Annotated in this window: 53 protein-coding genes (2 of these 53 cut by a window edge); 16 read left to right on the top strand and 37 right to left on the bottom strand. The window is 40.2% G+C overall.

What is annotated here, in order from left to right:
- The 4 genes from rsmA to lptD form a co-directional block, all read right to left on the bottom strand.
- On the bottom strand, positions 1–692 hold the 5' portion of the coding sequence (gene rsmA, locus Q0976_RS02870; protein ID WP_299490776.1) for a 16S rRNA (adenine(1518)-N(6)/adenine(1519)-N(6))-dimethyltransferase RsmA. Its footprint begins 112 nt before the window's first position; the window shows 692 of its 804 coding nt (coding positions 1–692); its start codon is at positions 690–692; the stop codon falls past the left edge of the window.
- A gap of 8 nt (positions 693–700) precedes the next feature.
- Positions 701–1,690 carry a 4-hydroxythreonine-4-phosphate dehydrogenase PdxA gene (pdxA, locus tag Q0976_RS02875; RefSeq protein WP_299490779.1) on the bottom strand — a complete coding sequence of 330 codons (990 nt, stop codon included), beginning with the start codon at positions 1,688–1,690 and terminating at the stop codon, positions 701–703.
- A gap of 5 nt (positions 1,691–1,695) precedes the next feature.
- Complete coding sequence (surA, locus tag Q0976_RS02880; protein WP_299490781.1) at positions 1,696–3,003, bottom strand: peptidylprolyl isomerase SurA; 1,308 nt, start codon at positions 3,001–3,003, stop codon at positions 1,696–1,698.
- Positions 3,004–3,127: 124 nt separating this feature from the next.
- Complete coding sequence (gene lptD / locus Q0976_RS02885) at positions 3,128–5,467, bottom strand: LPS assembly protein LptD (protein ID WP_299490783.1); 2,340 nt, start codon at positions 5,465–5,467, stop codon at positions 3,128–3,130.
- Positions 5,468–5,628: 161 nt separating this feature from the next.
- On the opposite strand from lptD, the gene Q0976_RS02890 reads away from it, so the two are divergent.
- The 4 genes from Q0976_RS02890 to Q0976_RS02905 all read left to right on the top strand — a co-directional run bounded on the left by Q0976_RS02890 (position 5,629) and on the right by Q0976_RS02905 (position 9,118).
- Entirely contained in the window at positions 5,629–6,639 is a 1,011-nt protein-coding gene (locus Q0976_RS02890; RefSeq protein WP_299490785.1) for a phosphotransferase, read from the top strand.
- Positions 6,636–7,298 carry an N-acetylmuramate alpha-1-phosphate uridylyltransferase MurU gene (gene murU, locus Q0976_RS02895; RefSeq protein ID WP_299490788.1) on the top strand — a complete coding sequence of 221 codons (663 nt, stop codon included), beginning with the start codon at positions 6,636–6,638 and terminating at the stop codon, positions 7,296–7,298. Before Q0976_RS02890 ends, murU begins: the two co-directional genes overlap by 4 nt.
- 61 nt (positions 7,299–7,359) lie before the next feature.
- On the top strand, positions 7,360–8,139 hold the full coding sequence (gene djlA, locus Q0976_RS02900; RefSeq protein ID WP_299490791.1) for a co-chaperone DjlA: 780 nt from the start codon (positions 7,360–7,362) through the stop codon (positions 8,137–8,139).
- Between the two features lie 22 nt (positions 8,140–8,161).
- On the top strand, positions 8,162–9,118 hold the full coding sequence (locus Q0976_RS02905) for a D-2-hydroxyacid dehydrogenase (RefSeq protein WP_299490794.1): 957 nt from the start codon (positions 8,162–8,164) through the stop codon (positions 9,116–9,118).
- A gap of 46 nt (positions 9,119–9,164) precedes the next feature.
- Here the strand turns inward: Q0976_RS02905 and preA are convergent, their stop codons facing one another.
- Both preA and Q0976_RS02915 read right to left on the bottom strand, forming a co-directional pair.
- Positions 9,165–10,439, bottom strand: coding sequence for an NAD-dependent dihydropyrimidine dehydrogenase subunit PreA (gene preA / locus Q0976_RS02910; protein WP_299490796.1), 1,275 nt, complete (start codon positions 10,437–10,439; stop codon positions 9,165–9,167).
- An 11-nt stretch (positions 10,440–10,450) separates the two neighbouring features.
- Positions 10,451–11,800 carry an NAD(P)-dependent oxidoreductase gene (locus Q0976_RS02915; RefSeq protein WP_299490799.1) on the bottom strand — a complete coding sequence of 450 codons (1,350 nt, stop codon included), beginning with the start codon at positions 11,798–11,800 and terminating at the stop codon, positions 10,451–10,453.
- A gap of 661 nt (positions 11,801–12,461) precedes the next feature.
- On the opposite strand from Q0976_RS02915, the gene Q0976_RS02920 reads away from it, so the two are divergent.
- On the top strand, positions 12,462–12,731 hold the full coding sequence (locus Q0976_RS02920; RefSeq protein ID WP_299490801.1) for a DUF1289 domain-containing protein: 270 nt from the start codon (positions 12,462–12,464) through the stop codon (positions 12,729–12,731).
- A 265-nt stretch (positions 12,732–12,996) separates the two neighbouring features.
- On the opposite strand, the gene Q0976_RS02925 is transcribed toward Q0976_RS02920, so the two are convergent.
- From Q0976_RS02925 to Q0976_RS02940, 4 genes are all read right to left on the bottom strand, one after another.
- The gene (locus tag Q0976_RS02925; RefSeq protein ID WP_299490804.1) at positions 12,997–14,256 is read right to left on the bottom strand and encodes an ATP-binding protein; all 1,260 of its coding nucleotides are present in this window, start codon (positions 14,254–14,256) and stop codon (positions 12,997–12,999) included.
- Positions 14,257–14,271: 15 nt separating this feature from the next.
- Positions 14,272–14,985 carry a response regulator gene (locus tag Q0976_RS02930; RefSeq protein WP_299490806.1) on the bottom strand — a complete coding sequence of 238 codons (714 nt, stop codon included), beginning with the start codon at positions 14,983–14,985 and terminating at the stop codon, positions 14,272–14,274.
- Positions 14,985–15,344, bottom strand: coding sequence for a DUF3019 domain-containing protein (locus Q0976_RS02935; RefSeq protein ID WP_299491074.1), 360 nt, complete (start codon positions 15,342–15,344; stop codon positions 14,985–14,987). Before Q0976_RS02935 ends, Q0976_RS02930 begins: the two co-directional genes overlap by 1 nt.
- An 876-nt stretch (positions 15,345–16,220) precedes the next feature.
- Positions 16,221–16,700: a YcxB family protein gene (locus Q0976_RS02940; protein WP_299490808.1), complete on the bottom strand. Its 480-nt coding sequence runs from the start codon at positions 16,698–16,700 to the stop codon at positions 16,221–16,223.
- Positions 16,701–16,836: 136 nt separating this feature from the next.
- On the opposite strand from Q0976_RS02940, the gene Q0976_RS02945 reads away from it, so the two are divergent.
- Positions 16,837–17,583 carry an SDR family oxidoreductase gene (locus Q0976_RS02945; RefSeq protein ID WP_299490809.1) on the top strand — a complete coding sequence of 249 codons (747 nt, stop codon included), beginning with the start codon at positions 16,837–16,839 and terminating at the stop codon, positions 17,581–17,583.
- A gap of 113 nt (positions 17,584–17,696) precedes the next feature.
- Here the strand turns inward: Q0976_RS02945 and Q0976_RS02950 are convergent, their stop codons facing one another.
- Both Q0976_RS02950 and Q0976_RS02955 read right to left on the bottom strand, forming a co-directional pair.
- Positions 17,697–18,116 carry a VOC family protein gene (locus Q0976_RS02950; RefSeq protein ID WP_299491077.1) on the bottom strand — a complete coding sequence of 140 codons (420 nt, stop codon included), beginning with the start codon at positions 18,114–18,116 and terminating at the stop codon, positions 17,697–17,699.
- Between the two features lie 39 nt (positions 18,117–18,155).
- On the bottom strand, positions 18,156–18,764 hold the full coding sequence (locus Q0976_RS02955) for an NAD(P)H-dependent oxidoreductase (protein WP_299490811.1): 609 nt from the start codon (positions 18,762–18,764) through the stop codon (positions 18,156–18,158).
- A 166-nt stretch (positions 18,765–18,930) separates the two neighbouring features.
- Here Q0976_RS02955 and Q0976_RS02960 point away from each other — a divergent pair, with 166 nt between their 5' ends.
- Both Q0976_RS02960 and Q0976_RS02965 read left to right on the top strand, forming a co-directional pair.
- Positions 18,931–19,551 carry a metalloregulator ArsR/SmtB family transcription factor gene (locus Q0976_RS02960; protein WP_299490813.1) on the top strand — a complete coding sequence of 207 codons (621 nt, stop codon included), beginning with the start codon at positions 18,931–18,933 and terminating at the stop codon, positions 19,549–19,551.
- Positions 19,552–19,596: 45 nt separating this feature from the next.
- Positions 19,597–20,325 carry a 16S rRNA pseudouridine(516) synthase gene (locus tag Q0976_RS02965; RefSeq protein ID WP_299490814.1) on the top strand — a complete coding sequence of 243 codons (729 nt, stop codon included), beginning with the start codon at positions 19,597–19,599 and terminating at the stop codon, positions 20,323–20,325.
- Positions 20,326–20,373: 48 nt separating this feature from the next.
- Here Q0976_RS02965 and Q0976_RS02970 read toward each other — a convergent pair whose 3' ends face one another.
- From Q0976_RS02970 to pepA, 4 genes are all read right to left on the bottom strand, one after another.
- Entirely contained in the window at positions 20,374–21,909 is a 1,536-nt protein-coding gene (locus Q0976_RS02970) for an MFS transporter (protein ID WP_299490815.1), read from the bottom strand.
- Positions 21,910–22,295: 386 nt separating this feature from the next.
- Positions 22,296–25,181 (bottom strand): valine--tRNA ligase, encoded by a 2,886-nt coding sequence (locus Q0976_RS02975; protein ID WP_299490817.1) that lies wholly within the window; start codon positions 25,179–25,181, stop codon positions 22,296–22,298.
- 15 nt (positions 25,182–25,196) lie between these two features.
- A complete protein-coding gene (locus Q0976_RS02980; RefSeq protein WP_299490819.1) occupies positions 25,197–25,658 on the bottom strand; it encodes a DNA polymerase III subunit chi in 462 nt (153 codons plus the stop codon).
- A gap of 210 nt (positions 25,659–25,868) precedes the next feature.
- Positions 25,869–27,377: a leucyl aminopeptidase gene (gene pepA, locus Q0976_RS02985; protein WP_299490821.1), complete on the bottom strand. Its 1,509-nt coding sequence runs from the start codon at positions 27,375–27,377 to the stop codon at positions 25,869–25,871.
- A gap of 223 nt (positions 27,378–27,600) precedes the next feature.
- Between pepA and lptF the strand changes: the two genes are divergently transcribed.
- Both lptF and lptG read left to right on the top strand, forming a co-directional pair.
- Positions 27,601–28,713: an LPS export ABC transporter permease LptF gene (lptF, locus tag Q0976_RS02990; protein ID WP_299490823.1), complete on the top strand. Its 1,113-nt coding sequence runs from the start codon at positions 27,601–27,603 to the stop codon at positions 28,711–28,713.
- Positions 28,710–29,768, top strand: a complete 1,059-nt coding sequence (lptG, locus tag Q0976_RS02995) for an LPS export ABC transporter permease LptG (protein WP_299490825.1) — start codon at positions 28,710–28,712, stop codon at positions 29,766–29,768. The genes lptF and lptG overlap by 4 nt, the downstream gene beginning before the upstream one ends.
- A 55-nt stretch (positions 29,769–29,823) precedes the next feature.
- On the opposite strand, the gene Q0976_RS03000 is transcribed toward lptG, so the two are convergent.
- The 10 genes from Q0976_RS03000 to Q0976_RS03045 all read right to left on the bottom strand — a co-directional run bounded on the left by Q0976_RS03000 (position 29,824) and on the right by Q0976_RS03045 (position 38,407).
- The gene (locus tag Q0976_RS03000; RefSeq protein ID WP_299490827.1) at positions 29,824–30,378 is read right to left on the bottom strand and encodes an RDD family protein; all 555 of its coding nucleotides are present in this window, start codon (positions 30,376–30,378) and stop codon (positions 29,824–29,826) included.
- 11 nt (positions 30,379–30,389) lie between these two features.
- Positions 30,390–30,647, bottom strand: a complete 258-nt coding sequence (locus Q0976_RS03005) for a DUF2960 domain-containing protein (RefSeq protein ID WP_299490829.1) — start codon at positions 30,645–30,647, stop codon at positions 30,390–30,392.
- A gap of 131 nt (positions 30,648–30,778) precedes the next feature.
- Positions 30,779–31,408, bottom strand: a complete 630-nt coding sequence (locus Q0976_RS03010; protein ID WP_299490831.1) for a DUF2913 family protein — start codon at positions 31,406–31,408, stop codon at positions 30,779–30,781.
- A 41-nt stretch (positions 31,409–31,449) separates the two neighbouring features.
- Positions 31,450–32,691 (bottom strand): dicarboxylate/amino acid:cation symporter, encoded by a 1,242-nt coding sequence (locus tag Q0976_RS03015; RefSeq protein WP_299490833.1) that lies wholly within the window; start codon positions 32,689–32,691, stop codon positions 31,450–31,452.
- A 280-nt stretch (positions 32,692–32,971) separates the two neighbouring features.
- Complete coding sequence (locus Q0976_RS03020; protein ID WP_299490835.1) at positions 32,972–34,270, bottom strand: DEAD/DEAH box helicase; 1,299 nt, start codon at positions 34,268–34,270, stop codon at positions 32,972–32,974.
- Between the two features lie 190 nt (positions 34,271–34,460).
- Positions 34,461–34,871 carry a GFA family protein gene (locus Q0976_RS03025; protein WP_299490837.1) on the bottom strand — a complete coding sequence of 137 codons (411 nt, stop codon included), beginning with the start codon at positions 34,869–34,871 and terminating at the stop codon, positions 34,461–34,463.
- A gap of 99 nt (positions 34,872–34,970) precedes the next feature.
- On the bottom strand, positions 34,971–36,758 hold the full coding sequence (locus Q0976_RS03030) for an aminopeptidase P family protein (protein ID WP_299491079.1): 1,788 nt from the start codon (positions 36,756–36,758) through the stop codon (positions 34,971–34,973).
- Between the two features lie 130 nt (positions 36,759–36,888).
- Entirely contained in the window at positions 36,889–37,359 is a 471-nt protein-coding gene (locus tag Q0976_RS03035) for an FKBP-type peptidyl-prolyl cis-trans isomerase (RefSeq protein ID WP_299490839.1), read from the bottom strand.
- 57 nt (positions 37,360–37,416) lie between these two features.
- Entirely contained in the window at positions 37,417–37,761 is a 345-nt protein-coding gene (locus Q0976_RS03040) for a DUF1294 domain-containing protein (RefSeq protein WP_299490841.1), read from the bottom strand.
- 169 nt (positions 37,762–37,930) lie between these two features.
- On the bottom strand, positions 37,931–38,407 hold the full coding sequence (locus tag Q0976_RS03045) for a hotdog fold domain-containing protein (RefSeq protein WP_299490843.1): 477 nt from the start codon (positions 38,405–38,407) through the stop codon (positions 37,931–37,933).
- 269 nt (positions 38,408–38,676) lie between these two features.
- Here Q0976_RS03045 and Q0976_RS03050 point away from each other — a divergent pair, with 269 nt between their 5' ends.
- Positions 38,677–39,606 carry a DUF368 domain-containing protein gene (locus tag Q0976_RS03050; protein WP_299490845.1) on the top strand — a complete coding sequence of 310 codons (930 nt, stop codon included), beginning with the start codon at positions 38,677–38,679 and terminating at the stop codon, positions 39,604–39,606.
- 129 nt (positions 39,607–39,735) lie between these two features.
- On the top strand, positions 39,736–40,689 hold the full coding sequence (locus tag Q0976_RS03055; protein ID WP_299490847.1) for a DUF523 and DUF1722 domain-containing protein: 954 nt from the start codon (positions 39,736–39,738) through the stop codon (positions 40,687–40,689).
- 20 nt (positions 40,690–40,709) lie between these two features.
- Here the strand turns inward: Q0976_RS03055 and Q0976_RS03060 are convergent, their stop codons facing one another.
- The gene (locus Q0976_RS03060) at positions 40,710–41,054 is read right to left on the bottom strand and encodes a DUF3634 family protein (protein WP_299490849.1); all 345 of its coding nucleotides are present in this window, start codon (positions 41,052–41,054) and stop codon (positions 40,710–40,712) included.
- A 283-nt stretch (positions 41,055–41,337) separates the two neighbouring features.
- On the opposite strand from Q0976_RS03060, the gene Q0976_RS03065 reads away from it, so the two are divergent.
- Together Q0976_RS03065 and gabT are read left to right on the top strand one after the other, a co-directional pair.
- Entirely contained in the window at positions 41,338–42,786 is a 1,449-nt protein-coding gene (locus Q0976_RS03065; protein WP_299490851.1) for an NAD-dependent succinate-semialdehyde dehydrogenase, read from the top strand.
- 30 nt (positions 42,787–42,816) lie between these two features.
- Positions 42,817–44,085 carry a 4-aminobutyrate--2-oxoglutarate transaminase gene (gabT, locus tag Q0976_RS03070; RefSeq protein ID WP_299490853.1) on the top strand — a complete coding sequence of 423 codons (1,269 nt, stop codon included), beginning with the start codon at positions 42,817–42,819 and terminating at the stop codon, positions 44,083–44,085.
- Here the strand turns inward: gabT and Q0976_RS03075 are convergent.
- From Q0976_RS03075 to leuS, 6 genes are all read right to left on the bottom strand, one after another.
- Entirely contained in the window at positions 44,072–45,364 is a 1,293-nt protein-coding gene (locus Q0976_RS03075; RefSeq protein WP_299490855.1) for a polysaccharide biosynthesis C-terminal domain-containing protein, read from the bottom strand. The two genes, gabT and Q0976_RS03075, sit on opposite strands and share 14 nt — an antisense overlap.
- A gap of 284 nt (positions 45,365–45,648) precedes the next feature.
- The gene (locus tag Q0976_RS03080; RefSeq protein ID WP_299490857.1) at positions 45,649–46,458 is read right to left on the bottom strand and encodes a hypothetical protein; all 810 of its coding nucleotides are present in this window, start codon (positions 46,456–46,458) and stop codon (positions 45,649–45,651) included.
- Positions 46,459–47,011: 553 nt separating this feature from the next.
- Positions 47,012–47,635 (bottom strand): nicotinate-nucleotide adenylyltransferase, encoded by a 624-nt coding sequence (nadD, locus tag Q0976_RS03085; RefSeq protein ID WP_299490858.1) that lies wholly within the window; start codon positions 47,633–47,635, stop codon positions 47,012–47,014.
- A gap of 52 nt (positions 47,636–47,687) precedes the next feature.
- Positions 47,688–48,716, bottom strand: a complete 1,029-nt coding sequence (gene holA, locus Q0976_RS03090; protein WP_299490859.1) for a DNA polymerase III subunit delta — start codon at positions 48,714–48,716, stop codon at positions 47,688–47,690.
- Positions 48,717–48,810: 94 nt separating this feature from the next.
- Positions 48,811–49,305, bottom strand: a complete 495-nt coding sequence (lptE, locus tag Q0976_RS03095) for an LPS assembly lipoprotein LptE (RefSeq protein WP_299490861.1) — start codon at positions 49,303–49,305, stop codon at positions 48,811–48,813.
- 228 nt (positions 49,306–49,533) lie between these two features.
- A complete protein-coding gene (gene leuS, locus Q0976_RS03100) occupies positions 49,534–52,110 on the bottom strand; it encodes a leucine--tRNA ligase (protein ID WP_299490864.1) in 2,577 nt (858 codons plus the stop codon).
- A gap of 123 nt (positions 52,111–52,233) precedes the next feature.
- Here leuS and Q0976_RS03105 point away from each other — a divergent pair, with 123 nt between their 5' ends.
- Together Q0976_RS03105 and Q0976_RS03110 are read left to right on the top strand one after the other, a co-directional pair.
- A complete protein-coding gene (locus Q0976_RS03105; RefSeq protein WP_299490866.1) occupies positions 52,234–52,734 on the top strand; it encodes a zinc ribbon-containing protein in 501 nt (166 codons plus the stop codon).
- Between the two features lie 124 nt (positions 52,735–52,858).
- Positions 52,859–54,127 carry a BamA/TamA family outer membrane protein gene (locus Q0976_RS03110; protein WP_299490868.1) on the top strand — a complete coding sequence of 423 codons (1,269 nt, stop codon included), beginning with the start codon at positions 52,859–52,861 and terminating at the stop codon, positions 54,125–54,127.
- 55 nt (positions 54,128–54,182) lie between these two features.
- On the opposite strand, the gene lnt is transcribed toward Q0976_RS03110, so the two are convergent.
- The 4 genes in view from lnt to Q0976_RS03130 are tightly spaced (at most 38 nt apart) and all read right to left on the bottom strand, a layout consistent with a single transcriptional unit that may run on beyond the window.
- A complete protein-coding gene (gene lnt, locus Q0976_RS03115; protein ID WP_299490869.1) occupies positions 54,183–55,814 on the bottom strand; it encodes an apolipoprotein N-acyltransferase in 1,632 nt (543 codons plus the stop codon).
- Between the two features lie 38 nt (positions 55,815–55,852).
- Positions 55,853–56,728, bottom strand: coding sequence for a CNNM family magnesium/cobalt transport protein CorC (gene corC, locus Q0976_RS03120; RefSeq protein WP_299490871.1), 876 nt, complete (start codon positions 56,726–56,728; stop codon positions 55,853–55,855).
- A 27-nt stretch (positions 56,729–56,755) separates the two neighbouring features.
- Complete coding sequence (gene ybeY / locus Q0976_RS03125) at positions 56,756–57,220, bottom strand: rRNA maturation RNase YbeY (protein WP_299490874.1); 465 nt, start codon at positions 57,218–57,220, stop codon at positions 56,756–56,758.
- Positions 57,210–57,671 carry the end of a PhoH family protein gene (locus Q0976_RS03130; protein ID WP_299490877.1) on the bottom strand. 582 nt of this gene lie beyond the right edge of the window, so the window shows 462 of its 1,044 coding nt (coding positions 583–1,044); its start codon lies off the right edge, out of view; it ends in the stop codon at positions 57,210–57,212. The genes ybeY and Q0976_RS03130 overlap by 11 nt, the downstream gene beginning before the upstream one ends.

A 57,671-nucleotide genomic window follows, 5' to 3' on the forward strand; every position in this document is an offset into this window, starting at 1 on the left:
AGTTGTTTTAAATTATTTCTCAATGTTTTTCTACGCATATTAAATGCTGTCATGGTAATATGACGGAGCACTTCTACATCTTTACAGGGGTAAGGTTTTGTTTTGAAGGGAACTAACCTGACAACAGCAGAATCAACCTTTGGCGCAGGTGTAAAACAGCCCGGTGGTACTTCAAGCACGGGCATCACTTGACAAAAATATTGTGCCATGACCGTGAGCCGTCCGTATGCTTTAGTGCCAGGGCTTGCTGATAGCCTGAGTACCACTTCTTTTTGCAACATAAAGTGCATATTTTTGATGTATTGTGAAAACTCAAATAAATGAAACATCAATGGTGTTGATATATTATAAGGTAAATTACCAAATACTTTTAATTGTTTATCATGTTGTACTAGTTGACTAAAATCAAATTGCAGAGCGTCACCCTGATGAATATCTAGCTTATCTTTTAGGGTTGGATGACTCTTTAAGCGCTCAACGAGATCTTTATCTAGCTCAACAACGGTGAGCTTTTCAATGCCCTCGGCAACGGGTTCGGTTAATGCACCGAGGCCTGGGCCAATTTCAACCATAACGTGTTCATCATCAGGTGCAATGGCCCCGACGATACTATTAATGATATTGTGATCGGTTAAGAAATTTTGTCCGAAACGCTTACGGGCGGTATGGCCTAAATGTACTTTATTACTCATGTATTTTGCTATTTACTTGTCTTTGTGGCCAACTCTATGGCGGTGTTAAGGGCGCAGATAAAACTACCGGTATCGGCTTTTCCTGTTCCTGCAAGCTCAAGGGCGGTGCCGTGATCAACGGATGTTCGTATATATGGAAGGCCTAAAGTGATATTGACGGAGTTTCCAAATCCCATGGATTTTAGCACAGGTAAGCCTTGATCATGATACATGGCTAATACGACATCGGCATCATCAAGGTATTTGGCTTGAAATAAAGTATCAGCGGGCAATGGGCCTACAATATCGATGCCGTCACTTCTTAGCTCATTCAAAGCGGGAATAATTGTGTCTATTTCTTCTCTGCCTAAGTGTCCATCTTCCCCTGCATGAGGGTTAAGTCCACACACATAAATTCTAGGGCTGCTTAAGGCAAATTTTTTAATTAAGTCATGATGTAATATTTTTATTATTTGATGCAATCTATCCCGTGTAATCGCTTTAGCAACATAGGCTAATGGTATGTGTGTTGTTACTAAGGCGACATGCAAGCCAGGTGCAGAAAGCATCATGACCACATCTTGGCAGTTAGCTTGATGGGCAAAAAATTCAGTATGGCCGCTAAAAGGAATACCTGATTGGTTTATAATGCCTTTATGAACGGGGCCAGTGACGATGGCATCAAATTCACCACTCATGTTTTTCTCACCAGCGTAATTCAATGTGTCAATGACATAATGGCTATTTGCTTCGTTAAGTTCACCGCAAATGGAAGCTTCGTTTAGTGGAAAAGGCGATATGGTTAGCGTGCCTGCTTCTTGTGCTTTAGGGGCCTGCTTTGGCTGATAAGGTCGTAATTGGAGTGGTAAGCCAATTTTTTTAGCCCGATTGAGTAATAGTTCAGGATCGGCACACACAACTAGCTCAGCAGGCCAAGCCTGCTGAGCTAGTTGGATCACGAGTTCTGGTCCCACCCCAGCAGGTTCACCGGGGGTGATAGCAATTCGCTTAATGGTCAATATGATTAACCTCGATTATTTTTAGGTTCAAAGACTTCAATGTAAGCTTCTGCTCTCATTTCATCTAACCAGTTTTGTAACTCTTCGTTAAATTTACGACGGAAAATAAGTTGATGAGCTCGATTGGTATTAAACTGATCGGTAGCATCGGTTTTGCGCCGCTTTTCTAATTGAACAATATGCCAGCCATGACTCGAGCGGAAAGGCTCACTAATTTCGCCGACTTGTAAACTAGCAAGTTCTTGAGCAAAAGCGGGAACATAAATCTTAGGATCGGCCCAGCCTAATTCTCCTCCTTTTGCGCTTGAACCAGGATCTTCAGAATACTGTCTTGCAAGATCTTCAAACTTTGCTTTTCCAGAGCGTATTTCTTTGAGAAACTTCTCTAGCATCGCTTTGGCTCGTTCTTCAGATAAAATGGGTGATGGCTTGATCAAGATATGACGTGACTTAACCTCATCCAACTCTTTGGTTTCCATCCCTCTGACATCCATGACTTTAATGATATGGAAACCAGATTGGCTTTTAATGGGGCCTATGATATCACCTTTTTTAGCATCTTTGACGACTTCTGCAAATAAGGTGGGCATTTCATTGATGTTCATGTAATCCCATATTCCTCCTTCTAGGGCTTTAGGCCCCGATGAAGATGCTATCGCGGTGCGTTTAAAATCGGCGCCATCTTTGAGGCGTTTTAAAACAATTGATGCGCGTTTACTGGCTTCTTTTAACTGTTCACTGGTTGGATTATTGGGAACATCAATGAGAATATGGCCAATTTGGAATTCCACATTTTTGAGTCCTTGCTGCTTAATTAATTCAACCAGACCATTAATTTCTTGGGGAGAGACCTGTATTCGACGCTGCACTTGAATACGTTGAATTTCGCCTATAGTGATTTCTTGGCGAAGCTGTTCGCGATATTCAGCAAAAGGTGTTCCTTCACTTTCAAGCTGTTGTTTCATTTGCTCAACGGTTATTTTTTGATCTTTAGCGATATTGGAGATGGTTTGATCTAATTGAAGATCGCCAATATGTAATCCAATACGTTCGGCCATTTGCATTTGGAGGCGGGTGAGGATCAGCCTTTCAATGATTTGAGTACGTAAAGCTTGATCAGATGGAAGAGATTGATTGTTTCGTTTAGCATTCTCTTTAACAGTATGCATCATATCTGTGATTTCACTTTCTAAAATCACACCTTGATTGACTTGTACTGCGATTCTATCGAGTTGTTTTGGTGCTGCTATTACATGTTGACTTAGTAACATGAATGCAAAAAAAGTTAAAATTACTCGTTTACAAGTGTTCATCCACAAAAATCCTTGGCATTTGTTTATGTCATTTTCGATACATTATATCGTTGAAATGATCTTTTCTATCCAGTTTGGACTACGAGTTCATGTTGAGGTTCATTATGAACTCGTTTGATTTAGGTTAATTATTTAAATATATGGGGCTTCGATAATTAAATAATCCATCATTTAGCATACTTGCAGCATCTAATGAGCCGCCGCTAGAACTTCCTGAGGAGCTTGAGCTACTCGAGGTTGTAGAGCCACCTAACCCATTGATAATAAAGTTTACGTACACACCACTTTGGAAGTAAGCACTTGAGGTATCGTTGCTATATGAGGTTTTTATTCGATCATGATAAGTCACCCTAATGGCCCAACAACAGGTATCATATTGAAAGCCTGTGTAGGTTTCAACGCTTTGTTTTTCACTTAAGTCATAATACCAATTACCCACAAGTGATATATTGTCTGTAATGGGCCATGATCCTCGAAAGCCGGTTTGAGATATGTCAGAGGTGACTCCCGTATTTGTGTTAACAAGATCGGGCACATATCGATAACTGACCTGTAATAATTTATTTGGGGCTGGACGATAATCTAATGATACTTCGTTTTTTGTATTTGAATTATCTTGGGTATTGTACTGAACTGAGCCACTAATAAACCAATCATTATAAAGTTGAGCAGACAGATCTGATGCTAATGTAGAACTGGTTGTCGCTGTATTAGTTGTATTACTGTACTCTGAAATAACACGACTATCTTGAAAATAAATGATTTGTCCCAGACTAAATTTAAAGATCTCTCTGTTTTGGGTATTAAAGAGCTTAGTGGTGATACCGACGGTCATTTGATTTGCATCGGCAATTCTATCTAAGCCTGAGTAGCGTTTATCTCTAAATAATCCATAATAATCGTTTTGCAGTTCCGCTGTATCATAAATTCCAATATCGGATTGATCTTGATAGCCAATATAGAGATATTGGAATTGTGGAGTCAGTGTTTGCCTGTAATTTTGATTAAAATAATTTGTATAGCGTTCAAAATTAATCTGACCAGAAATACGTGCTTCAGGCAAGGTTCGACTGACACTGTCAGAAAGGCCTGAGTTTGTATTATCCTGTTGTGAATAGTTCGTTTGTAGGAGCTTAAGCTCTGTTGTTAACGAACCTGCTGGTCCTTGAATGGGATAAGCTAGACTCGGCTCTAAATGTACACGGGTTGCAGAAGAATAATTCCCTGAATTTTGGTCTTTAAATTGAGAGGCTTCACTGAATAAATCAAAATCTACCCCTTTAATGACATCAGGGGCTCGATAATTATAATCGAGTTGAGGCATGACTTGATAAGGCTGGTCACTTTCACCTAACACTTTAATATCTTGAACTTTTGTGGTTAAATCCCAGTTCTCTTCTAGGTAACTGGCTTCACCAACCCGAATGAGTTGGTTATTGCTAGCCGTACTGATGTTAGAACTTAGATCGTTAAAGTAGTTATCATCAGAGACATCGGTATAGTTGGCCATGACTCGCCAATTTTGACCTATACTGCCCTGTTGTTGCCAATGATAAAGGTAGCGATCTGAATTATAGTTTTTATATTGATCGTTTCCTAAATATTCTAAGTTTATTTGGCCTGATTGTGGTGAGCTGTCACTGCCAGCGAGGTAGCGAAATTCACTTTTGGTATATAGTCCACGACTTGACATATAGTTCGGGGTCAGCGTTAAATCATATTCAGGGGCAATATTCCAATAATAGGGAACGGTAAATTCTAGACCATTTCGTGTACTTGAACTAAAAGAGGGAAATAGAAATCCAGATTTTCGTTTATTTGATACGGGAATGGTCATATAAGGCAAATAAAATACGGGAATGTCGGCAACTCTTAATTTAGCTCCCCAAATTTCTCCCCATTCCTCTGTACTATCAATCTTAATTTTATTGGCCTCAAGTACCCAATCAGGTTGAGGATCTGGACAAGTGGTTATGGTTGCTTGTGATAGTATTAAATTGTTTTCTTTGGTAATTTCCAGTGTTCCAGCGGTACCATGTGCTTGTTGGCCTTTGAGCCAATAACTTGTGCCTTGAAGTGTTGCTGTATTGCTTCTCATCTGAGCAACTAATGAATCAGCTGTCACGATAAAACTGCTATCTGAAAAGACTAAGTCGCCATTTGCTGATAGACTTTGTTGTTGCTGATCGACAATCGCTTCATTGGCAGCAATGCTTCGCGAACCTTGAATAAATGAAACATTGCCATTAAAAATGGCTTTTTGTCCGAGTTGTGCTTGAGAGTCATTGGAGGTAATAGTGACTTCTGATGGATCTTGGATAGCTGAAGAAGGTGACGTTGGAATTTGACGCGGCAGATTAGGCTCGATAATACATACCGAACTGGAAGAAGGCACTGCTGCCGAATTATCAGCTAAAACGAGTGTTGGAAATAGGCTCATGGCCAGAAAATAACGGATCTGCATCTTAAGTTAGTTACTTGCTTTTTATCAAACCGGTTAAAAGAGGGTAAAGATACCGTTCTTCTCGAGGCAACTTTACTAAATAATTTATGTCTATTTTTCTAGCAATTTCATTTTTTTCGTTATAATAAAGCAATTTTTATTCAAGAGCCATGAGGCATCCTTTGTCAGATCTTAGATTTATTCAACTTACCGCGTGGTTAAATGACCATTTTTCTATGGATTTGTCACCGATTCTTATTTCTGGTGATGCTAGTGTACGACGTTACTTTCGAGTGTTTATTAATCATGTCTCTTATATAGTAGTCGATTCACCACCCAAACAAATAGTTTTGCAACAATTTATTGATATTGCAAACATCTATGCTCAGAAGGGTATTAATGTACCAGAGGTGATAGCGAAAGACACGCAAAATGGATTTTTGTTGCTCACTGATTTGGGGGATATTTCATTATTTTCCATATTGAAGAGTGATAATGTTGAATATTATTATAAAACTGCACTGAAAGTACTTAGCCATATTACAAAAGTAAAGACCACAGAGCAGGGAGATTTACCGCTATATGATAGAGCATTTATTCAGCAAGAACTTGATATATTTACAGAGTGGTTGTTAAGGTGCCATCTTTCTATCGTACTTAATGATGAACAGCATCAAATGCTATTAGTGACTTTTGAATATTTGATAAAGAATGCACTTGAGCAGCCTCATGTGGGTATGCATAGAGATTATCATTGCCGAAATATTATGGTGAAAAATAATCAATTGCATGTTATCGATTTTCAAGATGCGGTTATTGGCCCCATTACTTATGATGTCGTTTCTTTGCTTAGAGATTGCTATATACGCTGGCCTGATAATGTGGTTGAGCACTTGATGAATGACCATTATCAACAAAGTCATGAGTGCGGTAATATTTCAAATACTGTCTCGCTAGCGCAATATCGTCGATGGTTTGATTTAATGGGAATGCAGCGGCATATCAAAGCAGTAGGAATTTTTGCTCGATTGCACCATAGAGATAAAAAGTCTGCTTATTTAGCTGATATTCCGTTAACATTAGGTTATATCCGTGATATAGCACTGTCTTATCCAGAGTTAGCCGCTTTTGGTTCTTGGGTAGATTTGGCACTTATTCCTCATTTTATGGATACAGTTGAGACGGTGATATGAAGGCAATGATATTGGCTGCTGGCAGAGGTGAGAGATTACGCCCTTTAACTGATAGTATACCTAAACCCTTGGTGAAAATTAATAAAAAACCTTTAATTCAATATCATATAGAAAACCTTGCTCGCATTGGTGTACAGGATATTGTGATTAATATTGCCTGGTTAGGTGATAAAATTATTCAAACATTAGGATCTGGGGAACAATGGGGAGTCAGGTTGCATTACAGCCATGAAGATACGGCATTAGAAACTGGAGGGGGGATTAAGTATGCACTGCCTTTATTGGGTGATGATCCTTTTTTGGTGATTAATGGTGATATTTTTATTGATAAGTTGCCTTGTATTCCAGTGCTAGAAAAAAATCAGTTAGCTTATATTTGGTTAGTTGATAATCCTGAGCATAATGTAAAAGGTGATTTTTGTCTTTTTCATAATATGGTGAGCGGCGCAGAGAACAATAAGCTTACTTTTGCTGGGATAGGTTTGTATTGTCCCTCATTATTTTTACAGTGTGAGCGCGTGCGATTTCCTCTGGGCCCCTTGTTGAAAGCGAATATGGAACAAGGTGCCATTTTTGGTGAGCATATGAAAACATATTGGTGTGATGTGGGCACAATTGAGAGATTAAATCGTTTAGAAAAGAAGTTGATTGATAAATAAGTATAGTTTCATAGTATTAATATTTTTGATGAGTTATTTCTATATTTCAAAAGGCAATTAGATGCGGATTTTTGGTAAGGTTTTTGGTTTCATTATTGGTTTTATGCTGGGTCGTATCGTTGGAGGCTTGTTAGGCTTGTGGTTAGGTCATATTTATGATCGTAGTCAAGGTGGAGGTTCCTTGTTTGCTAATGCTGCAAATCGGCAACGACTCTTTTTCAATACGACCTTTTCTGTGATGGGGCATGTTGCTAAAGCGTCTGGTCAAGTGACTCAAAATGATATTCGTATCGCCACAGCACTCATGGATCAAATGCAATTACAGGGGGAAGCAAGAAAAGAAGCTCAAGAGGCGTTTCGTCAAGGGAAGGCAGATGATTTTGATGTAAAGGAGAAGCTAAAAACATTCAGAATGATTGCCATGGGGCGGCGTGAATTGGTGCAAATGTTTTTGGAAATTCAAATCCAAACCGCTTTATCGGATGCTCAATTAGAGCCAAGTGAGCATGCTGTATTACTTGTGATAGCACAAGAGCTAGGTTGTTCTCAGGCTCAACTGGATGCATTATTGGCCCGATGGCAGGCTGAATTTAAGTTTCATCAAAGTGGCGGAAGCACCAATAAAACAACAATAGAAGACGCATATTCTATTCTTGGTGTCTCTAAGGACACCTCTAATCAAGATATTAAACGTGCTTATCGAAAACTGATGAATGAGCATCATCCTGATAAACTGGTGGCGAAGGGGTTACCACCTGAGATGATGGAATTAGCTAAGAAAAAAGCGCAAGATATTCAAACTGCTTATGATAAAGTGAAAAGTGAACGCGCAATGCGATAGCATTTTAATTAATGGTGCTTTGATGAAAATTGTAATTTTAGATGCTTTTACATTAAACCGAGGTGACTTGAGCTGGCAGGGATTATCAGCCCTTGGTGAATTAATGTGTTATGACAGAACAGCAAGTCATGACGTCATTTCAAGGGCCAAAGATGCAGATGTAATTTTAACCAATAAAGTTGCTTTAAGTGCCGAAATACTCTGTGAATTACCCCAATTACGTTATATTGGTGTCTTAGCCACGGGAGTGAATATTATTGACTTAGATGTTGCAGCTTCAAAGGGCATTGTTGTGACAAATGCACCTAATTATGCATCTGATTCCGTCGCCCAAGCGGTCTTTGCACATATATTACATTTCACTCAACAAGTTGCTGAGCATAGTCAAGCGGTTAAAGCTGGAGAGTGGTTACAACGTAGTGATTTTTCCTTCAGTTTATCACCACTGCATTCGTTGAAGAATAAAGTGCTTGGACTTGTTGGTTTTGGCCATATTGCTCAAAAAGTGGCTAAGATAGGGCTTGCATTTGATATGCAGGTAAGAGTTTACTCACGGACAAAAATGACCGATTTGCCCCATGGTATTATTTGGCAGAGTTTGGATGAGGTGTTAGCGCATGCTGATTACTTGTCACTGCATTGTCCTTTAACGTCAGACACACATAGACTGATTGATGATATCGCTTTGGCTAAAATGAAACCCACTGCGGTATTAATTAATACTGCACGGGGCGAGCTTATCGACGAAATGGCTTTATTTGCTGCATTAAGTCATGGACAATTGGCTTTTGCTGGGCTGGACGTATTATCGACAGAACCCCCAGCAAACAATCACCCTTTTTTAAAACTGAAAAATATCTCTCTTTCTCCTCATAATGCTTGGGCAACAATCGAAGCGCGTCAGAAGTTAATGGATATTGTGGTAAAAAATTTAACATCCTATCTTGCAGGAAAAGAATTGCATAACCGAGTGGCATAAAGACATGTTTCCCCCTCTTTAAAAGTAAAAGAGAGGGGGAAAGGTGTTAGTCGATTTTGTCTCGTAATGGATTACGGGGATCTTGAGTCCAGTTAAGGTATGGCTTTCCTGTATCGACATCTATCATTGAAATGGCTTGTGGTTCAGGGCAAGTGACTTGGCATAAATTACAGCCTACACATTCTTCTTCTATGATAGAATATTGTTTCATGCCTGCGTGTTCAGTGATGGCAATTGATTGATGTGACGTATCTTCACAGGCAGCGTAGCAACGACCACATTGAATACAGTGATCCTGATTGATTAAGGCAATACGTTTATAATTCATATTTAAGTATTTCCAATCTATGGTATTAGCGATTGCAGCACCACTGAAATCGTTAATATTGACGTAACCTTTTTTGTCCATCCAATCACTGAGTCCAGTGCACATTTCTTTGATAATTTTAAACCCAAATAACATTGCTGCGGTGCAAACTTGAACATTCATAGCCCCTAAAGAAATAAATTCGGCAGCGTCACGCCAGTTGGATATGCCCCCAATGCCAGAGATTGGTATGTTTGTTGTGGTAGGATGACGGGCTATTTCTGATACCATATTCAGTGCGATAGGTTTGACCGCTGGGCCACAATAACCGCCATGGGTACTTTTTCCATCGACACAAGGCTCTGGTGACATTTTATCGAGATCCACTGAAGTGATAGAGTTAATGGTGTTGATTAGGCTTACTGCATCGGCGCCCCCTCTGATCGCGGCTTCTGCTGGAGCACGAATATCTGTGATGTTGGGGGTGAGTTTGACAATAACAGGCAGTGAGGAATGCTTTTTACACCAACGGGTGACCATTTCTATATATTCTGGTACTTGGCCCACAGCAGCTCCCATTCCTCGCTCAGGCATTCCATGGGGACAGCCAAAATTAAGTTCAATACCATCTGCACCCGTTGCCTCCACTTTTTTGAGGATACGTTTCCAAGGGGCTTCTTCACATGGCACCATTAAGGACACGATAATGACTCTATCTGGCCAGTCTTTTTTGACTTGTGTTATTTCATCTAGATTGACTTGCAATGGGCGATCTGTAATGAGTTCAATATTATTAAAACCAATTACTTGCCTGTTTTGTCCATAGTGAACACCATAACGGGAAGAGACATTGATGGCATTAGGATCTTCGCCTAATGTTTTCCATACTACTCCTCCCCAACCCGCTTCAAAAGCGCGGACAACATTATAGGCTTTATCGGTTGGAGGGGCTGAAGCTAACCAAAAAGGGTTAATGGATTTGATGCCGATAAACTCACATGCCAAGTTTGCCATAATTCTGCCTCTTATTTCTTGAGTTGTTTGTGGATAGCCGCCGCCGCCTGATTACCATGTGAGACGGCTTCAACGACAAGATCTAAGCCATTAATAGCATCTCCTCCAGCATACACATTATCTAATGAGGTTCTAAATTGGCGATTAACTTTGAGTCTTCCTCGTGTATCGAGTGCAGGAATGGGGTCGGTGTTGTGTGCCAATACAGATGAGTTTAATTTTTGCCCTATAGCTTTAAAAATAACATCGCAAGGTAATTCAATAATATTATCTGTAGTGATAAGTTGGCCTTCACTATTTTCTGTTGTTTGCTTGAATTGAATGTGCGTAGCACCTTGTTTATTTCCTAATATTTGGTGAGGCTGAGCATTAAAAACGAAGCGGATCCCATGAGTGAGGGCAAGTTCCTGTTCATATTGTGAAGCCCCCATATTTTGCTGATTTCGACGATAAACTATGCTGACTTCTTCAGCGCCCAGTTTTTTACTTTGTACAGCAATATCAATTGCTGTCATACCTGCACCAATAATGACAATGCGGCGACCAACAGGCAAATCTGTCATGTCGCCAGATTGTCTTAACTGGCTAATATAATCGATGGCATCTTCAACACCTTTTAGATTTTCTCCTGGAATATTGAGTGTATTTGTCGCGTTTAATCCAATGGCGATAAAGACGGCATCATGGTTATTACGTAATGAGGTTAAACTGATATCAGAACCGAGTGCCGTTTCATATTGTATGTCTATTCCTCCTATTTTTAATACAAAATCAATTTCCTTTTGGGCATAATCATCGACTAATTTGTATTGTGCTATGCCGTATTCATTTAGTCCCCCACTTTTTTTAGCCGCTTCGTAAATAGTAATTTTATGTCCGTTTTGAGCGAGCCTATGCGCGCAGGCTAGACCTGCAGGCCCAGCTCCAATAACGGCAATATGTTTCCCGGTTGTAGGTGAACGTTTAAAAGGATAGCCTTGAGAATGATCTAAGTGATCGATGGCATACCTTTGTAGTAATGCGATATCGACAGGTGCTTCTTCTTTGAGGTTTCTGACACAAGCTTGTTCGCATAAGGTCTCTGTTGGACAAACTTTAGCGCAGCTGCCGCCTAAAATATTAGCTGAAAGAATTTCCTTTGCTGCGCCGTGAGCATTGTTAGTGTTTATTTGTTTGATAAATAAGGGGATATCTATTTTAGTTGGACAAGCTTGTATACAGGGTGCATCATAGCAAAACAAGCAACGCTCACTAGCGACTAAGGCCTGTTTTATGCTTAGTGCGGGGTGAAGATCTGTAAAGTTATTTTTGATGTCTTGTGCTGTAAACCGTGAGGCTTGTATATCATGCTCTAGACTCATTACTTCTCCTTATTACTTTTGAGCTATTAGAAGAAAAGCGAATTTAGTTGGGATAGTTAATCAATCCTGATTGAATTTCGTTTTAGGTAAATCTATCTAAATCAAAGTATTAAAAGTTCTACTTGGCTTTCTAAGTCACTTTTAATATAAAAGTGTAATACTTACTTCATTCGAGCTTTTTCAATACCAGAATGAGGACTGCGTTTGTGGCGTCTGCTTTGCTTTATTACTGATTTATTTACGTATTTACTCCGATCATTTACATCCATGTAAAGATGACATCTTTTCGTTCTTAAATATTAGCTGGGTAAGGTAGAGTGACACTTGACCTTAAGCCGACGACTCCAAATTTAATGGAGAAAGTAGCGCGACATCTGGGATCAAAATCGAGAATTATTGTACTCATAAGCTTAGCCTCGCCTTAAGTTCCCCATAAATTGCTGCCGAAATCATCTTCAAAGATAAATAGCCGCTAAGAGAATGACTTGATTTTTTTACAATCTTTAACTGTAGGTTAGGACTATCACTTAGTCAAACAGTACAGGTTTATAATTATAATCTTTTGTTTTTAAATAGGTTGTATGTTTTTATATTAAAAGGTAATAGAGGGCTATTTTAAAATCATTTAACCTTTTATCATGATCTCAGTTATCTTTAATTTATGCAGCAGTTAGAGTTTTTTGAGATCCCAAGTCCTTGCATTAACGTGTGTCAAAGTGATGCTCGAGGCTATTGTTTGGGCTGCTTTCGAAGCCGAGATGAACGTTTTCATTGGCTGGAATATTCTGATGGTCAGAAGCAATTGGTACTGAGGTTATGTAAACAGAGGAAGCGGCGCAGGCAATTAGCTGTGTTAAAAGCGAAAAAGGCTAAGTCTATTGAACAGAGCAGTAAGCACAATGGTGAGCTCGATCTTTATTCCGAAGAATGAACAGATGATAAACCCGTGATACTTGAAGATGCATGTTTTCAGAGCCTGTAAAAGGACCTAATTCAAGGCGTATTATTGCAGAAATGCTTTTATGCCTTTTAAGATGCTGCAACTTCGATGCAGGTGATTTTACAGGCTCCCAAGGGGCTGGTTTAAAAGTCTTTTATACTGCGTTACTGAACATTAGCTTAGAATCACTAGGCACGCTGTTCAAAGCCTTGTCTATCAGGCTTTTAATTCCAGCTGAACCCTGCATCTTCAAGTATCACGGGTCTAAAGGTAAGTGTAAGCTAAATGTTGTTTTTCCTTGACTACTTTCTAGTGTTGCAGATCCTTGATGTTTATTCATGATACGTTTGACAATAGCAAGCCCAAGACCATAACCTCTAGGTCCGTATTGTTTTTGTTGCTGACTTCGATAGAAAGGCTCAAATATTTTTTCTTGTTCAGAGATTGCAATGCCTTCACCGTCATCAGTCACCGATATTTCAACGGCTTTGCTATCTTTATTGATTTCGACAATAACTGATTGATCACCAAATTTCTGTGCATTAGTAATTAAGTTCTGCAATGCTCGATCGATTAATATGGCATTAATGGTAACTTGTGTTTGTACTTCTAAAGGTATGAAAGTAATGATTTTTTTTTGGTGAGTTTGCAATCGTTTAATTGTTTTTTCCACTAATTGATTGATTTCTACTGGTTCCAGTTTTGGTTGTTGAAATTGAGGGTCTAAACTGGTGTAGCTTAGAAGCTCTTCTAATAATGCTTCTATTTCATCAATATCTTGATTTGTGTTTTCAACGAGTTGTTTTTGATTAGGGATATGAGGCTTGGCATATTGTAAGATAAGTGCGAGTGCAAATTTCAATCGAGAGAGTGGTGTACGGATCTCATGAGAGACGGCGTTCAATAAATGGGTTTGATTATCGATAAGGTGAGAAATATGATTCGCCATCTTGTTAAATATATTTGATAAATCATATATTTGAGAGTTTTTTGACGCTGTCACTCTTGTATTCCACTGAGCCATATTAAGTTGCTTTGCTGCTGTATTGAGTGTTTTTAAGTCTTTAAGTAAAGGCCACACACACAGAAAGCTGATAAGGACTATAGAGAGGTAAAAAAATAGGTTAAATAGACTGTTAAGTTTTGTACTGTGGTTTAATTTCAGAGGACCAATCATTAATGCTTGGTTGCCGACAGCAATGAAATACAGTTCACTATGGGGTTTTGGAGAAAGCGCGATTAGCGAATCACTTTTTAAATGATGTTTATTCGTCAAGGCAAGCTGTTCAATATTCATCAGTGATAATGGAAAATCAGAAAAATGCGTAATATTGTTTAAATATGACGCGCGATCACTTTCAGGTAATTGAGATAAAACTTGAGCTAATGCTATAAGTGGTGCTTTTTCAACAATATTTTCGTCAGTCTTATGTTGCCAAAAACTGTCTAATGTCCAGCCTATGCCAAGAAAGCTTAGGCTGAGCAGAAGGTAAAGGCTAATAAAAAGGCGTTTCAAACCATTAACCTAGAATTAATTGTTCCATGCTTCTGGAGCAAATAAATAACCTTGTCCCCAGACGGTCTTAATTCTGAAAGGTGTTTCAATATTATCGCCTAGTTTTTTTCTTAAACGGGATATTCTGACATCAATTTTTCTATCTTTTCCATCGAAGTCAATGTTGAGTAAGTATTGATATATATATTGCCTGCTTAACACTTGACCCGCTTGTGAGGCCAGTAGCCATAACAACTCAAATTCATGATTAGTGAGATCAATTTCTGTTTGACCTAGGCGTATAACCTGAGTGTGTGGATCAATGCTCAATTTACCAAAGCTTAAGCAGTGAGATTCAGTTTTTTGTGGTTGGAGCTTTCTTTTTAATAAATTATTGATCCGCGCCAATAATAGAGCTGGATCCACAGGCTTGACCACATAGTCATCAGCGCCCATTTCTAAGCCTTTAATTTGATCTTCATTAGAGGCAAGTGCACTCATGAGTAAGATGGGACCCGAAAAATAGTCTGGCAACTTTTCACATAAGGTTAAGCCATCCATGCCCGGCAGCATGATATCTAAAATGATGATATCTGGCTTATAATGGATGAGGCGCTTTAAGACTGTATCACCTCGCCTTTCTACCTCCACGTGCATGCCATGTGATTTTAAATAATCCACAATTAAGTTAGCAAGACGAATATCGTCTTCTACTAATAGAACTCTATGATTAGATTGGGGGAGGGCCATTAGAATAGACTCCATGCTTTGCGAAATGTTCGCCTTAAATGTGGTGTTGAAGCAGGAGTGACTGTTAACTTCACTTCTGCCAGTGTTTTATTTGTTTCTTTGTCTATCATTTTGAATAAAATATCTTTTTCTGTGTTGGCATTGAGTATTAATGACTTTATTTTAGGTGAGTCATTATGCCATTTCATGAGTTTATGATAGCTTGATAAAATACATATTGGTTTAAAAAAGTTAAGTAGCCATTTTAATTTGACCTGAAAATGACATAATAGTTGCTTTGAAAATGTCAGGTTAAATTTTGGAAATAGTTGCCATACTTGATAATTTTTGCTTTTGGCTGCGCAGACCTCTCCACACATTAGAAAATGAGTAGTCAAAGTGATGGGTATACATTTTATGATAGATCGTAGCACCAATTGTAAAACCTATTTCTAACTGTGTTTAAATAAAGCTGTCATGTCTTATTGCGACAGTTTTATATGTTCATTATTTTCAACACTAAGCTGTCATTCTTTTAGTTTAGCCTTTAATCGAAAATTGTCATTGATAGAAGAAAGCTGATCAAAAAGGGCTTAGGGTATATGTATGTCTCATGCTTACCGTGACAAATGCCTTGAAGAGGAATAATCTCACTATCACTTGATTACAATTTAATCTGGGTGGTCGGGTTTGATAAGCATATTGATTGGCCGCACCTTAATATCATTGTGTTTCGCACTGTATGACAGAAACACTAAAATGAGTACATTTTAAGTAAAATTTATAACTTGTTATTTAACTTGGTTATTTGTTTTATCACTCTTCAGTGAGAAAAAGAGGCTTGCTAAGGCCAATTGCTGACTTTGTTCCTTGTCATAAAATAAACCAAGAGCTATAGAATACCATTTATAAGGCATTTCAGTAGTATTTATGTGGGTTTTGATGCAAAGTGATACAGCTTGTTTGAAGTGCTTTTTATATAATTCATTTAATGTGGAAGACTTACATCTATAATGAAGATTTTTTTGAGTGGTTCCTTATTGTTGCTTTTTATTTATCCTTTAAATTAATTTAAGTTTTTATGTTACTTTCATAAAACAGTGAACCACTCAAAACGGCAATAACTATTTTACGTTTACTTGTCTAAACCTATTATTATTTGTTGTTCTTTTTAAATACAATTATATTTAAATATTCTGTAATCTGGCCGCTTTATATGATTTTAATGTTTACCTATCAATATGAATTTATTTGTATTATTCAATTTTTACTTTATTGTTTATGAATTCAATGATGGCCTCGTTGAGGTGTTTGTTTGAGAGATAGTGTCGTGTTTTATTATGAGAAATAACGAACCCTTTTTGTGTTTTTATGATTTGATTTATTTCATTCCAAAGAAGTGTTGTATTAACATAATACGAGTCAATTTTAATATGTTGCTCGTTAATTGTCAGTTGAATATTACTATTAGCAGATCTACTCATCATTTGTCGCATTAACCACCAAGATTTTTTAAATTTAATACTGAATGCTTCAAGTATACCTAGGGCAATCAAGAACCATGAAGCATATGAATTTAATTGTGTTAGTAACATTGAGATACCTATGATAACAAAGATAATTGATTTGTTGTAAATTCGTAGTGATGCGGGGGCTTTGGTAGACTCCTCATAACATTCAATATAATAGTTTCTATCCAATTTATATTGGCAGGTAAATTCAGCGAGAGGGGTCATATTCGACTCGTTATTCAGTTGAAATAAATAGTGTAACTAAGGTCAGAGAATAAACCAATTGTTTACCCTATATTGTTTACATTTTATTGAATAATCAGTAGCCTGCTTATTAACTAATCAGCACAGAGATGGATTTATGCGGCAGAATATTTTAATCACAGGAGCAAGTTCAGGCTTAGGGCGAGGGATGGCCATTGAATTTGCGAAAAAAGGACGAAATTTAGCCTTGTGTGCTAGACGGTTCGACAAACTTGAGGAATTACAAAAAAGCTTACTCAATTTGAATCCAAGTATCCAAGTTGTGATTAGACAACTTGATGTCAATGATCATAGTCAAGTATTTGATGTTTTCAATGAGTGCAATGAGGCATTATCAGGTATCGATCGTGTTATTATTAATGCTGGTATAGGTAAAGGTGTGACGATTGGAACGGGGTCTTTTCGCATTAATAAACAAACAGCGCAAACTAATTTTATTGCCGCATTGGCTCAAGCCGAAGCAGCAATGGAAATATTTAGAGAGCAAAATGCAGGTCATTTAGTGACAATTTCCTCATTTAGTGCGTTAAGAGGATTTAGGCGTGCATTGACAGTGTACGCCGCTACCAAGTCTGCATTAACATCTATGACTGAAGGGATCCGTATTGACTGTTTAGATACGCCAATTAATGTGACCTGTGTGCATCCAGGTTTTATTCGCAGTGAAATGAATGAAAAAGTGAAAAAAGTTCCTTTTATTGTTGATACAGAAACCGGATGCCGAGCGATAGTTAAAGGTATTGAAGCTGAAAAAGCAACTTGTTATGCTCCCAATTGGCCTTGGGCGTGGGGGCATTGGTTAGTGCGGATTGTTCCAGCTAAGTATCTGAAATATATTAGCTGATTACCTAACCCTAAAGGTAAAAAGCCAAGCGAATTTTATTGGTTTTTTAGTGTGATACTCAAATCGATCAGATCCAGTAGTCGATTTGAGTATCAAACTGCTTTTTCATTTATTCAATCATATAAGTTGCGTTCACTGGGCACATCACTTTTATATTGCACAAATTCCACTTCATAACCATCAGGATCGATGTAATAAACGTTTTCTCTATGAGGGCTGTCAGCACCCTCTTTATCGATGTCGTAACCAATGGCTTTTAATCGCTTGATAATGCCTTGGAGATCATGGGTGACAAAAGCGAAGTGCGCGAGGCCCACTTGGTGTCCGCTTAGATTGCGATTTTCTCCTTCTCCGTTATCATTCAGGCTGAGATATTGATAGTTATCACCAAAGTGAACCCAGTTTCTCGGTTTGCCATACCAAGTGCCTTCATCGCCTCCGCGTATACGCCAGTGAGGGAAAATGGTTTGATAAAAATTCAGTGACTTAGCAATATCTTTAACGACGAGATTAATATGTTCGAGTTGGATCATCATTTTTTCCTTAAAATTGATAAATATGACATGGGTAAATTACATACCGTAAACATACTCTTGTTGTTTCGGGTAAGGTGTGGATGCATGTCGTTGGCGTATTGGTCGCAGTGCTTTGGCATATTGATGTAGCATATGCACACTGTAATTGACTCTTTCTCTTAAATCGTACTCTCTGTCACTTTCAGCCGTCGCGGTATTTAAGACGTCAGTGACATTTCTAATGATCAGGTGGTCTGGGGTGGCAACCAGTTTGTTATTTTTTAATGCATTCATGCGCAATTCTGCAATCGGGTACGCACCACTTATTCCACTCACGACCGACACCAATAAAGCCGGTTTATGCGCTGTCTCTTGATTTTCACACATGAGAAGAAAGTTTTTCAGTAATGGGGACGCCATTCCGCCCCACTCTGGGGTAATTAAAACAAGGGCATCAGCTTGTTTCACCTGCTGGCTAATAAAGGGCCAAACACTGCCATTGGCTGATTTTGTTTGGCTGTCGCCATCCCAAAAAGGGAGTGAGTAGCGACACAGTTCTAAGTGATTGGCTTCATCAAATAATGTATTGGTATCGAGTAAGTATTGCGCCACTTTAGCACTTTGTGAGCCTTCCCTTTGGCTGCTGCTGACAATGAGTAATTTCATTTTCTGTTATCCTTTTTTGCTCTCTTATTAAATAAAGTAAATGCTTTACTTAATAAAGTAAAGAAAAAAGTTTACTTAATTGTCATATGAGTAATAATAGTGGACGAGCAACATGATTTCAGTATTGATGGATAATCATAGCCATGAGTCATAAAGGAGGGCGGAAGTGAAAACCAGTGAGAAAATAGTACAAATGCTTAAAACGCGAGGACCATTGACCGCGAAGGTGTTAGCTGAAGAATTAGTGCTAACGACCATGGGTGTTCGTCAGCACTTACAAGGACTTGAAGACAGTGGTGATGTGGTTTTTGAAGATAAGAAAGCCGTAAGAGGGCGGCCTACTCGCTTTTGGTCACTCACCACGCAAAGTAACAGTCATTTTACGGATCGCCATCCTGAATTGACGGTACAATTGATTGATTCTGTAAAAACAATCTTTGGTGAGCAAGGGTTAGAGCAATTGATTGATCACAGGGAGTCGACGTCATTAGATTTATATTTAGAAGCGATGGGAAATAAAACCAGCCTCATTGATAAATTAGAGGTGCTTAAGCAGTTGAGGACTGATGAAGGTTACATGGCCAGCATCGAGCAAGAAGGGGATTTTTATTGGTTATTGGAAAATCATTGTCCTATTTGTGCGGCAGCGAGTCAGTGTTTAAATTTTTGTCGCTCTGAATTACAGCTTTTTCAACGTTTATTTGAAGCTTGTGCAACGGTGAGCCGTGAAGAGCATATTATTGAAGGCGCAAGGCGCTGTGCTTATAAAGTCGTACCGATAAAATAGTGTTTATACAAAGCAGTGTCGATATGTTGCTTGAATGAGGGTTTCATGCAGTCAAAACGAGGTCGGTTAGATCGATTTATCATTAAAAATTTGCAAGTCAGTGCTAGGCAAGTACAGCTCATGCTGGCTAAAAATCAAATCTGGGTTGATGGTCATTTAGCTAAAGATAGGGGCTTGCTTATTGATGAATTCTCCCAGATTTGTGTAAATGGGGACACCCTGCAGCAGAATCAACCTACTTATATTATGTTACACAAACCGATTGGGGTGGTGAGTGCGACAAAGGACAAGCAGCATAAAACCGTGATTGATTGTTTAGCGACATCTGGATTGACTGTAAGTGAGACTAATATCGATACATTGCACATTGTGGGCAGACTCGATCTCAATACTTCTGGGTTGTTATTGCTAACCAATGATGGCCGCTGGTCTAGTGCTTTGATGTCACCGAATAAAAAAGTCAAAAAGGTGTATTGGGTCACCCTTAAAAATCCATTAACTAATGAATATATATCAGCCTTTAAAAAGGGGATGTATTTTTCCTATGAAGATATTACTACGTTACCTGCTGAACTTGAGATCCTCAGTGAATATGTGGCTCAAGTGACGTTAATGGAAGGGCGTTATCATCAAATTAAGCGTATGTTTGGCCGCTTTAGAAATCCTGTATTGGCTTTACATCGAGTGTCTGTTGGGCATATTGTGCTGGATAATCATTTAGCTGTGGGGCAGGCTCGTGGGCTAACCTTGGATGAAATCGCGCTTAAAGCGTAAAAGCGAATACCGAGTCAATATTCGCTTTTACGTTAAAAGGGACAAACCTTAGGCTTGTTGTTTTTGCAAACGATATAACCATTGACCGTACAAGAAAATCCCCACGGCGGAAATGGCACCAATTCCCCCAATAATATACCAAGCCATGCCGATATCGTGGGTTTGATACAAAAATTGGGTTAATTGTGTCGCGCTTTCGCCGGTATAGGCAACTAAAGTATCAAAGGCTTCTCCTTGAGGGATGGCTGCAATGGCGTTTTCACTCATACCACGTTCGGCAAGCAGTTCTCGTGAAAAACGCTCTTTAGAAGCAAAATGTTCATACAGTTTTGGGCCAAAATAGCCTTCTAAGCCCCAGCCAATCCCTTGAGGTAACATTACAAAACCTAAATACATGGCTTTTTTTCCTTCTGGCGCAATGTTACCCATGAATTCATTTTTCTTTGGGCTTATCATCATTTCACCGATGGAAAATAAGGCGATGGCTAATACTATCATCCAGGCGGCATTGGTAGCCCCTATGAACACGAAAGCCAGAATACTAAATAAACAGCCCATTAACATAGCACTGGTGATACGATATTTGGCGGTTAAGGCAGCGATAAGAAAACAGCTGGTCATGATCATGCCGGCATTGAGGTTGAGCATACCTTCTGGCATGACTTTGGTGCCTGCATTATCTAAGCCTAGCCAAAACTGAAATACACCATTACTGGTGCCAGCTTCGCCAAATAAGCTGGTGACAATGACGCTGGTATCAACCCATTCGGCAATGTGAATGGGGAGCACATCAAATAACGCATTAAACAAAAACCAAAAACCGGCAAAGACCAGCATGTAGTAAATTACGACAGGCTTTTTGAGTTCATGTAATGCATCTTTCCATAGCATTTCTTGTTTTAGCTCACCGGACTTTATTTTAGCGTTGCGGGCTAAGCGTTCTGTTTTACCGGGTTCTTTATAAGCTAAGAGCAATAATAAGTTGCATGAAATGATGGCCGCACAGGCAAAGAAGACATTTTCCCATGACAGTTGTCGCATATGTACAGCAACTAAGGGACCTAAAAAACCACCGATATTCACCACTTGATAGAAAATGCCCCAAGCCATTGAAGAATTATTACGGTTAGTGGAGAGAACGAGGGTGCCTTGAATACCGGGTTTGAAAATCCCTGTACCACCTGCAAGTAACATGGCGCCGATTAAAAAACCCCAAAAACTGGGGAAAAAAGCCATGACTAAATAGCCGGAAATTTTGATTAATGTCGACACAAAAATCGTTTCTTTATAGCCTACTCTATCGGAGATGCCGCCAGTAAAGACAGGAATGAAGGTTTGCATCAGTGCCCAAGCTGAAATAATGACTCCGTAATCACTTAAGCTTATGCCAAGGCCGCCAGCGGAATTGGGTGCTTTTGCATACAGGCCTGCACTGGCTTTTACCCCGTAATAAGCAATACGTTCGATGAGCTCCATGCCACCGACCATCCAAAAAATATAACTTAAGCTGGCAATGGATGCCCACATGCCAAGTTGTTTGACTTCACGCAGATCATTACCTGTGTGGGAAATACTTTGACTCATCTTGTCTTACCCCAAGTTATCTCAAAACGGATTTATTTTTATCGACCTGGTGACAGGCTATGATGGATTGAATAAATGTTAACGTTTGAGGAATGATGTGTTTTTTTTGTTTTAGGTTGGTTACTTTACCTAATTTTGACCGAAAACACTAACTTTGACTGTCGGCAGAGTCAGCCATTAAATCCTATTTGCTAAGATCAGATGAATATTGGAATGTAGAAAGACGTTATTTTCGGGGCAGTTCTGTTGCGTTATTTCTTGCATGGGAAGTGATGACTGTTTTCATCGGAGAGGATAAAAATATGTCGGTTTATGAATAAAAAAGCCAGTTACATCAATAATGTGACTGGCTTTAGTAAGCCGAGATATTAAAATGTCGTGCTCAATCAGCCTTCTAATTTAGCCAGTTCGGCTTTTTGCTCAGTTAACTTGTCGATATCGCGTTGATATTCTGCTTGCTTTGCACGCTCTTTTTCAATGACGGCTGCAGGAGCTTTAGCTACAAACCCTTGGTTTGATAGTTTTTTATCTATTCGCGCAAATTCATTAGCGGCTTTATCGAGCTGCTTATCAATACGGGCCATCTCAGCTGCAACATCAATGAGCCCTGCCATTGGAATAAGCAGCTCCATATTGCCGATGAGCTGAGTGCTTGACATCGGTGCTTCATCGTTGGCCTCAAGTACCGTCATTGACTCAAGTTTTGCCAGTGTGGTGAAGAAGGTTTGGTTGGCATCAAGACGCTGTTTATCTTGAGCACTCACCCCTTTTAATAGGGCATTGAGTGGTTTAGATGGGGCAATATTCAATTCTGCACGAATATTACGAACAGCAACAATAACTTGTTTAACCCATTCAATATCTAGCATGGCTTCTTTATCGACAAGACTTGCTTGATATTCAGGGAATGCGCTGAGCATGATGCTGTCAGTTTGAGCGCTTGTGCCAAGTGCCAGTGGTTTAACCCGTTGCCAAATGGTTTCCGTGATATAAGGCATGATAGGATGCATTAAGCGTTGCATGGCTTCCAGTACTGTGATCAAGGTATGACGAGTACCCCGTAATTCGCTTTCGCTGCCGCTTTGCATAACCGGTTTAGTGAGTTCTAAATACCAGTCACAGAATTGGTTCCATGTAAATTCGTATAACGTATTGGCGGCTAAGTCAAAACGATAGTTGGCCATATGTTCGTCAAAGGCTTTGACCGTTTGATTGAATAAACTCACTATCCAGCGATCGGCCAATGACAAGGTGAGTTCGCCACTTTGATTCCCCTTATCATCAATACCGCAATCTTCACCTTCTGTATTCATTAATACGTAACGTGAGGCGTTCCAAATTTTATTACAGAAACTACGGTATCCATCAAGGCGCTTCATATCCCAGTTAATATCTCGACCGGTTGAAGCCATTGAGGCTAATGTAAAACGTAGCGCGTCGGTACCATGAGCTTCAATGCCATCACTGAATTCTTTACGGGTACTCTTTTCAATTTTTGCAGCAAGCTTAGGCTGCATCATATTGCCAGTACGTTTCTCGACTAAGGACTCAAGATCAATACCATCAATCATATCAAGAGGATCAAGCACATTGCCTTTCGATTTTGACATCTTGTTACCGGCTTCATCACGGATAAGGCCCGTAACATAAACCGTTTTAAAGGGCACTTGAGGTTTACCGTTTTCATCCTTAATAAAGTGCATGGTCATCATGATCATGCGAGCGACCCAGAAGAAAATAATATCAAACCCTGTCACTAACACATCGGTTGGATGGAATGCTTTTAAATCCTCAGTGTTGTCAGGCCAACCTAATGTTGCAAAGGTCCATAAGGCTGAGCTAAACCAAGTATCCAGTACATCGTTATCTTGGCGTAATACGATATCGTTGCCTAATTTATATTTAGTACGGACTTCAGCTTCATCACGACCGACATAGACTTTACCTGCTTCATCATACCAAGCGGGAATACGGTGACCCCACCAAAGCTGACGAGAGATACACCAATCCTGAATATCGCGCATCCAAGAGTTGTACATATTCTCATATTGCTGAGGGACAAACTTGATATCGCCATTGTCGACAGCTTCCATGGCGGTTTTAGCCATAGGAGCAACAGAGACATACCATTGATCGGTTAATAGTGGTTCAATCACCACCCCTGAACGATCGCCATAAGGCACTTTTAATGCGTGAGGCTTAATCTCGCCAAGCAAACCTAAGGTTTCGAGCTCTTCAATGACTAAGTTGCGGGCCTTAAATCTATCTAACCCTGCATATTGTTCAGGAAGGGTATTATCAAGCTCATTGTTACTGCTACCATCGCTGTTCACCACTTCTGCTGTGGTACGAATAGCGGCATCGAACGTGAGCACATTAAACATGGGTAATTGATGACGTTTACCCACTTCATAATCGTTAAAATCATGTGCAGGCGTGATTTTGACACAACCTGTACCAAACTCCATATCTACATAATCATCGGCAACAATGGGGATGAGGCGGTTGACTATGGGTAAATGAATAAACTTGCCGATCAATGATTGATAGCGTTCATCATCGGGATGAACAGCAACAGCGCTATCACCTAATAAGGTTTCAGGACGTGTGGTGGCAATTTCTAGGTAATCTTTGCCGTCGCTTGTTAAGGCCCCTTCCGCTAATGGATAACGAAAGTGCCACATGCTGCCTTGTTTTTCTTTATTTTCGACTTCTAAGTCTGAAATGGCAGTGTGTAATGCAGGATCCCAGTTGACCAGCCTTTTACCACGGTAAATGAGTTCGTCATCATATAATCTGACAAAAACCTCTTGTACAGCGGCTGACATGCCGTCATCCATAGTGAAGCGCTCACGATCCCAATCAACCGATGCGCCTAAACGACGTAGCTGTTTGGTAATGGTACCGCCCGATTGAGTTTTCCAGTCCCAAATTCGGTCTATAAAATTTTCTCGACCTAAGTCATGGCGGCTTTTGCCTTCTTCGTTTGCAAGCTTACGCTCAACCAGCATTTGGGTTGCAATACCCGCGTGATCGGTACCGACTTGCCAAAGGGTATTTTTGCCTTTCATACGCTGATAACGAGTCAGTGTATCCATAATGGTATCTTGAAAAGCATGGCCCATGTGTAAGCTACCTGTCACATTAGGTGGCGGGATCATGATGCAATAGTTACCTTGGGACGCGTCGCCCTGAGGTTTAAAATAACCTTGCTCTTCCCAGTTTTGATAAAGAGCTTGTTCAATGGACTGCGGGTGATATGTTTTTTCCATGGGTTCGTGTGCTTCTCAAACTAAATTAAGGGGTTGTGTTGCTAAATCTTGGGTCGCTAGTGCAATCCCTAAGGTTCTATATTGATGATACCTTAGCCTTGCTTGTGCTTTATCGTTTGCAACAAAGTCGACAATCTGGCCAAAGTTTACCGCAAATGAGGGGACTTGGTCTGCAAGATTGATCAATTGATGGCGTTTTTTATTGGGTCCAAATGGATCCATGCCGATTTCAACGGGGGCGCCAGTTGCTGGGCCTTCACCTTTTAGATTATGTGGGACAAAGGCACTGGGGGGAAATAGCCACAGTAACTCATCAATGGCATATGCTTGCTCTTTGTTTTCACAATGAATATAGACGCTTTGTTGCTTTATGAAATAGTGCTGAGCCAATTCACATGCCAAGTGATAGACGGGATTAAGATCCATGACTTCTGGTGTTGATGGCGTTGGCAACAAATAAAACAGCGTTTGGGTCATTGGCGTGCATTCTATTGGTGTGAAGGATTAACAGGGGGTATTGTACACTGAAAGTGAAATGGTTCCCAAAGGTGTTTTTATTTCCAGCATTTTTTATTGCTAAAGCGTCATATTTGACGGTTTATCCCGTATTCATTTAAAGGAATCGATTGTTAAATGAATACGGGCATACGATGCGGCAATCAGTCTATGGCTTGTAACGTGAGTCGATTACTCACCTTGTTCAACGCCCGCGCGATTTATCAAAAACTGAGTTAACAATGGGACAGGACGTCCTGTTGACCCTTTATTTGCGCCACTGTTCCAAGCAGTACCTGCCACATCTAAATGGGCCCAATGGTATTTTTTGGCAAAGCGAGATAAGAAGCATGCTGCTGTGATAGAACCAGCTGCTCGGCCACCTAGGTTCGTCATATCGGCAAAAGGACTTTCTAGCAGTTCTTGATATTCATCCCATAATGGCATGCGCCATGCTCTATCACCGCTTTGCTCACCGGCGTTAAGCAGTTCATGTGCAAGCGGATTATGGCCAGAAAATAAACCCGATGCATGTTTACCTAATGCAACAACACAAGCGCCAGTTAATGTCGCAGTGTCGACAACCAGCTCAGGGTCAAAACGTTCAACATACGTTAAGACATCACATAATACTAATCGGCCTTCAGCATCGGTATTTAACACTTCAACGGTTTGGCCTGACATGGTTGTCAGTACATCACCTGGTCGATAAGCGTTACTGGATGGCATGTTTTCACAGCCCGCAAGAATACCGATAACATTAACAGGAAGCTTCATTTCACATAGTGCTTTCATGGTGCCAATCACACCCGCAGCGCCGCCCATATCATATTTCATTTCATCCATGGCTTCGCCGGGTTTTAATGAAATACCACCGGAATCAAAGGTCAGGCCTTTTCCGATGAGAACAATGGGTTTTTCATCACTTTTTGCTGCGCCATGGTATTCCATAATGGTCATAATGGATTCATTGTGACTGCCTCGCCCCACAGCTAAATAAGAATTCATCTCTAATTTAGCCATTTGCTCTTCACCGACGGTGGAGACGGTTAAGCTTTCATGGGTTTCAGCCAATTGACGTGCTTGAGAAGCTAAATAGGCTGGATTACAAATATTGGGTGGCATGTTGGCCACGTCACGGCATAAATGCATACCGTTTGAAATGGCAAGGCCGTGTTCAATGGCACGCTCGCCAACCGTGAGCTCTCTGCGCGTTGGAACATTGAAAACCAGTTTACGCAATGGACGACGAGTTTCCCCTTTACGGGTCTTTAAGGCATCGAAGCTGTAGAGGCTATTTTGTGTAGTTTCTAAGGCTTCACGTACTTTCCAGTATGTATCCCGTCCTTTTACATGTAATTCGGTTAGAAAACACACCGCTTCCATTGAGCCTGTTTCATTAAGCGTATTTATTGTTTTGGTTATAATTTGTTTATATTGACGTTCATCCAGCTCTCTTTCTTTACCGCAGCCGACCAATAATACTCGCTCGCTAAGCACATTGGGAACGTGATGTAGCAGAAGCATTTGCCCCGGTTTACCTTCTAAGTCTCCGCGACGTAATAGGTTACTGATATAACCTTCACTGATTTTATCCAGTTGTTCGGCAATACCTGATAAACGTCGAGGTTCATACACGCCGACAACGATACAAGCTGAGCGTTGCTTCTCTGGGCTACCGCTCTTTACACTAAACTCCATGAGCTCTCCTAGATTCTTAAAGACAAATTTTATTATTTATTGGATAATGTCTGCTTGTGCCCCAAAATGGGGACTAAATATGGCACACCAAAAGCGATTTCCTCTGGTGTATTGTTGACCACGTTTAGCCATTGTTGGTTGCAAAACGACTAAAAGTAGACAGTCTACATGAAAGTTGGGTTGATACCAGCATAAATCAAAGTTTAGAGAGTGTATCCTACTTGTGATTGTACTTAGATACTTGATTAGTGAAGTTTTAAAAGCACAGATAGCTGTATTTCTCGTTTTGTTGGCTATTTTTATTAGTCAACAGTTCGTTCGTGTGCTGGCTGATGCCTCTGATGGTGAATTTCCTGCCTCATTAGTGGTGACTTTGCTAGGGCTGAATATGCCTTTTTTAGCAGTGTTAGTGATCCCGTTGAGTTTATTTTTAGGGATTTTGCTTGCCCATGGACGGATGTATTCAGAAAACGAAATGGTTATTTTCCATGGAGTGGGGGTGAGTGAGTGGTATATAACCCGAATAACATTATTGATAGCCTTGGTGAACCTTGTCATAACGGGTTTTTTATCTCTTTATGTTGCCCCATGGGCGGAAGAGAAGCAAAACCAAGTTTTAGAGCATGCTCAATCTGAAGCGGGGTTAGCTGCTTTAACGGCTGGACGTTTTCAAACCAGTCCAGATGGACGTGCTGTACTCTTTGTTGAAAAAATTGGCCGAGATAACTCATTGAGTAAGGTTTTTGTTGCGCAGCTTCCTGAAAAAGACGACGCATCTGGGACCAGTAATGTTGTTGTGGCTAAAAGTGGCAGTGTGATCGAGGGGGACAGTGGTGCGCAACGATTAGAGTTATCGGATGGCGTGAGTTATCAGGGTCGCCCGAAAGATCTTGATTATCAGATCACCACTTTTGGTGGTTATCAAATGCAGATAAAAGAGCAGGAAGTGGATCAGCGTCGCCGTAAACTGTCCTCTTTACCATTAGGCCAATTGATGGATATTGATTCCCCTGAAGCCACGGCCGAATTTCACTGGCGATTAGCGATCCCTTTAGCCATTCCATTGATGACATTAATTGCTGTGCCTATGTCTCGAGTGAATAATCGTCAAGGGAAATTTGCGAAAATGTTGCCCGCTATTTTATTATATTTAGGGTATTTTGGTTTGATGGTGGCAGGCAGAAGAGCATTAGAAGATGGTGTTATTCCAGCCTTTCTTGGTATGTGGTGGATCCACGCTTCGGCCTTGTTTATTGGATTAATACTATTGAGTAAAGAAAGGCCATGGGGCAGCAAAATGTTAGCCTATTTTAAACGTAAAAAGGCCACTGCATGAGAATTTTAGATTTTTATATTGCGAGAACAATTATTAGTAGTTCGGCATTATGCTTGCTTATTTTAACGGGGTTATCTGGGATTATTAAGTGGGTTGATCAGCTGAGATTGGTTGGGCGGGGTACTTATACGATGCTTGATGCGGGGATTTACGTGCTTTATCTTATTCCTCGTGATGTAGAAATGTTTTTTCCCATGGCGGTATTGTTAGGTGCATTGATTGGTATGGGAATGATGGCCTCTAATTCTGAGTTAGTGGTCATGCAGTCCTCTGGGTTATCTCGTTTGCAAATTGCGATATCGGCCTTGAAAACCGCGATTCCTTTAATGATATTGGTGATGATTTTAGGCGAATGGGGGGCGCCAGCGGCAGAACTAAAAGCGAAAGAGATGAAAGCCATTAAAACCTCAGGTGGTAGTTTTATTAAATCGAAACAGGGTATTTGGGCTCGTGATGGTGGCTTTTTTGTGAATATTGGTCAAGTGGTTGATGTCGATCAGCTGAGTAACGTCACCTTATATAAATTTACTGATACGTTGGATCTAGTCAGTACTGTGAATGCAAAAACGGCTAATTATGTGGATGATCAATGGCAGCTACATGATGTTGAAACCACCTCGCTGACTGCTGATAGGGTGACCGTTAACCATAAAGATATGGAAATATGGCATTCTACGTTAACACCAGATAAATTGACAGTTGTATCGGTCAAACCTGAATCATTATCCATTCAAGGTTTGTTAGGTTATTTGGATTACTTAAAGGCAAACCATCAAGCCGCAGAACGCTATGAGTTAGCACTATGGCGCAAGCTCATGCAGCCTGTCACTATTGCCGTTATGATGTTGGTTGCATTGTCTTTTGTTTTTGGACCATTGCGAACAGCGACAATGGGCGCGCGAGTGTTATTAGGTGTGGTCGCAGGGTTTAGTTTCTATATTTGCAGTGAAATTTTTGGCCCACTGAGTATTGTGTATGGGTTACCCGCTTATATGAGTGCAGGTATGCCAGCGCTTATTTTTAGTGCGGGAGCACTGTATTTTATTCGTAAATAGAAATGAGTAGGAAAATGGCATCGAATAGATGCCATTCTTAGACAGGCTGGAAGGTTTAAACACCCCGCCAGTTACGTAATTGGTTTGCCTCAGCTGATAATACAACCACTTCAGATCGAGTCATGCTGTCTTGCAGAGCGAGTTTGTCTGTATTGAGTATAATCCATATATTACCTAGCCCCAATAACGAATAAATTAACCGAGCACTGGCCGTTATCATACTTAAGCTTTGCCCATTTGGATGTTGTACCTTTAGTCTCCAAGCACGCATACCTAACGTTTGGCCACCATAGCTCCAGAAGCTGATATAAAAAAGGCCGACACAAAGTACTAGCCAAAATTGATAAAGGCTTTTATATAATGCAGTGCCATTGAGTAAATCTGAGACATGGTCAAACCCATTCATATTGAGTAAATTAAGGGAGACCAGCCCAGTAAATATGCCAAAGCCAATAGCGCCAGCAATCATATAAACAGCAACCGCTAATAAAGCATCGTAGACTATTGCCCCAAGTCGACGAAAAAAACTGGCTCGAGGGTAATTCGCATGTTCGCTATTGCCTCTCACGCTATGGGATGTTTGTGTCGTCTTTGTGTGTGTTGGTTTCATGATAGCCACTCTTATTTTTCAGCGTCAGGTTCATCTTTAACGAAATATATATCGCTAAAGCCAAAACGGGCAAACTCTTTGGCTCTGAAGTCTTTTACGGCTGCACTGCCTTTAGAGGTCATTGCAATTTGTTGTTCCATGGCTAAATAATTCGTCAGATCAACGCCTTCTTCGGCTGCAACGGCTTCATACATATCGTGATAGACATCATAAGCAAAGTTAATTTCTTTTGATTTTTTTTTATATTTATAGGTGATCCTACGGGCCATGATGTTTATCCTAACTGTGTCTAAAAAAGCGAAAATCGATTGTTGTCTTGCTGAAAAATAAGCGAGCAATCAGGTATTATACATTAAGAACCCTGATAGTCTGGTGTGAAATTTTATCCTTGTCTGTTGCATTATACGAGTAAGGCCAATTTGGGGGCGAGATTTTTAGGCCAAATATGATAGGCTTTATGATGTTTGATGAGTGACGCTTTTTTATCGCCTAATGTGAGTAATAGTTCATGCTTTAGGGCTTTAGAGGCGATAGTGTAGAGATCGGCACGGATATACAATGTCACAGGTTTGATGAGTTCGTTATCTTGAATGTGATAAAGATACTCTTCTTCTGAAATCACTAAACTGCGTTGTCCGTGACTATTGAGTTTAAGGTTAGGGGATAAGCGTTGATCTTTAATAATGATCCAATCTTCTTGTTCCAGCTCTGCTAACAATGCGGTTAGACGTGCACCTAATCCTTGTTGTTTGTGGCTAATCAAACGGTATTGAGTGCTTATGTTAAGTAAAATAGCGGGTAGATCTACGCTAGCACCTTGACTTCGAGCTTGGCGGATCCAAAGTGTTAAATCATTTGCAACGAGTTTTGAAAATTGCTTGTTTTTTTGCGCCGTAACCATCCAGTGACATAAAAAATGGCTTTGAGTGCTCGCTGTTTTGACCTTTGCTGTCGCGTTATAGGTTTCAAGTGCTTGCAAACCTGCTGTTGCAAGTTCGAGTATGGCGTCATTATAGGTTTGCGTATTCATATGCCCCACTATTTAATTAAATACATTACTTAAATTGCTTTCTAATCGAGCGCACTTGACGTTTTATTATTTGAATAAAAAGTCAGTCTTTTACCTAAGATTTTTTCAATTAATTGGGTGGCGCTCAAATCATGGGTAACATTGATAACGGTGGCCATCGCATCGGTTGTTGCACCAATCACGACGAGCATCGGGATCACTTCCATTGGGAGTCCCAGTGCCGTGACAATAAAGATTTCGCCTAAAAATGCCCCTCCAGGTACACCACTAACAATGACAGCGTATAAAGTTGCGAGTAATAAGGTCATGAAGAAGACTTCAGGGCTGAAGTCTAATCCAAGCACAGCGTAAATAAAGACAACCTTAAGGGTGGCTGTCATGGCTGCGCCGCCTTTATTAATATTGACCAATAAAGGTAAACAGATCTCGGCTATTTCTTCTTTTAATCCCATTTTCTGTGCGCTGCGCAGGTTAACGGGTAAACTGGCTAATGATGAGCTGGTTCCTAATGCCGTGGCAGCAGAGGGAAAGACATTCTGCCAAAAGCGGCTAATGGCAGGGCGGCCCCCAGCAAGGGCTGCATACAGAGTGGAACCGATAATAAAATAAATCAGTGCAGCAATAAAAAAGAGGAAAATAGCACGAGCAAATGAGGTGAGCAACTCTGGATCTTGATTGGCCATTGTGGCTGCAAAATAGCAACCTAATCCAATGGGGGCGACAATCATGATCATTGAAACCATTTTCATCGTGACAACATTTAAACTTTGTAGCATTGCGGCCACCTTTCGGCCGTGCTCGCCAGATTGTCCGATAGCAATACCTGCAATAATGGATATGATCACGAGGGCAAGAATATTTGATTTTGAGAGTAATTCGACAAAATCATTAGTAGTGAGCATTTTGACAAAGTCCATATGCCCGCCGTCAGTGCTTATGGGATCTTTAAGAGAGAGTGTGACCCCTTGAGCGGGATCATAAAAGCTGGCAAGACTTATCATAGTGAGTGATGGGATTATCGCCATGATAGCTGAAACACCAATCACGGCTAAGAGGATCACGCCTAATTTTTTTAAGTCTGTCATGCTGGCGATTGACGAGGTGACACTTAAGCTCACTAAAGGCACGACAATCATGAACAGTAAGTTAATAAAAATTTGGCCAATGGGGGCTAAGTGATGAGCGACGTCAGGAAAATAAATACCTATCATGGCACCCATACCAAGCGCGAATAATAAAATCAGAGAAGAGCGGTAATGGGTTGAAATATTTAACAAGCGCATAATATTAGCCTTATTATTTTTAGGGGCTGTAAATCTTTATTCGGAATAAAGGTGTTTTAGTCGCGGTCTATTTAATCCTATGAGTGAGCAATTAAAAGATCATAGGGTCAACTGAGTGACTATTATACCAAAATAAAATTTGTTAATGATATCAAAATGATTTTAGATATAATTTATACGATTGTTCAGGGGGTAAATAAAGGTGAAAACAGAAACCAAGGGAGGTGTTTATTATTTGAATAAGCAAGGAAAGTGAAAATTCACTTCCCTTGATAAAAAATTACTTAAGCTTTTTTATTTTCGCAGGAGAGGCGTTTTTGACTTTGACTCTGCGGCCACTCATTTTTCGTTCCGCAGCCACCTGGGCACCGGCATTATCCTCACGTTGTTGCTTTTTAGCGAAGCTACGACGCTTTTGTAATTGCTTGATAAGTAAATCTCGACTACCGACTTCATATCCAGGAATTGTAATACGACGCAGTTTTTGGCCAATAAGCTTTTCGATATCAGCAAGGGTACGTTCTTCTTCACGACTAACAAAAGAGATTGCGACGCCGCTTTTACCTGCTCGACCTGTGCGGCCAATACGATGAACATAATCTTCGGCCAAAAATGGAAGGTCATAGTTGACTACATATTCTAGTGAAGGAATGTCTAAACCACGGGCAGCCACTTCGGTGGCGACTAATACGCGAACTTTACCTTCTTTGAATTCACGTAATGCTCGGCGGCGACTGCCTTGTGCTTTTTCACCGTGAACAACGCTTGAAGGAATACCGTCTAAGTTGAGCTCTTTAACAAGGATATCCGCGGCATCACGGGTGGCTGTGAACACCAGTACTTGTTGCCAGTTTTTGGTGCCGATGAGCTCAGATAATAATTCACGTTTACGGCGTTGCTCAACGGGATAAATGGCTTGGCTTACCGTTGCAGCGGTGGTGTTTTGTTTATCCGCGCTGATCACATTGGGTTTAATCAGCATGTCATTGGCGAGTTTTTTTACGGCACTTGAAAAGGTGGCTGAAAATAATAAATTCTGGCGTTTGCTATTTGCCACTTGTAGAATTTTTTGAATATCTTGACTGAAGCCCATATCCAGCATGCGATCTGCTTCATCAAGTACAAGGAAGTCAAGGTTAGATAAACTCAAATTACAAGAGGTTAAATGTTCTAATAACCGACCTGGCGTGGCAACGATAATATCGGCACCGCGTTTTAATTTCAGTGCTTGAGAGTCCATTTTGACTCCCCCGTATAATGTGATGACACTCATATCGAGATACTGACTATAGTCATTGATATTTTGAGCAACTTGAGCGGCGAGTTCTCTCGTTGGTGTCAAAATGAGTGCTTTTGCATTTGAACGGTGAGTTTCACTGGGGTTATCGAGCATTTTTTGCAAAATAGGCAAAGCAAAGGCGGCAGTTTTACCTGTGCCGGTTTGCGCACTGGCTAATACATCTTGTCCGCGTCTGATTGCAGGAATGGCTTGTTGTTGAATAGGCGTCATTTTTTGATAACCACATTCTGAGATAGCACGTAAAATCTCGGGAGCAAAACTAAAAGATTCAAATCTCATTATGAGGTCCTGTTATTCGTCATTCACATCAAGTTATTCGGTAATATTAGTTCATACGCGCTAAATGCTTGAGTGGGTTTAGCGCGGTGGCGGAGTATAGCAAAGATTAGGGTAAGATTTTAGGGTTATTTACCTTTTATGGAGGTATCATTTTACTCTTTAAAGCTATATTTTGATTAATGGCCTGACTTTATTGTTTCTCTAACGTCTCTATGCCTACAGGGATTTGATACCAAGCTGGTTTTTCACTCGTCCATACATGGATTATTGGAGCAAAATCTTGATCGATAGAGGCGCCCACAGGTTTTAATTTTAGTTTAATGAGATCTGGCTGTGCTGGATTGACATGGTATATGCGGGTGCCGCAACTGGGGCAAAATTTAGCATGATTTTGATTGCCACTGTCAGCTATGCGGCTCCAATGCTTCATTTCACCTTGAAAATGAATATCTTCTTTAGATACAACGGCTGTGATGCTAAAGGGACTACTTGATAGAATTTGGCATTCGCAGCAGTGACAGGCTAAGACTTTTATGGGTTTTTTATTCAGCGTGTAACTGACCTGTCCACATTGGCACGCTGCGGTGACGGGGTAGTCCATTGATGCTCCTAGATTTTATAACTATCTTTGAATGACAGAATTGGCAATATATAGCTAGATCCACGTATAAATGAACCTAGCATATATCATTAGAATAAACTATATCGCTTGCGTGGCGTTTGTTAGCCAGTTCAACTCAATCCCTTCTATGAAGGGTGATAAAGCAGAAAAGACGCGTTGGTGATAGTCATTAAGCCAATTTATTTCTGTTACCGTTAGTAAGCTATTGTCGATTAAGCGTAAGTCCATTGGAATTAATGTGAGTGCTTTAAATTCTAGCATGTCACGTTCACTATCTTTTAATGCTTCACAGATTTGAACCGCCACGAGGTTTTCAAGTCTTATCCCAAACTCACTCTCTCGATAATAGCCAGGTTCATTGGAGACTATCATACCGGGCAGGAGTGCCACGGGCTGGCCCGCTTTTGCGATGCGCTGTGGGCCTTCATGAACATTAAGAAAATGACCGACACCATGCCCTGTACCATGATCGTAATCATATCCGTGTTGCCATAGAAATTGTCTGGCAAATGCGTCTAACTGCTGACCTGTTGTGCCTTGAGGGAATTTCGCTTGATCCAGTGCTATGTGCCCTTTAAGGACTAAGGTCACCATTTTTTTCTGCTCATCATTGATCTCGCCAATGGCAATAGTGCGGGTGACATCAGTGGTGCCATCAAAATATTGTGCACCAGAATCCACTAAGTAGAGGCTATTTAGGAGCATGGTAGCTGGTGTGCCATTGTTATGGTTGTAATGACACATGGCGGCGTTACTGCCGAGGGCTGAAATGGTATCGAAACTGGGTTCTTGATAGAGGGGATCTTCAAGTCTAAAGCTTTCGAGCTTATCGCTCAATGTGGCTTCATTATGTAAACGATGATGTTGTACTTCATTATCAAGCCAAGCTAAAAAGCGGCTGACTGCGACACCATCTCGAATATGGCATGCTGTAAACCCTGCAAGTTCGATTGTATTTTTTTGAGCTTTTTCGAGTGCGATAGGACAACTGGCTGGGAGCAAGGTGACATTGGCCGCTTTTGCTGTGAGCTGTGACCAAGCATTACTTGCATCGGGATCACACAGGAGGATTTTATTTGAAAGGGCTTTTAAGGAACTTGCTAATTCCGCTTCCGGTAAAAAATCGACTCCGTTTCCGACATGCTCGTTAATCCCTTGAGGCAACTTAGTGACATCGGTAAATAGCGTCACACGGCTGTCTTTGTATAATAGTGCGGTGCCAAGGATAACGGGAAGCCTAGGCACATCTTGGCCACGAAGGTTTAATAACCAACAAAAAGAATCCAAAGCGGTAATTAATGCCGCATCAGCGCCGATGTGCTGAATGTTTTTGGCGATTCTCGTACGTTTGTCCTGACTGCTTTCACCGGCATAATCATGACTGAATAAAATGGCTGGTGAACTTGAGGCTTCTGGGCGATTGTTCCAGTGTATATCGATGGGATTTTCATCGAGGGTGACCAGTGTTATGTCAGCTTTATGAAAAGCTGATTGTGCTTTTTGAAACCAGTTAAAGCTGTGTAAACGGCTATCGATACCCACTCGAGAGTGTGTGGGGAGGGTGTCGATGAGCCATTGAATTTGGGGGACGTCAGTGAGACTTAAATACTCAAATAACCCTGCGCTCACTTGCTGGCGAACTTGAACGGTATAACGACCATCGGTAAAAATGGCGGCGCTGCCTTTTAATATAATGGCCATTCCAGCTGAGCCCGTAAATCCCGTTGCCCAATATAATCGCTCATTGTGCGCAGGGACATATTCTCCTAAATATTCATCGGCTCTAGGGACAATAAAAGCGTCGAGATCATTGTTGGCCATTTCAGTTCGAATAGCGTTAAGGCGAGTGGCAATAAGTGATGACATAAAGCTCCAACTGAATAATTGTTGTTTCGACGGGATGAATACCGACGATAAAGGACAAAATGACAACAATATTAACATAAAACCCTCCTTTGGTCTTAGTGATAAAAGAAGGGAAAGCCTTGTTGTTTAATTAATCGATACTGATAAGTTCCACATCAAAAATCAATGTTGCACCAGCAGGGATTTGTCCTGCACTTCGATTACCGTAGGCTAAGTTGTTCGGAATAAAAAAACGGGCTTTTTCGCCGACAACCATTAATTGTAAACCTTCTGTCCAACCTTTAATGACTCTATTTAATGGAAAAGAGATAGGTTCTCCTCGATCAAAAGAACTATCAAATACGGTGCCATTAATAAGACGGCCCTCATAATTAACGGTGACGGTATCTGTGGCTTTAGGATGTTGAGTGCCGCTTCCTGCAGTCAGGACTTGATATTGTAATCCAGATGTTGTGGTTTTTACGTTTGGTAACGTTTTATTTTCGGCTAAAAAGGCTTGCCCCTGGGCATTCTGCTCTTTGACTTCGGCTTGATTGTTTCTTGAGCTATAAAAGTAAAAAATAACTCCAGCAATTAGAATAATGGCGAGTAAGACTTTCATTGTGTATTCCTTGGTTATTGATGCATCTTTTATCCGTTTTAATCAGCCTGTTTAAGCTCATAAAGTGGATTTAAAAGTAGGGGGAAATAATAAGATATAGAGTAATAATATATTGATTATGATGACAAGGTACAGCTTGTTTTTAAAGGGCTGCTTTTGTGTTTTGTGACGTAATAACTGTTGTGCCAGTAAGGCGCCCGGCCAGCCACACAGTAAAGCTAATAAGTGCAATGTGCGCTCTTTGGTGCGCCATTTCGATTTGCGGGCTGCGGATTTATCAATGGCGAAAGCACAGAACGTGATTAAGCTTATAATTAGGTAACTCAGGAGTATGTTGATTGAGATTAACGACAGTACATAAGCAGCGATGAGTAGGCAGAAAAAAATAATGGCGAAAGTCATGACTATTTTCAGTAAATGGAGTCAATTGACGAGACTAACATTTTGAGAAACATCCTCATAGGGGGAATGTTAACGTGGCTAATAAGTTTAATATGGGGCTTAGTATATTGTATTTAAATATTCACTTAACCTGATGTGTTGGTCTCCTTCTTCACATCAGGTTAACTTATTACTTTATAGGCTTTTCTGTGATCCACAGCTTGATGGTGCCTTTCACTACAACGATGTCATTTTTATCATATGCAGTGACATTGACCATTAAATCACCCGGTACCCATTGCTCTGGTTGGACTTCTGCGACACAGCGAATATCGCTGTTGGCTTTGGCGGTATAGTCTAAGCTCATGCCTTTTGGAAGCCAGCGTAAATGAGCAGGAATAGAGGCTTCTGCCATTGTGCCCATTGCCATTTCTAATCCATTACAAATAGCAATAACATGGACGGTTTTAATGTGATTATGTACCGCCCGTCTTTTTTTGACTAAACAAACACATCGATGAGGACGCAAATCGGTAATTAAGGGGTTAATGGTTGAGAAGTAAGGCGCCATTTTGCTAATAAACATGGAAAATAATTTATTCCCAAAAGAGAAGCGACTCATTTTATTGTAAAGCGACATGACTTTTGTCGGTTTTGCTGTATGCATTATCGGTTTCCTTTTACTTTGCATATGAAAGAGGCGCCAATGCCAATATTTTTGTGTGAAATGTCATCTGGTCGGATGTCTTTTTGTTAGATTAGCACTTTTTCTACGTAAAAGGCTAGTTTACTTTTCCTAGGTACTTTTTGTTAAATAAAATCAGGTGATTAATTTTATTCGATGAGTAAAGTAATAAAAACTACAAGTTTCATTTCCTTTCGTTGGGTTTGCACACGTATACTTCTTGTTAGCCAAAATTAGTTTGAGGATGATAAGTGAAATACCTAATTATTTATTTAAAGGGGCTTGCAATGGGGGCGGCCGATGTTGTGCCTGGGGTCTCGGGAGGGACAATTGCGTTTATTACAGGCATACTTGATACCTTGCTCGATAGTATTCGTAGTATTAATTTTTCACTGTTAGGCGTGATTAAGGAAAAAGGGTTAAAAGCGGCTTTTCTTCATATTAATGGGCCATTTTTATTATGTGTTTTTGCAGGTATTTTAACCAGTATATTGACATTAGCTAAGCTAATATCCTACTTGTTGGTGACTCATCCTATACCTGTGTGGTCTTTCTTTTTTGGATTAATCTTAATCTCTGTCGTGCATATGCTAAAACAAGTGCAAGGTTTTTCTGTCGCCCGTTTTGCATTATTTGTGCTGGGTGTTGCAGTGGCTTGGGGGATCACCATGATTAATCCTATGGCACTTGAATTGACCCGCTTGAATATTTTTTTGGGAGGCTGTATTGCGATTACCGCTATGTTATTACCAGGCATCTCAGGAAGTTTTATTTTAGTATTATTGGGCTTATACACAGGTGTACTCGGAGCGGTAAAAAACTTTGATTTAACGGTGATGCTGACTTTTGTTACGGGTGCTATAGTGGGATTATTGAGCTTTAGTCATTTGTTATCTTTGTTATTGCGTAAATACCATGATGCGACACTGGTTTTTTTAACAGGCTTAATGTTAGGGACGTTAGGTAAGATTTGGCCTTGGAAAGAAACGTTAACATGGCGCGAGAATTCAAAAGGAGAAATGGTTGCATTGAGTGAGCGTAATTTATCACCGATGCAATTTGAACAACTAACAGGTCAACATTCACTCATCTTATGGGCGGTGATTGCTATGTTCGCCGGTATTCTTCTTGTGTGGGGGCTAGAGCGATTTGCGGCTAAATATCCTCAAATGGCTGAATAGTTCAAGCATGAGTCACTAAGTTGTTAAGGTCAGTTTTTACTGGCCTTTATTTTATATTTTTACCGAGATATTTATACTGTTTGTCGCTATGCTTTAAATGATGAGGTTTGTTGTATAGGGATGACACACATGGGTTTTACTAGCGAAAAGATACAGATTGGCATTAGCGCTTGCTTGTTAGGGGAAAAAGTTCGGTTTGATGGTGGGCATAAAGCATCTCAATACTGTCAAAAAGAACTTAAACCACACTTTGATTTTGTGTCTGTTTGTCCTGAAATGGCGATAGGTATGGGCGCGCCGAGAAAGTCTATTCGTTTAATTAGAGACAATGAAGCACTTTATGTTCGCAGTCAAGATGGTAGCCTCGATGTCACTGATAAACTTGTTGATTTTAGTCAAGATAAAGTTGAGCAATTGGATTTTTTAGGCGGGTATATTCTCTGCGCTAAGTCACCGACTTGTGGCATGGAAAGAGTGATTGAATACAAAATAGAGACAAACAGTGGCAGCAAAGTGGGGGTGGGGGTGTTTGCCCGTGCTTTAATGGATAGGTATCCATCTCTTCCTGTTGAAGAAGATGGGCGGCTACATGATTTGAAAATACGTGAGAATTTTTTTACACGTATTTATGCCTACCATGACTGGCATTGTATGAAGCTGTCTGGGTTGACAAAACATAAATTAATCGACTTTCATTCTCGATATAAATATTTATTGATGGCGCATAGCCCAAAAGAATATCGATTACTCGGACCAATGTTATCCAAGATACCCGATGATCTCGAGCTCTTTTCAGAGCGTTACTTAACTCGATTTATGGCCATTTTAAAAGTCAAAGCGACGCGCAAAAATCATACCAGTGTATTGCAACATATACAGGGTTACTTTAAAAAGTATTTAAGCAAAGAGCAAAAGCAAGAACTTAGCGAAATGATCTTAAAATATCATCAGGGGTTACAACCGATTCTAGTGCCCATCACTTTGATTAATCATTATCTAAGAGAGCATCCCAGTGAGTATATTGAAAATCAAGTTTATTTAAATCCCCATCCTGAGAGCCTAAAATTGCGTTATGCTTTTTAATGAGAGATGAGGATAGGCTTTCAACTGGATTTTTTACTGTGATCGACTTGTTTTTTGTCATAATACTCAAAAGGAAATAGGTTGCGTATTCTCTGAGATATTGCGCTACTAACATTGGCGGAAATATGTAGCCTGACAGTATTTAATCGTTCACATCGAATAGTACAGGTGAGCTTTTCTGTTTTTGCGATATGCCGACATTCTTTTTCAAATTTTTCAGGGATCTTTCCTTTATGTGAAGCGAGTCTACCTTGTTTGAAATGCATTTCAAACAAGGTTAATCCTTTTTTTCCACTAAAAATAAGTAAGTAAATAAGGGCGACTCCAAGTAAAACAAAAGCAATTTTTAGTATGGTAAGGGTCATTGTCTTTTCCTTTTGACTTCAGCTGGTTACCTATTACATTGAAGGCACAACTATTTCAACTGTAAGCGATAATGTGTATCTTCAAGTTGCTTGGATATTGACACTTTATCTTATCTGAATCAGATAACGTGTCTACAAAAAATATAGGGATATTTTAAGTTTGAATAATGTTTTATTTGTCAGGCTTAGATATTTAATATTGAGAGATTCGATGAATACGTTTTAGATGCGGTTAAGCTAAGCTATATTGAGATGAAATTGACTTTCCCGTAAGGAGATACTTTTGCAATTACTCGATCCCACATTATTGCGCCAGCAATGTTATATCAATGGCATTTGGCAAGATGCTGATAGTCAAAATCGTCAAGCTGTAGTGAATCCATTAAACAATGAGATTATTGCCCATGTTCCTATTATGGAAGAGAAAGAAACACAAAGAGCAATAGAGGCGGCGGCGATGGCCTTAAGTGCTTGGCAAGCTTTGACTGCCCAAGCGCGAAGTGCAAAATTAAGAACTTGGTTTTTACTATTAATAGAGCATAAGGAAGATTTAGCTTTATTAATGACAACCGAGCAAGGAAAGCCGTTAAGTGAGTCAAGAGGAGAAGTGGGTTATGCGGCTTCTTTTATCGAATGGTTTGCAGAAGAGGCTAAGCGAGTTTATGGGGAGACAATTCCTGGGCATCAAGCTGACAAACGTTTAATGGTGATTAAGCAAGCTGTGGGGGTGACTGCGGCGATAACGCCTTGGAATTTTCCGGCTGCAATGATAACGCGAAAAGCGGCTCCTGCATTGGCTGTGGGTTGCACTATGGTGGTTAAGCCTGCACCTGATACTCCCTTAACCGCTTTAGCGTTAGCTGAACTTGCCCATAGAGCTGGGATCCCAGCTGGGGTATTTAATGTGGTGACGGGAGATGCGCTGAGCATTGGTCAGCAATTGTGTAAGAGCCCTGATGTTAAAAAGCTTTCTTTTACTGGATCGACCCCCGTTGGAGTGAAACTTATGCAGCAATGTGCTCCAACGCTGAAAAAAATGTCTTTGGAATTAGGAGGCAATGCGCCTTTTATTGTTTTTGATGATGCGGATATTGATGCTGCGGTGGAAGGCGCTATGGTGGCAAAATATCGTAATGCAGGTCAAACTTGCGTTTGTGCCAATCGTTTATATATTCAAGAGGGAATTTATGAGCGTTTTGTTGAAAAATTTGCTGCTGCCGTGTCGCAATTAAAAGTGGGTGATGGAACGGTGGAAGGAGTGACAATTGGTCCTTTGATTAATCAAGCGGCGGTTGAAAAGGTAAAACGCCATATCGAGGATGCGATGACGAAAGGAGCAAAGCATGTCGTTACGCATGATAAAATTGATTTAAAAGGAAATTTTATATCACCTTGCATTTTAACTCACGTTGACAATCGTATGCTATTTGCAACAGAAGAGACCTTTGGCCCTTTAGCTCCTTTATTCAAATTCAGTGATGTTGATGATGTGATCAATCAAGCAAATGACACAGAATTTGGTTTAGCGGCTTATTTTTATGGGCGAGATATGTCCCTTATTTGGAAAGTTGCTGAAGCTTTAGAATATGGCATGGTTGGAGTGAATACTGGACTGATTTCAACAGAGGTAGCTCCTTTTGGCGGTATCAAATCATCAGGCCTAGGAAGGGAAGGTTCAAGGCATGGTATCGATGAATACCTTGAAATGAAATATATCTGTATGTCTGTTTGAGTGTGACTCATTGAAACTAGGGACGGTAGCATGACGAATGATGATTTGATTAAACGTAGATTGCAATCTGTCGCAAAGGGAGTGTCTCAAATTCACCCTTTTTATGTCGATAAAGCTGAAAATGCCACAATATGGGACGTAGAAGGGCGAGAGTTTATTGATTTTTCTGGTGGAATCGCAGTGCTAAATACTGGGCACTTGCACCCTAATGTCAAGCAGGCTGTTATTACACAGTTAGATCGATTTTCACATACTTGTTTTATGGTCTTAGGTTATGAATCTTATATAGAAGTGTGTGAGAAGGTCAATGAATTGGTCCCCGGTTCTTTTGCTAAAAAGGCGGCATTATTTACCAGTGGTTCTGAAGCGGTTGAAAATGCGGTGAAAGTGGCTCGAGCTTACACGCAGCGTTCTGGGGTGATTGCGTTTACTTCAGCTTATCATGGACGAACATTGGCGGCTTTAGCACTAACAGGTAAAGTCAGTCCTTATAGTAAAGGGATGGGATTGATGCCTGGTGGTGTTTATCGTGCTGACTTTCCTTGTATTTTACATGGTATATCAGATGATGATGCTATTGCTTCGATAGAACGTATTTTTAAAAATGATGCTGACCCAAGTGATATTGCTGCCATCATTATTGAGCCAGTCCAAGGTGAAGGTGGGTTTTATATTGCGAGTCCTGCATTTATGAAACGTTTGAGGGCGTTATGCGATAGAGAAGGGATAGTCCTTATTGCTGATGAGGTGCAAACAGGGGCTGGCCGAACAGGGACTTTTTTTGCTATGGAGCAAATGGGAGTGTGTGCCGATATTAGTACTTTTGCAAAATCTATTGCCGGTGGCTTTCCATTATCGGGGATCACTGGACGAGCAACTATGATGGACTGTATACAATCGGGTGGATTAGGGGGAACCTATGGAGGAAGTCCCATCGCGTGCGCTGCAGCATTGGCTGTGATGGAGACGTTTAAGCAAGAGAAGTTATTGGAAAGAGCCTGTGAAATAGGGAAAAGAATGAAGCAGTCTCTTATCGATATGCAAAATGATCATCCTCAAATTGCAGATATTCGTGGTTTAGGGGCTATGGTGGCCATTGAACTCATGGAAGAGGGGACACCGCAACCAGATTACTGTCGTCAAATATTAATTGAAGCCAGAGAGCGTGGACTTATTTTACTCTCATGTGGAACATACGGTAATGTTTTGCGACTCCTTGTTCCCTTGACGGCACCAGATTGGCAAATTGATAAAGGATTGTCGATATTAAAAATCAGCTTTGACACTATTTTGCCTTAGACCAAGGATAGATACCTAAATGTCTTTTGAGCATCATGCTGAGGACGATAAAGGTGAAAAAAAACATCGCTGTTGTGGCGACAGCTGCGCCTTGGATCCCATAATCTGGAATGAGTAATCCGTCAAGCACAACACTTAATGTGACACTGGTAAACATAATGATAGTGACATTTCTTTCTTGACCTGAATATTGTAACCAAGAATAGGGCATGGCAAACATAGCACTAAAAAGATAACCCGGTACCAGAATTTGTAATGTGGTAGCCGCTGCGGGCTCATTGTGACCAAATACTGATAAAATAGTGTCAGGAAATAGAAATAACAAGAGACTAATAGGCACTGTGGAGAGGATTAAAAGCCGAAAGCCTTTTGCATTGAGTTTTTTTATTTCATGTTTACCTTCTTTTAGGGCTGGAGTCATAAGAGGATCAAAAATAATCATAAATGAAGACTGTATGGCAAATAAAACCATAACGGTAATTTGAGCTGCAGCAAAATGACCTACGGCATCTTCATTAGCAAATATCTCAATCATGTAAATATCGATTTGATTAAGGGTTCGTTGTAAGAAAAATAACAACATCATGGGAATAGATATTTTTAACCAAATGAGAGGAGAAGTTGGATTTTTAATTTTTTGTAGGCGTATAAGGCCTAATTTTTTAACTTTGATTAATAGATAAAAAAGGATGATGAGAATTGCAGTGAAGGCAATCATAATTGCCCATGAGTCGGTGAGTTTTCCAACTAAGGCATATAAGGCGAATATCAGTCCCAATTTGAGAATGGGGTAAAATATCCATCTTGGAAAAATGGTCATGTAAATCATATTTTTAGATTGAAACACACTACCAATAAGAACCGTGATGGCCATAACGGGGACGACGGCGGTCGCATAGACAAGTGGGTGGTGTTGACTCAAGCTGGTATCTTCAAGAAAACTCATTGAAATAGCATAGGTTGTTAATGCTAATAGAAAGGAGAGTGTGAGGACTGTGACGAGATAGAAGCGGGTATATTCCCAAATAAGTTCCAGATTGGACTCTTTAAACGCGAGGGGTAAAAATTTGAGTGCAGCCGTTGCGCCGCCCATTAATACAGGGATACTGGCTAAACTGACAAAGGTTTCTGCAACTTTATAATCGCCATAATCTTCAGGAGAGAGTAGGCGGGCGAGCCCCACATTAAAAGCGTATACTGTGATGTATTTACTTAATACTGTTATTATCATTATAGTGGTCGTACGTTGTAAAAATCCTGCTTCTTTTTCCTTATCCATAGTTTTTTATACCCACCTTTGCTCCATTAAGGCTCACGTAATTTATTAATTTTCATGTTGTAATTATGACAAATTTATTTGTCATTTAATCTTAGTTTAAAACTGATTTCTTCTGATTTTTTGTTATAAAATTAGTGTTAAGTTGGGAGAGAATGATATGTTTCTTATGATTTAGCTACATGGTAATGCGTATGAGCCCCTCTGGTATCACTTTTCTAAGTGGGATATAACTGATTGAGGCAAGGGGCTTGAGGTGATAGTTTTTATATCTATTTTATGACGGGTTACCCCATCATGATGAGGCCAATGTCTTGTAATGAAACCTCACCATTGTTAAGTTCTGAACCATAATCATTTAATAGAACGCCAGCAGTACAGACGCGGTTGGCGATATCTTCTAAATGAGTGTCAACAGTCTCTAATTGTGTTTCGACAGCTTCTAATTTTGTGGCGGTTGTATTTAAATAGGTATCAGTGACATCGATGCGATCGTTTATTGTGCTGATTTGGTTATCTACAAGACCCAGTTCACTGACATTATTGCGGATAAGAGCATTGTTAAATTCAATATTTTCATCGATAGCATGGATTTTAGATTCCATGACTTCAGTCACTTCTGCGGCAAAAACAGACTTTTCTGGAACGACTTTACCCTCATTAAGAGTGAATTGTTTACTGCCTACACTTATTTCAAGTGAAGCTTCAGCGACATCAATTTCAAGTGCGCCACCGGTTCTTATTCTCATATCAAGGCCAAAAGTGTACCATTCTTCAGCGCCTAATACGGTCTTAGATTCATTGCCAAAAATATGCGTTGTTTCGTTGCCAAAAACAGTCGTGTTGCTATTTTCGACCTCGATTTTTAGGCCAAGTATGGATGTTTCAGTTTTATCTTTATTTTCTTGCCAGCTACTTTCTTCTTCATCGTCATTGCTTTCTTCCTCATCGCTACTGTTTTCCTCTTCCTCTTCCTCTTCCTCTTCCTCTTCCTCTTCTCTCTCTCTTTCACTGCCGCCATCTTCTTTAGTGGTGGTTTCATTTTCAATGTTATGGCTTTCTTCAGTGGTCTCTTCTGTTGTTTGCTCGTTGCTCATGTCATCCCCCTGCAATGAATAGAATAAGGGGTTTATGTCTTATCTATTCGAGTCGATATTTCTGGCGTAAAGAAAGTATTCTCAAGACTATTGACTTTATTTTTGTGCTGGTTAGATGATTGCGTAAAATTTTGTAAATTGTGTTAGCACAGCGGCATCACTGGCTAATAAGCTCAAGATGATAGCATTATCAAATATAGACAAAATATAAATAAATCGGAGTCGAGTTGAGATTGAGTAATCTAAAATGGCATTTATTAGCAAGTGCCATTTAAAGTACAGTCAGAATAGTTCTTTACATACATATATTCAATGCATATCGCATTAAACATCGATCATGATGGTTTCATTTATATCAACATAACATGGTGATGAAGCAAGTATTTTGTTGATGAGTGTGCTTTTCATGTTTGAGTTATCAGCAAAGTGGAATAATTTGCGTTTTTAAGTAAAAAATTATTATGCATATTTATGTAATGATTTATCTTGTCGTTCTAATGTTTTATACAGTTAATTTATGTTAATTTTATGATCTTATATTTACCCGTATTATTTACTGATATAAATGATGTGCCTTTATGTAATGGCAAACGGGCATTGGCATAGCGGTAGTATCAAGAATCTTTTGTTTTAATTGGTGGCGAATGTTGCTTGAAGAATAGGGCTGTTCTTCTATATCGATATGGTAAATAAGTCCACTTTTCTTTTGCATATTTTTAGTGATTGATAAGCGTTTTTTATATTCAATATATATTGGGTCTGTTTTTGTTAAATTACAATTGGGGCGCTGGCAAATAATTAAGTGACATAAATTGAACAATGTTTTCCATTGGTGCCATTGAGGAAGCGATAAAAAGGAATCCATTCCCATTAAAAAGTAAAATGTATGCTCAGGATGTGCTTGGGTTAATTGCGTTAAACTGGCTACTGTGTAAGAAGGGGCTTCACGTCTAGCTTCTAAATCACAAAGCTTGAATTGCGCTAAGGTCTTGCATGTTTGTTCAACCATATTGAGTCTGTCTTGTGTGGTGACAACTGTTTTTTCTTTATGGGGAGGAATATGATTTGGCATTAGCCAAATCTCATCCAGTGCTAATGCTTTGAGAACCGTTTGAGCTGGGCGAATATGTCCAAAATGAAGGGGGTCAAAAGTGCCTCCTAATATGCCTATATGCATGTATTGTTCCTAAATAATATGACACAGGGTATTAATGTTAATGAAATACACTCTATATTTCGATATGGGCCAGCTGAGAGTGGGCTTGAGGATCAAATAATAAACATAGGTGACTTAATGCAACCCAATCATCATAGCCTTGTTGTTTAACCTTGATTTCTAATGCTGATGTTTTGATAAGCAAATGCTCAATATGAGAGAGAGTGAGCCGAGATAACGTTGCTTGATAAGCCGATTTTTTTTTATCCCAAATACGCAGTTGTGTCCACAAGTTTTGTAATGTTAGCTTGTCTTCTTGGGCTGTTTTTAATTGTGATAACTTAGTAACCTCTTGAAACAAACTCCATAATATAATGGGCAGAGCGACACCTTCAGCTTTTAATTGAACAAGTATATGCTGCGCTTTTTTTTGTTTATTATATAACAATGCATCCATGAGCTGAAAAACACTAAAGCGAGATTGATTAACAAAATATTGTTCAAGGTGATGACTGTGGATCTCTTGTGTTGGGCTGAGTAATGTTAATAATTGCAAGGCTTGATCTGCCGCCAATAAATTACCTTCATAAAGGCTCGTTAACATTTTTTGTGCATCATTATTGATACGCAGTTTAAAATGACGAATTCGCTCATCGAGCCAACGTTGAAATTGTGGCCCTTCTGGTGTTGGACAAGGAATGAATATACCAGCCTGATCTAGGCTCTTAAACCATTTACTTTTTGTTTGTTCACTGGCCACTTTAGGGCCTGTAATTAATAATAGAACATCAGGATTAGGGACTTTCAGTACTGATTGCAGCATAGCGCTGCCTTGGGCGCCTGGTTTAGCTTGAGGTAAAGTCAATTCAATGATCCGGCGAGTAGAGAATAGGCTGAGTGTATGCCATTGCTCATGCAAGTCGTCCCAATTAAATTGTGCTTCTTGAGTTAACTGAATGGTTTCATCAAACCCTTGCTTTTTGGCTTTATGTAATATGTGACAGCGTGTGATCTCACATAACCAAGGATCATCACCAAACACCATGTAGCATTGTTTCAATGGTGAGAGGTGTTTGCTGATTTGATCCGGGTAAACTCTCATTGGTTGATTCTCATACGGCACAGAGCCTAGTCGCTTTTGGGCTTAATTGTACTCTTATTAAGTGATGAATATAATGGATTTCAACAATGTGAAATCAATTGACTTCAATACTAGAGAGTTGCTGGATTATTTGATCCGCCGCTTGTATACGCATTTCTTTTAGTAATAGGCTGCGCTCTCGGCTTTTAGCGAGGGCCGCACTTGGGTTATCTAGGTATTCCCGATGAATTTCAACGCTAAAAGGTTGAGATTCTTCATCTGGTAGCTGTACAGCATAAAAAACAGTATAGGTGAGATCATATTCAGCAACACTACCTGTCGGATATACAGATAAAACCATACGTTCAAGTGAGTCTTTAATGATGCGTAATGTGGCGACATTTTTTGCAGGATCAACAAGATTGACTTGATTGAGTCGCAGCCTTTCTTTCATTAGCCGGGTTAATTCACTGTACTCATCTGGAGTGGATAAGCTCAAGGTGTCTAATTGTGAGGGTAACTGATAGTTTCCTTGTAAACGAAAACCACAACCGACACTTAACAGGATAATGAACGAAAAAATTAATGTAATTATGCGTTTGATGAGCATAGGAGTGATTATTATTCCTTAGTTAGCTATGCTTGATAATAACAATAATAGCGTTAAGTCTCATTAATAGTGAACCAATAATGAGCGCTAAAAGTGAAATTCACAATAGCTGTATTGGGTTTTGTACTTTTTATATTACCAAGCCTATTAAAATGCGTGTTGCAATAGGCTTGGTATTGTTTACTCAAATAGGCCAATAATCTCTCGTTGGCCTACTTTTTTAGTGTGTTAATTCGCCACAATATTGAGTAGTTTTCCTGGGATAAAAATCACTTTACGGATTGTTTTCCCGTCGGTGTGTTTAATCACACCTTCTGCGTCCATTGCTAAGGCTTCAACAGCATCTTTGTTTGCATCAGCGGCAACGGTGATTTTTGCACGTAATTTACCATTAACTTGAACAATGATGAGCTTACTGTCTTCGACTAACGCTGTTTCGTCAACTTCAGGCCATAATACATTTTCAATGTCGTCATTATGCCCGAGTTCATGCCATAAGTTAAATGTAACATGAGGAATGATAGGGTAAAGTAAACGAACCAGTGCCGAAAGGGCTTCGGTCATTAAAGCCCTATCTTGCTCTGTGGTTTGCGGTGCTTTCTGCAGGTGATTCATCAATTCCATGACAGCGGCAATAGCAGTATTAAACATTTGACGACGGCCTAAGTCGTCACCGACTTTGCTAATCGTTTTATGAAGTTCACGGCGAAGTGCTTTTTGTTCGGTATTGAGGCTTGTGACATCCAGTGGGACGGTGGGTCCTTGACTGATATGATCGTGAGCGAGTTTCCATAAACGTTTAATAAATCGATGTGCGCCTTCTACACCAGATTCTTGCCACTCTAATGTCAGTTCTGGAGGTGAAGCAAACATCATAAATAAACGCACTGTATCTGCGCCGTACTTCTCAACCATGGCCTGAGGATCGATACCATTATTTTTTGATTTCGACATCTTGCTCATGCCAGTGTAGACAAGCTCATGGCCTTCACTGTCGGTAGCTTTGACAATACGTCCTTTATCATCAGTTTCTGTTGTTACATCTGTTGGGGCAACCCAAATACGTGCACCTTTTTCATTGGTGTAGTAAAACGCATCGGCCAATACCATACCTTGGGTTAGTAAGCGTTTGGCAGGTTCGCTTGAGTCAACCAGTCCAATATCTCGAAGTAACTTATGGAAAAAACGGAAGTAAAGTAAATGCATGCAAGCATGTTCAATCCCGCCGATATATTGATCTACGGGTAGCCAATAGTTGGCTTTTGCAGGATCTAACATGGCATCAGCATCAGGACTACAATAACGTGCATAGTACCAAGATGACTCCATGAAGGTATCGAAAGTATCCGTTTCACGCAGTGCATCTTGACCGTTAACTTGCGTTTTAGCCCATTCTTTATCTGCCTTGATTGGGCTTTGAATGCCATCCATAACGACATCTTCAGGTAATATTACAGGTAGCTGCTCTTCGGGTGTGGGCACGACGCTGCCATCGGCGAGTGTGACCATTGGGATGGGAGCGCCCCAATAACGTTGACGAGACACGCCCCAATCACGCAAGCGGAAGTTGACTTGACGTTTTCCTTTGCCTTCTTTCACTAGTTTGGCATCGATAGCATCAAAAGCAGCTTGAAAATCCAAGCCATCAAATTCCCCAGAGTTAAACAAAGTGCCCTTGTCAGTAAAAGCCGCCTCGCTCAGATCGAGCTCACCCTCATTTGGCTTGATAACACCTTTGATAGTGATGCCATATTTATGGGCAAATTCATAATCACGTTGGTCGTGAGCAGGAACCGACATGACTGCGCCAGTACCATAATTCATTAAGACAAAATTACCCACCCAGATTGGCACCGCTTCACCCGTTAATGGATGAATCGCATTTAGACCGGTTGCGACGCCTTTTTTCTCCATGACGGCCATTTCAGCTTCAGTGGTGCCTGCATTTTTGCATTCTTCAATAAAAGCGGTGAGTTCAGCATTGTTTTTGGCGGCTTGCAACGCAAGGGGGTGAGCGGCTGCAATGGCGACATAGGTGACACCCATTACGGTATCGGGACGAGTTGTATAAATATCAAAACTACTGTCTTGATTTTCAACTTGGAAGGTCATTTCAATACCTTCACTGCGGCCAATCCAATTACGTTGCATGGCTTTAACTTGTTCAGGCCAGCCTTCAAGTTTATCGATATCGCTTAATAACTCATCCGCATATTCAGTAATTTTGATAAACCACTGAGGAATTTCTTTTTGTTCCACTTCTGTGTCGCAACGCCAGCAGCAGCCATCAATGACCTGTTCATTGGCCAAAACGGTTTCATCATTAGGACACCAATTGACCGAAGCCGTTTTTTTGTAGACTAGGCCTTTATCGTATAGTTTGGTAAAAAACCATTGTTCCCAACGATAGTATTCAGGAGTACAGGTGGCTATTTCTCTGCTCCAGTCATAGCCAAAACCCAGCATTTTAAGCTGGTTTTTCATGTAGTCGATATTTTCATAGGTCCATGGCGCAGGTGCTGAACTGTTTTTTATTGCCGCATTTTCAGCAGGAAGACCAAAGGAATCCCAGCCAATAGGCTGAAGGACATTTTTACCTTGTAGTTTTTGGTAACGGGCAACAACATCGCCTATTGTGTAGTTACGTACATGGCCCATATGCAGGCGACCAGAAGGGTAAGGGAACATTGAAAGACAATAAAACTTTTCTTTGCTTTCGTCTTCTGTCACTTCAAATGTTTTGGTGTTTTTCCAGTGCTCTTGCACTTTTTCTTCAACTGTTGAAGGATTATATTGCTCTTGCATCAATCATTTTCCGGCCATGCCGCCTATTATTGGAACTAGCGCTGTTTTTTGCGCGGGTAAAATATGGGCATAGAATAAACCAGAAGTGCATTATTAAAAAGGATCATGTGAGGAGTATTTATTATGAGTGAGCGAAGCCAGGCCTTATTAAAGCTATATGCTGAATTATTTGAACATGTAAAAAAGGAACATGAACATGATAACAGTATGACTATAAAGAAGTTATATAAAGAAGTATCTCAGTGTAAAGAATATTTGGCGCTAAAAGCACAAATTAAAGAAGATGAGCTCGCTTTAGTCGAACAATTTTTAAAAAGAGACATTGCAAGCTTTTTACAAGAGAAGAATGCTGCAGATTTGAGTCATAGCCCTTTTATTATTGCAGCTAAAAATACATTTTGGCATTGGCTAAGTGAAATCACGGATAGAAGCCAACTTGAATGGACCGAGATGACACAAGACTTTAAACATCAAGGAGTCTATAACAGTGGTGAAATTATTGCGCAAGGTTGTTTAGCGTGCACGGCTTGCGGTCATAAAATGTATATTGAATTTCCAGATCTCATTCCAGATTGTCCAGAGTGCGATAATGATGAATTTTATCGCGAAGCATTGACGCCATAATGGATGTTGAATGAATCAAAAATGGGTGACTTAACGATAAATGCTTTTAACCATGTCATGATCCTCCCTTGATATAAGGATTGAGTTTAAGGATGGTAAGGGGGAATAAATAAAAGGAATTAGTATGAATAAATATTGCTATCTTCTTTTGGCAATTTGTTACTTTACTTGCCAAGCAGAGGAAACAATACAAGTTAACAATACCGATGAGATTGTGGGGGCAAAAGGCACTATGGCCAATACGGTCAGTCAGAAAAATTTTGTGATCCCTTATCCTTATTATAGTCAAGTCACAGCAGCAACTGCTGGTGTTGTGTTAGCAAGTCAAGGTGTATTTCAGCCTCAAATAACGGCTTTCGCAAACTTTATTTACTCAACGAATGACTCAAAAATAGCTTATTTTCAAATTGAAGATGTACAAATTTATAAGCGATTCTTCTTAGAAGCTAAAATATTAGCCGGTCATTGGGGGAGTGTTGATTATTATACTGACCGGACTAATGATTCTAATGAAAATGATTATATTGAAATCAGTGCAGATGACCAATGGTATCGATTGAATCTAGATTACTTATTGCCAATAGGTAATGGCAAAAAGCAAATTATTGATCGTTATGAAATTGATGGAGCCATTTTAGTGCCTGATACCGCCAGTGGAGGGGAGTCGTGGAACCCGCTTATTTCAGGTCGAAGTTATTTACAACTTAGGCCGTTTTATCGCAAAGAAGACTTGAAGGGGGTGGGGCAATTTGCCACTTCAGGTGTTGGAGTCGGATTTTATATAGATAATCGTGATTGGCCAATTAATCCTAGTCGAGGATATACCTTACAAGCAGAATTTAAACATGATTGGGGTAATTTAAGTGATTCTGTTGAATGGTCGGCAATTGAAGCATCTTTTTCTAAATATATCAATTTAGGAACAAGTGACTTTTTTTTACAGCAAGTCTTGGCCTTTGATGTGTGGACATTGGATATTCCTACATGGGATGACACGACAGTGGTTGGTGGTCAAACAGTGTTCAAGCGTCCACCGCCTTTTTCAGGATTGAGCTTAGGTGGCTGGGATCGCTTTAGAGGTTACAATGCTAATCGGTTTGAAGACAAAGCGGCCATTGATTATCAAGTGGAATATCGCATGATCCCAGAGTGGAATCCTTTTCCTCATATTCCATTGATTAAAAGATTGAAAATTCCTTTTTGGCAATGGGCAGTATTTGCTGAATTAGGCCGAGTGGCTCCTGAATGGCAAATTGACACATTACACTCCCATATGCGTTGGAATGCAGGGGTGGGGATGCGAGCATTTGTCAATGGCATGCTGGTGAGAATGGACTTGGCTGCGTCAAAAGAAGGTGGGCAGGTACAGATGATAGTCGATCAACCTTTTTGAAGAACAATAAGATGCCGCGGGATCTTGTTCGTTGCGGCATCTTTCATGTTGAGTTTTATTTTTGCTTGAAACGAATGCTCAAGGCAATCATAAAAAACATTCCGCTTAACAGTAGTATTGGCCACTCCCCCCAGTGAGCAAAAGGGGTCATACCGGTTAATAAAGGTACCTTAGCGGTTAATACACCCGTTTCAAATTGGGGTAATTTTTTGGTAATAACGCCTTTTTCATTCACGATAGCTGTCACGCCAGTATTGGTTGCTCTTAATAAAGGGCGGCCTAACTCTACTGCTCGCATTTGAGCGATTTCCATGTGCTGTAACGGGCCATTGGAGCGGCCAAACCACGCATCATTAGAGATAGTGAGTAATAAGTTAGTATCGTTACTAAAATTGGCTCTGACTTGTTCTGGGAAGGCTATTTCATAACAGATCGCAGGTAAAATATGATAACCCAATGCAGTGAGGTTAGGTTGTTGATAGGCACCTCGTGCAAAAGAAGACATGGGTAAGTTGAAGAAGGGCGCTAAGGGCCTTAAAAGGGCCTCAAAAGGCACAAATTCACCGATAGGAAGTAAATGATGTTTTTTGTATTCATTGACACCATTGCCTTGGTAATCGGCTTGCATTTGTGTTTTTTTGTTATGATTTCCAAGCACGATGAGTGAATTATAAAAATCATCGCCTTGCTGACTAATAATACCTGTGAGTATGGCGCTATTATTTAAATTCGCGACACGGTTGGCATTACTGAGAAAATCTTCGACCAAATATTCAGGCGCTGGAATGGCCGCTTCAGGCCAGATAATTAAATCTGCGTCAGTGTGTGCTTGTTTATTCTGTGGGTTTGATAAGGATTGTGACTCTTGATTTGATGGGTTATCGTCATGCTTAAAAGCATTATCAACAGGGGCAAATTCAGGTCGAGTGAGATCCATATATTTTAGCATGGTTGGCCAGAGTGCCTCAGGTTGCCATTTCATGCTTTGTGGAATATTACCTTGTACTAAGACGACATTAACCGTTTTATGTATGGGAGTAATTGCACTGGTATTAATGGCAACTAAGGTGCACACCGTTATGACAGGTATTAAAATGGCGAGGCTTTTCCAACGTTTTTGGATGCATAATGCCAGTGCGCCACAAAGTAACGCAATGATAAAACTGAGGCCTAAGGCCCCAATCACACTGGCGAGCATTTTGAGTGGGCCTTGGGTTTGACTGTATCCCGCCCACAGCCAAGGAAACCCCGTTAGCACCCAACCTCTTGCCCATTCGGTCAATGTCCACAGCGCGGGAAATAAGATGAGATTGCGTAATATCCCCGTATTAGGAGCTATTTTCTGTAATAAATAGCCTGTTAAGCCTGCATAAAGTCCTAAATAAAGCGCCAATAAGGCCATTAAGCCTAATGAGGCTATAATGGGCAAGCCTCCGAAATGATCCATGCTGACATGAACCCAGCTGATCCCGACAGAAAAACAACCAAAACCAAAACTGAGCCAGTATGTAAAAGCCGTTTTTGCTGATAAATGTTGACTTTGATGCAATACAAAGGTGAGGGCAATGAAATAAACAGGCCATAAAAAATAGGGGGCAAATGCTAGAGCGGTTATCCCGCCAGCTAGATAGGCTAATACTAGCCTTCCAATAGGATGATGGGCTAACGCCCGAAATGTATTCAGCATGCTAGCCTCATAGTGATGCTCAATTGAAGTGAGAAGCCTTAAGTGACTTTTTCTTCAATATTGGATGTAGGAAGTTTGACGCTTAGTTGAATCAGTCTGCGCGTATCGGCGCTGACGACTTTAAATTCAATACCGTCTATGGTAATTTTTTCATCTCTTGCTGGTAAGTGTCCAAACGCATGAGACACTAAGCCGCCAACAGTATCAAATTCTTCGTCACTAAAGCGGGTGTTAAACTTGTCATTAAAGTCATCGATGGGAGTCAGCGCTTTAATCATGTAAACATGTTTAGCCACTTGGCGAATTTCGGTTTCTTCGGCGGATTCATGTACAAATTCATCTTCGATTTCACCAACAATTTCTTCTAAAATATCTTCAATGGTGATAAGTCCTGATACACCACCATATTCATCGACCACTATGGCCATATGATATCGCTGAGAGCGGAATTCTTTGAGTAATACATCTACCCGTTTACTTTCTGGTACCACAACGGCTGGACGGATAACTTGGGTTAAGGTAAACGGCGCTTCGTTATTTTTAAACCCATATTTGAGTAAGTCTTTTGCCAGTAAAATACCTTCAATATGATCTTTGTCATCATTCACGACAGGAAAGCGTGAGTGAGCGGAGCTTATCACAGTGGATAATAGCTCTTCGACAGTATTATCGATATTGAGGCTAACGATTTGTGCGCGAGGGATCATGATGTCTCTGACACGAAGATCTGAGACTTCCAATACGCCTTCAATCATTTCTCGAGTGTCTTCAGTGATGACTTCACGTTGCTCAGCATCGTTAATCACATCGACTAATTCTTCACGATTTTGTGGTTCGCCCTGGAATAATTGACTAACTTTATCAAGCCAGCCTTTCCTTGGGGCGTTTGTACTCGGGGGGATATCATCACTCATAGTATTTCTCTGACTCATGTGAGTCTGTTACTGCTCCTGATAGGGGGGTTCAAAGCCAAGTTGGGTAATAATTTGAGTCTCGATTGACTCCATTTCCTCAGCCTCATTATTATCAATATGGTCATACCCTAGCAGATGAAGAGTGCCATGTACAACCATGTGAGCCCAATGTGCTTGCAAAGTCTTATTTTGCGCTTGAGCTTCTTTTGAGACCACCGGGGCGCAAATAATTAAATCGCCTAATAACGGCAGTTCAATTTCAGCAGGGGCTTCAAAAGGAAAAGAAAGCACATTTGTGGGTTTATCTTTTCCTCGATAATCACTGTTAAGCTGTTGGCTCTCTTCGTTATCAACGATGCGTATGGTGATTTCTGCTTCATTCATACGCCCTTTAAGAACAGTGCTGACCCATAAGCTTAAATCCGTTTCACTGGGCAAACTGGCCGTCTCATCAATGGCTATCTGTCTGTCGAGAATAAGATCAAGACTCATTTTGTTTGACTTCCTGTAATTGATGCTGACGGTCTTTGCTGCCACGGGGATGTTGGCATTTTAATTCATGTTCTTCATAAGCTTCAACAATGCGGGCAACGACAGGATGCCTGACGACATCTTTTGCCTGAAAGAAGTTGAAACTGACTTCTTCCACTTGGCTTAATACTTCAATTGCATGCCGCAAACCTGATTTTTGGTGCTTGGGTAAATCAATTTGGGTAATATCGCCTGTGATCACCGCTTTTGAATTAAAGCCAATGCGGGTAAGGAACATCTTCATTTGCTCGACAGAAGTATTCTGGCTTTCATCTAAAATAATAAAGGCATCATTGAGGGTTCGGCCACGCATGTATGCTAATGGCGCCACTTCAATGACATTACGCTCAATTAAGCGCTCCACTTTTTCAAAGCCAAGCATTTCAAATAATGCATCATATAAAGGGCGAAG

Source organism: uncultured Shewanella sp. (assembly GCF_947501665.1).
Classification (GTDB): domain Bacteria; phylum Pseudomonadota; class Gammaproteobacteria; order Enterobacterales; family Shewanellaceae; genus Shewanella.

Coding starts and splice junctions, on each gene's coding strand:
- surA (WP_299490781.1), bottom strand. CDS start 3,003: ATGAACACTTGTAAACGAGTAATTTTAACTTTTTTTGCATTCATGTTA.
- lptD (WP_299490783.1), bottom strand. CDS start 5,467: ATGCAGATCCGTTATTTTCTGGCCATGAGCCTATTTCCAACACTCGTT.
- murU (WP_299490788.1), top strand. CDS start 6,636: ATGAAGGCAATGATATTGGCTGCTGGCAGAGGTGAGAGATTACGCCCT.
- djlA (WP_299490791.1), top strand. CDS start 7,360: ATGCGGATTTTTGGTAAGGTTTTTGGTTTCATTATTGGTTTTATGCTG.
- Q0976_RS02905 (WP_299490794.1), top strand. CDS start 8,162: ATGAAAATTGTAATTTTAGATGCTTTTACATTAAACCGAGGTGACTTG.
- preA (WP_299490796.1), bottom strand. CDS start 10,439: ATGGCAAACTTGGCATGTGAGTTTATCGGCATCAAATCCATTAACCCT.
- Q0976_RS02915 (WP_299490799.1), bottom strand. CDS start 11,800: ATGAGTCTAGAGCATGATATACAAGCCTCACGGTTTACAGCACAAGAC.
- Q0976_RS02920 (WP_299490801.1), top strand. CDS start 12,462: ATGCAGCAGTTAGAGTTTTTTGAGATCCCAAGTCCTTGCATTAACGTG.
- Q0976_RS02930 (WP_299490806.1), bottom strand. CDS start 14,985: ATGGCCCTCCCCCAATCTAATCATAGAGTTCTATTAGTAGAAGACGAT.
- Q0976_RS02935 (WP_299491074.1), bottom strand. CDS start 15,344: ATGTGTGGAGAGGTCTGCGCAGCCAAAAGCAAAAATTATCAAGTATGG.
- Q0976_RS02940 (WP_299490808.1), bottom strand. CDS start 16,700: ATGACCCCTCTCGCTGAATTTACCTGCCAATATAAATTGGATAGAAAC.
- Q0976_RS02945 (WP_299490809.1), top strand. CDS start 16,837: ATGCGGCAGAATATTTTAATCACAGGAGCAAGTTCAGGCTTAGGGCGA.
- Q0976_RS02950 (WP_299491077.1), bottom strand. CDS start 18,116: ATGATCCAACTCGAACATATTAATCTCGTCGTTAAAGATATTGCTAAG.
- Q0976_RS02955 (WP_299490811.1), bottom strand. CDS start 18,764: ATGAAATTACTCATTGTCAGCAGCAGCCAAAGGGAAGGCTCACAAAGT.
- Q0976_RS02965 (WP_299490814.1), top strand. CDS start 19,597: ATGCAGTCAAAACGAGGTCGGTTAGATCGATTTATCATTAAAAATTTG.
- Q0976_RS02970 (WP_299490815.1), bottom strand. CDS start 21,909: ATGAGTCAAAGTATTTCCCACACAGGTAATGATCTGCGTGAAGTCAAA.
- Q0976_RS02975 (WP_299490817.1), bottom strand. CDS start 25,181: ATGGAAAAAACATATCACCCGCAGTCCATTGAACAAGCTCTTTATCAA.
- Q0976_RS02980 (WP_299490819.1), bottom strand. CDS start 25,658: ATGACCCAAACGCTGTTTTATTTGTTGCCAACGCCATCAACACCAGAA.
- pepA (WP_299490821.1), bottom strand. CDS start 27,377: ATGGAGTTTAGTGTAAAGAGCGGTAGCCCAGAGAAGCAACGCTCAGCT.
- lptG (WP_299490825.1), top strand. CDS start 28,710: ATGAGAATTTTAGATTTTTATATTGCGAGAACAATTATTAGTAGTTCG.
- Q0976_RS03000 (WP_299490827.1), bottom strand. CDS start 30,378: ATGAAACCAACACACACAAAGACGACACAAACATCCCATAGCGTGAGA.
- Q0976_RS03005 (WP_299490829.1), bottom strand. CDS start 30,647: ATGGCCCGTAGGATCACCTATAAATATAAAAAAAAATCAAAAGAAATT.
- Q0976_RS03010 (WP_299490831.1), bottom strand. CDS start 31,408: ATGAATACGCAAACCTATAATGACGCCATACTCGAACTTGCAACAGCA.
- Q0976_RS03015 (WP_299490833.1), bottom strand. CDS start 32,691: ATGCGCTTGTTAAATATTTCAACCCATTACCGCTCTTCTCTGATTTTA.
- Q0976_RS03020 (WP_299490835.1), bottom strand. CDS start 34,270: ATGAGATTTGAATCTTTTAGTTTTGCTCCCGAGATTTTACGTGCTATC.
- Q0976_RS03025 (WP_299490837.1), bottom strand. CDS start 34,871: ATGGACTACCCCGTCACCGCAGCGTGCCAATGTGGACAGGTCAGTTAC.
- Q0976_RS03030 (WP_299491079.1), bottom strand. CDS start 36,758: ATGTCATCACTTATTGCCACTCGCCTTAACGCTATTCGAACTGAAATG.
- Q0976_RS03035 (WP_299490839.1), bottom strand. CDS start 37,359: ATGAAAGTCTTACTCGCCATTATTCTAATTGCTGGAGTTATTTTTTAC.
- Q0976_RS03040 (WP_299490841.1), bottom strand. CDS start 37,761: ATGACTTTCGCCATTATTTTTTTCTGCCTACTCATCGCTGCTTATGTA.
- Q0976_RS03045 (WP_299490843.1), bottom strand. CDS start 38,407: ATGCATACAGCAAAACCGACAAAAGTCATGTCGCTTTACAATAAAATG.
- Q0976_RS03055 (WP_299490847.1), top strand. CDS start 39,736: ATGGGTTTTACTAGCGAAAAGATACAGATTGGCATTAGCGCTTGCTTG.
- Q0976_RS03060 (WP_299490849.1), bottom strand. CDS start 41,054: ATGACCCTTACCATACTAAAAATTGCTTTTGTTTTACTTGGAGTCGCC.
- gabT (WP_299490853.1), top strand. CDS start 42,817: ATGACGAATGATGATTTGATTAAACGTAGATTGCAATCTGTCGCAAAG.
- Q0976_RS03075 (WP_299490855.1), bottom strand. CDS start 45,364: ATGGATAAGGAAAAAGAAGCAGGATTTTTACAACGTACGACCACTATA.
- Q0976_RS03080 (WP_299490857.1), bottom strand. CDS start 46,458: ATGAGCAACGAGCAAACAACAGAAGAGACCACTGAAGAAAGCCATAAC.
- nadD (WP_299490858.1), bottom strand. CDS start 47,635: ATGCATATAGGCATATTAGGAGGCACTTTTGACCCCCTTCATTTTGGA.
- holA (WP_299490859.1), bottom strand. CDS start 48,716: ATGAGAGTTTACCCGGATCAAATCAGCAAACACCTCTCACCATTGAAA.
- lptE (WP_299490861.1), bottom strand. CDS start 49,305: ATGCTCATCAAACGCATAATTACATTAATTTTTTCGTTCATTATCCTG.
- leuS (WP_299490864.1), bottom strand. CDS start 52,110: ATGCAAGAGCAATATAATCCTTCAACAGTTGAAGAAAAAGTGCAAGAG.
- Q0976_RS03105 (WP_299490866.1), top strand. CDS start 52,234: ATGAGTGAGCGAAGCCAGGCCTTATTAAAGCTATATGCTGAATTATTT.
- Q0976_RS03110 (WP_299490868.1), top strand. CDS start 52,859: ATGAATAAATATTGCTATCTTCTTTTGGCAATTTGTTACTTTACTTGC.
- lnt (WP_299490869.1), bottom strand. CDS start 55,814: ATGCTGAATACATTTCGGGCGTTAGCCCATCATCCTATTGGAAGGCTA.
- corC (WP_299490871.1), bottom strand. CDS start 56,728: ATGAGTGATGATATCCCCCCGAGTACAAACGCCCCAAGGAAAGGCTGG.
- ybeY (WP_299490874.1), bottom strand. CDS start 57,220: ATGAGTCTTGATCTTATTCTCGACAGACAGATAGCCATTGATGAGACG.